This is a genomic window from Bradyrhizobium sp. WSM2254, assembly GCF_000472645.1.
In the GTDB taxonomy this organism is placed as follows: domain Bacteria; phylum Pseudomonadota; class Alphaproteobacteria; order Rhizobiales; family Xanthobacteraceae; genus Bradyrhizobium; species Bradyrhizobium niftali.
Map to the genome: position 1 here is coordinate 1 of NZ_AXAB01000021.1, position 57,671 is coordinate 57,671.

At 63.9% G+C, this 57,671-nt stretch carries 51 protein-coding genes and 2 pseudogenes (1 of these 53 running past the window's edge); 24 read left to right on the forward strand and 29 right to left on the reverse strand.

Going from position 1 to position 57,671, the window contains the following annotated elements; all coding sequences use genetic code 11:
- Both A3M7_RS0115590 and A3M7_RS44220 read right to left on the reverse strand, forming a co-directional pair.
- On the reverse strand, positions 1 to 2,454 hold a 2,454-nt coding region (locus tag A3M7_RS0115590; RefSeq protein WP_027544771.1), incomplete at its 3' end, for an S-layer family protein.
- Positions 2,455 to 3,704: 1,250 nt separating this feature from the next.
- Positions 3,705 to 4,688: pseudogene (locus A3M7_RS44220) on the reverse strand (MFS transporter); the annotation flags it as partial.
- Positions 4,689 to 4,708: 20 nt separating this feature from the next.
- Here A3M7_RS44220 and A3M7_RS50485 point away from each other — a divergent pair.
- The 12 genes and pseudogenes from A3M7_RS50485 to A3M7_RS0115650 form a co-directional block, all read left to right on the forward strand.
- Positions 4,709 to 4,807, forward strand: a pseudogene (locus tag A3M7_RS50485) (DUF1275 family protein); the annotation flags it as partial.
- A gap of 417 nt (positions 4,808 to 5,224) precedes the next feature.
- Positions 5,225 to 6,409 (forward strand): ABC transporter substrate-binding protein, encoded by a 1,185-nt coding sequence (locus A3M7_RS0115600; RefSeq protein WP_027544772.1) that lies wholly within the window; start codon positions 5,225 to 5,227, stop codon positions 6,407 to 6,409.
- Positions 6,410 to 6,421: 12 nt separating this feature from the next.
- Entirely contained in the window at positions 6,422 to 7,294 is an 873-nt protein-coding gene (locus tag A3M7_RS0115605; RefSeq protein WP_027544773.1) for a branched-chain amino acid ABC transporter permease, read from the forward strand.
- 43 nt (positions 7,295 to 7,337) lie between these two features.
- Positions 7,338 to 8,324 (forward strand): branched-chain amino acid ABC transporter permease, encoded by a 987-nt coding sequence (locus tag A3M7_RS0115610; RefSeq protein ID WP_027544774.1) that lies wholly within the window; start codon positions 7,338 to 7,340, stop codon positions 8,322 to 8,324.
- The gene (locus tag A3M7_RS0115615) at positions 8,321 to 9,091 is read left to right on the forward strand and encodes an ABC transporter ATP-binding protein (RefSeq protein WP_027544775.1); all 771 of its coding nucleotides are present in this window, start codon (positions 8,321 to 8,323) and stop codon (positions 9,089 to 9,091) included. Before A3M7_RS0115610 ends, A3M7_RS0115615 begins: the two co-directional genes overlap by 4 nt.
- A complete protein-coding gene (locus A3M7_RS0115620; RefSeq protein ID WP_027544776.1) occupies positions 9,084 to 9,824 on the forward strand; it encodes an ABC transporter ATP-binding protein in 741 nt (246 codons plus the stop codon). The genes A3M7_RS0115615 and A3M7_RS0115620 overlap by 8 nt, the downstream gene beginning before the upstream one ends.
- A gap of 54 nt (positions 9,825 to 9,878) precedes the next feature.
- Positions 9,879 to 11,087 (forward strand): aspartate transaminase, encoded by a 1,209-nt coding sequence (locus A3M7_RS0115625; RefSeq protein ID WP_027544777.1) that lies wholly within the window; start codon positions 9,879 to 9,881, stop codon positions 11,085 to 11,087.
- A gap of 121 nt (positions 11,088 to 11,208) precedes the next feature.
- The gene (nac, locus tag A3M7_RS0115630) at positions 11,209 to 12,147 is read left to right on the forward strand and encodes a nitrogen assimilation transcriptional regulator NAC (protein ID WP_027544778.1); all 939 of its coding nucleotides are present in this window, start codon (positions 11,209 to 11,211) and stop codon (positions 12,145 to 12,147) included.
- Positions 12,148 to 12,310: 163 nt separating this feature from the next.
- Positions 12,311 to 14,377: a hydantoinase/oxoprolinase family protein gene (locus A3M7_RS0115635; protein ID WP_027544779.1), complete on the forward strand. Its 2,067-nt coding sequence runs from the start codon at positions 12,311 to 12,313 to the stop codon at positions 14,375 to 14,377.
- A 13-nt stretch (positions 14,378 to 14,390) separates the two neighbouring features.
- Positions 14,391 to 16,073 carry a hydantoinase B/oxoprolinase family protein gene (locus A3M7_RS0115640; protein ID WP_027544780.1) on the forward strand — a complete coding sequence of 561 codons (1,683 nt, stop codon included), beginning with the start codon at positions 14,391 to 14,393 and terminating at the stop codon, positions 16,071 to 16,073.
- Between the two features lie 7 nt (positions 16,074 to 16,080).
- Complete coding sequence (locus A3M7_RS0115645; RefSeq protein ID WP_027544781.1) at positions 16,081 to 16,884, forward strand: SDR family NAD(P)-dependent oxidoreductase; 804 nt, start codon at positions 16,081 to 16,083, stop codon at positions 16,882 to 16,884.
- A gap of 16 nt (positions 16,885 to 16,900) precedes the next feature.
- A complete protein-coding gene (locus A3M7_RS0115650; RefSeq protein WP_027544782.1) occupies positions 16,901 to 17,602 on the forward strand; it encodes an HpcH/HpaI aldolase/citrate lyase family protein in 702 nt (233 codons plus the stop codon).
- A gap of 77 nt (positions 17,603 to 17,679) precedes the next feature.
- On the opposite strand, the gene A3M7_RS0115655 is transcribed toward A3M7_RS0115650, so the two are convergent.
- A complete protein-coding gene (locus tag A3M7_RS0115655) occupies positions 17,680 to 18,372 on the reverse strand; it encodes an SDR family NAD(P)-dependent oxidoreductase (protein WP_027544783.1) in 693 nt (230 codons plus the stop codon).
- A gap of 237 nt (positions 18,373 to 18,609) precedes the next feature.
- Here A3M7_RS0115655 and A3M7_RS0115660 point away from each other — a divergent pair, with 237 nt between their 5' ends.
- The 9 genes from A3M7_RS0115660 (at position 18,610) to A3M7_RS0115700 (ending at position 27,375) form a co-directional block, all read left to right on the forward strand.
- Positions 18,610 to 19,413, forward strand: a complete 804-nt coding sequence (locus tag A3M7_RS0115660; protein ID WP_027544784.1) for an SDR family oxidoreductase — start codon at positions 18,610 to 18,612, stop codon at positions 19,411 to 19,413.
- On the forward strand, positions 19,406 to 20,608 hold the full coding sequence (locus A3M7_RS0115665) for a pyridoxal phosphate-dependent aminotransferase (protein WP_027544785.1): 1,203 nt from the start codon (positions 19,406 to 19,408) through the stop codon (positions 20,606 to 20,608). The genes A3M7_RS0115660 and A3M7_RS0115665 overlap by 8 nt, the downstream gene beginning before the upstream one ends.
- Before the next feature lie 332 nt (positions 20,609 to 20,940).
- On the forward strand, positions 20,941 to 21,762 hold the full coding sequence (locus tag A3M7_RS0115670; protein WP_245284257.1) for an ABC transporter permease: 822 nt from the start codon (positions 20,941 to 20,943) through the stop codon (positions 21,760 to 21,762).
- Positions 21,762 to 22,565: an ABC transporter permease gene (locus A3M7_RS0115675; protein WP_027544787.1), complete on the forward strand. Its 804-nt coding sequence runs from the start codon at positions 21,762 to 21,764 to the stop codon at positions 22,563 to 22,565. Before A3M7_RS0115670 ends, A3M7_RS0115675 begins: the two co-directional genes overlap by 1 nt.
- 28 nt (positions 22,566 to 22,593) lie before the next feature.
- Positions 22,594 to 23,658: an extracellular solute-binding protein gene (locus A3M7_RS0115680; protein ID WP_245284258.1), complete on the forward strand. Its 1,065-nt coding sequence runs from the start codon at positions 22,594 to 22,596 to the stop codon at positions 23,656 to 23,658.
- An 11-nt stretch (positions 23,659 to 23,669) separates the two neighbouring features.
- The gene (locus A3M7_RS0115685; RefSeq protein ID WP_027544789.1) at positions 23,670 to 24,764 is read left to right on the forward strand and encodes an ABC transporter ATP-binding protein; all 1,095 of its coding nucleotides are present in this window, start codon (positions 23,670 to 23,672) and stop codon (positions 24,762 to 24,764) included.
- 138 nt (positions 24,765 to 24,902) lie between these two features.
- Complete coding sequence (pxpB, locus tag A3M7_RS0115690) at positions 24,903 to 25,598, forward strand: 5-oxoprolinase subunit PxpB (protein WP_027544790.1); 696 nt, start codon at positions 24,903 to 24,905, stop codon at positions 25,596 to 25,598.
- Positions 25,595 to 26,572 carry a biotin-dependent carboxyltransferase family protein gene (locus A3M7_RS0115695; RefSeq protein WP_027544791.1) on the forward strand — a complete coding sequence of 326 codons (978 nt, stop codon included), beginning with the start codon at positions 25,595 to 25,597 and terminating at the stop codon, positions 26,570 to 26,572. Before pxpB (A3M7_RS0115690) ends, A3M7_RS0115695 begins: the two co-directional genes overlap by 4 nt.
- A 35-nt stretch (positions 26,573 to 26,607) precedes the next feature.
- Positions 26,608 to 27,375 carry a LamB/YcsF family protein gene (locus tag A3M7_RS0115700; RefSeq protein WP_027544792.1) on the forward strand — a complete coding sequence of 256 codons (768 nt, stop codon included), beginning with the start codon at positions 26,608 to 26,610 and terminating at the stop codon, positions 27,373 to 27,375.
- On the opposite strand, the gene A3M7_RS44225 is transcribed toward A3M7_RS0115700, so the two are convergent.
- Genes A3M7_RS44225 through A3M7_RS0115730 form a run of 6 tightly spaced genes read right to left on the reverse strand, consistent with a single transcriptional unit; the run spans position 27,368 to position 32,036 of the window.
- On the reverse strand, positions 27,368 to 27,793 hold the full coding sequence (locus A3M7_RS44225; protein ID WP_049823433.1) for an acetyl-CoA carboxylase biotin carboxyl carrier protein subunit: 426 nt from the start codon (positions 27,791 to 27,793) through the stop codon (positions 27,368 to 27,370). The two genes, A3M7_RS0115700 and A3M7_RS44225, sit on opposite strands and share 8 nt — an antisense overlap.
- Positions 27,778 to 28,761, reverse strand: a complete 984-nt coding sequence (locus tag A3M7_RS0115710) for a biotin-dependent carboxyltransferase family protein (RefSeq protein ID WP_027544793.1) — start codon at positions 28,759 to 28,761, stop codon at positions 27,778 to 27,780. Before A3M7_RS0115710 ends, A3M7_RS44225 begins: the two co-directional genes overlap by 16 nt.
- Entirely contained in the window at positions 28,758 to 29,420 is a 663-nt protein-coding gene (gene pxpB, locus A3M7_RS0115715; protein ID WP_027544794.1) for a 5-oxoprolinase subunit PxpB, read from the reverse strand. Before pxpB (A3M7_RS0115715) ends, A3M7_RS0115710 begins: the two co-directional genes overlap by 4 nt.
- On the reverse strand, positions 29,417 to 30,772 hold the full coding sequence (gene accC, locus A3M7_RS0115720; protein ID WP_027544795.1) for an acetyl-CoA carboxylase biotin carboxylase subunit: 1,356 nt from the start codon (positions 30,770 to 30,772) through the stop codon (positions 29,417 to 29,419). The genes pxpB (A3M7_RS0115715) and accC overlap by 4 nt, the downstream gene beginning before the upstream one ends.
- The gene (locus tag A3M7_RS0115725; RefSeq protein WP_027544796.1) at positions 30,772 to 31,230 is read right to left on the reverse strand and encodes a biotin/lipoyl-containing protein; all 459 of its coding nucleotides are present in this window, start codon (positions 31,228 to 31,230) and stop codon (positions 30,772 to 30,774) included. Before A3M7_RS0115725 ends, accC begins: the two co-directional genes overlap by 1 nt.
- Before the next feature lie 47 nt (positions 31,231 to 31,277).
- Complete coding sequence (locus A3M7_RS0115730; RefSeq protein WP_027544797.1) at positions 31,278 to 32,036, reverse strand: SDR family oxidoreductase; 759 nt, start codon at positions 32,034 to 32,036, stop codon at positions 31,278 to 31,280.
- Positions 32,037 to 32,222: 186 nt separating this feature from the next.
- Here A3M7_RS0115730 and A3M7_RS44230 point away from each other — a divergent pair, with 186 nt between their 5' ends.
- The 3 genes from A3M7_RS44230 (at position 32,223) to A3M7_RS48550 (ending at position 35,003) form a co-directional block, all read left to right on the forward strand.
- Positions 32,223 to 33,209 carry a LysR substrate-binding domain-containing protein gene (locus A3M7_RS44230; protein ID WP_051000296.1) on the forward strand — a complete coding sequence of 329 codons (987 nt, stop codon included), beginning with the start codon at positions 32,223 to 32,225 and terminating at the stop codon, positions 33,207 to 33,209.
- A gap of 96 nt (positions 33,210 to 33,305) precedes the next feature.
- Positions 33,306 to 33,977: a 4-carboxy-4-hydroxy-2-oxoadipate aldolase/oxaloacetate decarboxylase gene (locus tag A3M7_RS0115740; RefSeq protein ID WP_027544798.1), complete on the forward strand. Its 672-nt coding sequence runs from the start codon at positions 33,306 to 33,308 to the stop codon at positions 33,975 to 33,977.
- A 39-nt stretch (positions 33,978 to 34,016) separates the two neighbouring features.
- Positions 34,017 to 35,003: a peptidyl-alpha-hydroxyglycine alpha-amidating lyase family protein gene (locus A3M7_RS48550; protein WP_027544799.1), complete on the forward strand. Its 987-nt coding sequence runs from the start codon at positions 34,017 to 34,019 to the stop codon at positions 35,001 to 35,003.
- 105 nt (positions 35,004 to 35,108) lie between these two features.
- On the opposite strand, the gene A3M7_RS0115750 is transcribed toward A3M7_RS48550, so the two are convergent.
- The 20 genes from A3M7_RS0115750 to A3M7_RS0115845 form a co-directional block, all read right to left on the reverse strand.
- Positions 35,109 to 37,469: a xanthine dehydrogenase family protein molybdopterin-binding subunit gene (locus tag A3M7_RS0115750; RefSeq protein WP_027544800.1), complete on the reverse strand. Its 2,361-nt coding sequence runs from the start codon at positions 37,467 to 37,469 to the stop codon at positions 35,109 to 35,111.
- A 9-nt stretch (positions 37,470 to 37,478) separates the two neighbouring features.
- Positions 37,479 to 37,937 (reverse strand): (2Fe-2S)-binding protein, encoded by a 459-nt coding sequence (locus A3M7_RS0115755; protein WP_027544801.1) that lies wholly within the window; start codon positions 37,935 to 37,937, stop codon positions 37,479 to 37,481.
- 21 nt (positions 37,938 to 37,958) lie between these two features.
- Complete coding sequence (locus A3M7_RS0115760) at positions 37,959 to 38,795, reverse strand: xanthine dehydrogenase family protein subunit M (protein WP_245284259.1); 837 nt, start codon at positions 38,793 to 38,795, stop codon at positions 37,959 to 37,961.
- A gap of 29 nt (positions 38,796 to 38,824) precedes the next feature.
- Positions 38,825 to 39,817, reverse strand: coding sequence for an ABC transporter permease (locus A3M7_RS0115765; RefSeq protein ID WP_063629437.1), 993 nt, complete (start codon positions 39,815 to 39,817; stop codon positions 38,825 to 38,827).
- Between the two features lie 13 nt (positions 39,818 to 39,830).
- On the reverse strand, positions 39,831 to 40,850 hold the full coding sequence (locus A3M7_RS0115770) for an ABC transporter permease (protein ID WP_027544804.1): 1,020 nt from the start codon (positions 40,848 to 40,850) through the stop codon (positions 39,831 to 39,833).
- The gene (locus tag A3M7_RS0115775; protein ID WP_049823435.1) at positions 40,847 to 42,385 is read right to left on the reverse strand and encodes a sugar ABC transporter ATP-binding protein; all 1,539 of its coding nucleotides are present in this window, start codon (positions 42,383 to 42,385) and stop codon (positions 40,847 to 40,849) included. The genes A3M7_RS0115770 and A3M7_RS0115775 overlap by 4 nt, the downstream gene beginning before the upstream one ends.
- A 66-nt stretch (positions 42,386 to 42,451) precedes the next feature.
- Entirely contained in the window at positions 42,452 to 43,552 is a 1,101-nt protein-coding gene (gene torT, locus A3M7_RS0115780) for a TMAO reductase system periplasmic protein TorT (RefSeq protein WP_027544806.1), read from the reverse strand.
- Between the two features lie 106 nt (positions 43,553 to 43,658).
- Entirely contained in the window at positions 43,659 to 45,620 is a 1,962-nt protein-coding gene (locus tag A3M7_RS0115785) for a hydantoinase B/oxoprolinase family protein (protein ID WP_027544807.1), read from the reverse strand.
- A gap of 3 nt (positions 45,621 to 45,623) precedes the next feature.
- Positions 45,624 to 47,648, reverse strand: a complete 2,025-nt coding sequence (locus A3M7_RS0115790) for a hydantoinase/oxoprolinase family protein (RefSeq protein ID WP_027544808.1) — start codon at positions 47,646 to 47,648, stop codon at positions 45,624 to 45,626.
- Positions 47,649 to 47,899: 251 nt separating this feature from the next.
- The gene (locus A3M7_RS0115795) at positions 47,900 to 48,859 is read right to left on the reverse strand and encodes a helix-turn-helix domain-containing protein (RefSeq protein ID WP_027544809.1); all 960 of its coding nucleotides are present in this window, start codon (positions 48,857 to 48,859) and stop codon (positions 47,900 to 47,902) included.
- A 326-nt stretch (positions 48,860 to 49,185) separates the two neighbouring features.
- Positions 49,186 to 50,163, reverse strand: coding sequence for a biotin-dependent carboxyltransferase family protein (locus tag A3M7_RS0115800; protein ID WP_027544810.1), 978 nt, complete (start codon positions 50,161 to 50,163; stop codon positions 49,186 to 49,188).
- Positions 50,153 to 51,028, reverse strand: a complete 876-nt coding sequence (locus tag A3M7_RS0115805; protein ID WP_027544811.1) for an allophanate hydrolase subunit 1 — start codon at positions 51,026 to 51,028, stop codon at positions 50,153 to 50,155. Before A3M7_RS0115805 ends, A3M7_RS0115800 begins: the two co-directional genes overlap by 11 nt.
- 36 nt (positions 51,029 to 51,064) lie before the next feature.
- Positions 51,065 to 52,435: an acetyl-CoA carboxylase biotin carboxylase subunit gene (locus tag A3M7_RS0115810; protein WP_027544812.1), complete on the reverse strand. Its 1,371-nt coding sequence runs from the start codon at positions 52,433 to 52,435 to the stop codon at positions 51,065 to 51,067.
- A 14-nt stretch (positions 52,436 to 52,449) separates the two neighbouring features.
- Positions 52,450 to 52,692 carry an acetyl-CoA carboxylase gene (locus tag A3M7_RS0115815; RefSeq protein WP_027544813.1) on the reverse strand — a complete coding sequence of 81 codons (243 nt, stop codon included), beginning with the start codon at positions 52,690 to 52,692 and terminating at the stop codon, positions 52,450 to 52,452.
- A gap of 41 nt (positions 52,693 to 52,733) precedes the next feature.
- Positions 52,734 to 53,462 carry a LamB/YcsF family protein gene (locus A3M7_RS0115820; protein ID WP_027544814.1) on the reverse strand — a complete coding sequence of 243 codons (729 nt, stop codon included), beginning with the start codon at positions 53,460 to 53,462 and terminating at the stop codon, positions 52,734 to 52,736.
- 105 nt (positions 53,463 to 53,567) lie between these two features.
- Positions 53,568 to 54,755, reverse strand: a complete 1,188-nt coding sequence (locus A3M7_RS0115825) for an ABC transporter substrate-binding protein (RefSeq protein WP_084302195.1) — start codon at positions 54,753 to 54,755, stop codon at positions 53,568 to 53,570.
- A gap of 29 nt (positions 54,756 to 54,784) precedes the next feature.
- Positions 54,785 to 55,858, reverse strand: a complete 1,074-nt coding sequence (locus A3M7_RS0115830) for a branched-chain amino acid ABC transporter permease (RefSeq protein ID WP_027544816.1) — start codon at positions 55,856 to 55,858, stop codon at positions 54,785 to 54,787.
- 3 nt (positions 55,859 to 55,861) lie between these two features.
- A complete protein-coding gene (locus A3M7_RS0115835; RefSeq protein WP_027544817.1) occupies positions 55,862 to 56,776 on the reverse strand; it encodes a branched-chain amino acid ABC transporter permease in 915 nt (304 codons plus the stop codon).
- Positions 56,777 to 56,779: 3 nt separating this feature from the next.
- Entirely contained in the window at positions 56,780 to 57,502 is a 723-nt protein-coding gene (locus A3M7_RS0115840) for an ABC transporter ATP-binding protein (RefSeq protein WP_027544818.1), read from the reverse strand.
- A protein-coding gene (locus A3M7_RS0115845) for an ABC transporter ATP-binding protein (protein ID WP_049823436.1) crosses the window boundary here: on the reverse strand, positions 57,499 to 57,671 show its final stretch. 595 nt of this gene lie beyond the right edge of the window; only the last 173 of its 768 coding nucleotides appear in the window; its start codon lies off the right edge, out of view; it ends in the stop codon at positions 57,499 to 57,501. Before A3M7_RS0115845 ends, A3M7_RS0115840 begins: the two co-directional genes overlap by 4 nt.

Sequence of the window (57,671 nt, forward strand, 5' to 3'; positions counted from 1 at the left end):
GTCGCTGGTGTCGACGTCGGAGAAGGTGACCTGGCCGGTGGCGGTCTGGGCTGCGGCGGGGAGGTCGTCGCCTTCCGACACGGTGCCGGACTGCGCGGCCGAGGTGATCACCGGCGCGTCGTTGGTGCCGACAATCGTCACTGTCACGGTCTGCACCGCGGTGCCGCCGTGACCGTCCGAGATCGTCACGTCGTACTTCTGGGTCAGCGTTTGGCCGGCCTGCAGATCATCGATGGCGCTGTCGGCGACCGAGAAGCTCCAGCCGATCGCGCCGCCATTGCCGGTATCGTGGTTGGTGGTATCGAGGGTAAATGTGCCGAGATAGCCGCCGCCCTGCGGCGCAAAGCTCGCGGTATGGCTGTCGAGCGTGTCGACGTCGGTGAAGGTCACCGCGCCGGAGGCGGAATGCGCGGTGTTGGCAACTTCCGCCGCCGACAGATCCGCCCACTCCGTCGCCAGGCCGCTCTGTGCCAATGAGGTGATCACCGGCGCATCGTTGGTGCCGACAATCGTCATGGTCACGGTCTGCATCGCGGTGCCGCCGTGACCATCCGAGATCGTCACATCGTACTTCTGGGTCAGGGTCTGGCCAGCCTGCAGATAATCGACGGAGCTGTCGGCAACCGAGAAGCTCCAGCCGATCGCGCCGCCATTGCCGGTATCATGGTTGGTGGTATCGAGGGTAAACGTGCCGAGGTAGCCGCCGCCCTGCGGCGCAAACGAGGCGGTGTGGCTGTCGAGCGTGTCGACCTCCGTGAACGCCACCGCGCCGGAGGCGGTGTGTGCGGTGTTGGCAACTTCCGCCGCCGACAGATCCGCCCACTCCGTCGCCAGGCCGCTCTGTGCCGCCGAGGTGATCACCGGCGCATCGTTGGTGCCGACAATCGTCACGGTCACGGTCTGCACCGCGGTACCGCCGTGACCATCCGAGATCGTGACGTCGTACTTCTGGGTCAGGGTCTGGCCAGCCTGCAGATAATCGATGGCGCCGTCGGCGACCGAGAAGCTCCAGCCCATCGAGCCGCCATTGCCGGTATCATGGTTGGTGGTATCGAGCGTGAAGCTACCGATATAGCCGCCGCCCTGGGGAGCGAAGCTCGCAGTATGGCTGTCGAGCGTGTCGACGTCGGTGAAGCTCACCGCACCGGAGGCGGTATGCGGGCTGTTGGCGACTTCCGCCGCCGACAGATCCGCCCACTCCGTCGCCAGGCCGCTCTGCGCCGACGAGGTGATCACCGGCGCATCGTTGGTGCCGACAATCGTCACCGTCACGGTCTGCACCGCGGTGCCGCCGTGACCGTCCGAGATCGTCACATCGTACTTCTGGGTCAAGGTCTGACCGGCCTGCAGAGAATCCAGCGCGCTGTCGGAGACCAAGAAGCTCCAGCCGATCGAGCCGCCATTGCCGGTATCGTGGTTGGTGGTGTTGAGCGTGAAGCTGCCGAGATAGCTGCCGCCCTGCGGCGCAAAGCTCGCAGTGTGGCTGTCGAGCGTGTCGACGTCCATGAACGCCACGGCGCCGGAGGCGGTATACGGAGAGTTGGCCGCCTCGGCCGCCGACAGATCCGCCCACTCCGTCGCCAGGCCGCTTTGCGCCGACGAGGTGATCACCGGCGCATCGTTTGTGCCGGTAACCGTGATAGTCAGGTTGGCAATGCTCGAGCCGCCATGATTGTCGGAATTGGTGTAGCTGAAAGTGTCGTAAACCAGCTGGCCTGCCGCTAACGCCTGCACATTGGCCTGGGCGTTGTTCAGCGTATAGGTGTACGTTCCATCGGAGTTGAGGTGCAGCGTGCCGTAGGTGCCGACCACATCAGCACCGACCTTGGTGGCAGAGCCGTTGACGGCCGTGACGCTATGACTGTCGTGCGTATCGGTGTCGGTATCGTTGGTGAGCACGTTGCCGCTGACTGAATTCGACGCGGTGTCTTCCTTCACCGCATTTGTGTCGGCCACGGCTACGGGGCCATCGTTGACCCCGGCAATTCTCACCGTAGCGGTAGCCCAGCTCAGCGTCCCATTGCCAAGCCGGATGGCGTAAATGAATGAATCTGTGAAAAAATCCCCTGCTGACAGGGCAGCGATTTGAGCGCTTAATGCTGACGCGTCATATCCGACTTTTCCATCCGCCGTGATCCAGATTTTGGCGCCATTCAAGCTTGTATCGCTGCTGGTGGCTTCGGCGCGCGCGGTGTCCTGGGTCAGCAAATCAGCCGCGCTATAGCCGCTCATGGCGCCGCTGTTATTGATGCCATTGTCGATGGAAAAGAGCGTCTTGGCATTGCCTCCAAGGTCATTTCCCATGACATCGAAAAAGACAGGCTGAAGGTTATCCTCCGTCAGCGAAATGGATACGCCGGCGGCGGTCAGGCCACTCGTAAAAATATCGTCCTTCGCCTGCGGTGTATTGGTGAACGAGGTGGTGCTGCCGCCGCCGGTTGTCTGAGTAGCCATGTCTTCGACCTCAAAACTCGTAGAAGATGAATGTTATTTGGGAGCAACCAGAACACGGGAGAGCAACGTGTCGGATACGGGCGACCTCGAAGCGGCCCAGAACTCTGCAGTCGTGTCTTGACGAGGAGATAGCGAAGGTGCGCCGTCGCTCGGCGAGGACTGCAGATCGGCTGAATCGATCACCGGAGCCGCCGTCACCCGGGAGGCAATCGCACCCGCCATAGACAGTTCGACCGAAAGATCCGATGGTCGAGATGAACTCGAATTGTCCTTGAGGCGAGAATTAGTTTCGGAACGGCTGGCGGCTGGTAAAGGCGTCGAGGTGAATAAAGCGCTGCTCACAACACACTCCACTCTGCTGACGCGGAGCAGGTGCAATTGCATTCGAAGAGCAACTCACAGGAGAGCGCCGGCAATGAGCGCCCGTTCAGCGCCTAGGCGCCGCCGCCAGAAGAAACTCTGGCCTGTTGTGAAAAGACTCCGACGCCCTTAACTCCTGCCCCGTTCATGCTCGGCCTCCTGACGACCGCGCACGGCTTATGATTTTCCAGTAACGTTTCTTGCTTTAGTAACGTCCCTCGAGAGATCGAACCCGACAGTCGCCCGCAGCACAGGGTCGTTCGCACGGATGGATCAGCGTAAGAATCCCAGCCCGGGCTGGAAAACGCTGTGCGCATCCCCGCCTCGGCGAGCCGCTTGAAATGTGAGACGAGCAATCGCGTAGCCCCTGCTTCTCGTAGAACGCAATGCTCGCTAGGAATCTGGGTCGGGGCAACGGCCCAAGAGGGGTACTCCGTCGGACCACGTAAGAATACGGTCGCGCATGCTGATCGACCGCACCTGCGGCACATTATCGATGAAATCGCAGATAGCTAATTGGCGCTTTTTTGCCGCCCGGGGTCAGCAAGACTAAGTGCCGGCTTCTTGGTCTTGCTCAGTCTAAGCACGGCATCTGGACCCAAGGCTTTCGCTTCCCGGTCAACGAGGAGCTGGCCGCGTGGCTGCGAAAGGGCGATGATTCAACTGGGGCAGCCTTGGAAGCCCTCTCGGTTCAATGAGGCGCTTCGGATGATGGGAGACGCGTGCTGACCGGCGGCCCACTGCCGGATCTTGATGAGCACCACGTTTTCCGCTCATCGGCGGAAACGCGGTCCTCAAAAAGTACTGATACATCGAGGCCGGTTTTGTCGTCTGTAGCTTTGCAGCCATCGTTTTCGACGATAGAGTCGCCTGCTTCTTGCTGGCGCGACTCAATCGGGCGCGAAGCGGGCCGCTATGAAGTGGGTCACCTTGGGCTCGCCCGCGGCGCCGAACTCGCGGATGGCATCCTGAACGACCTTGTCGGCGTTCGTCACACGCTGGTGCTGTCGGAGATGCTCAAGCCAAGACGCCACCATGAACGTTTCCAGGAAGCGTCCACTCTCCGCGGCATCCTCAAAGACGTCCCATGAAAAGGCGCCGTCCCGCTGGCGTTGCTGGCCCAGGTCTCGGATTGCGGCGAGGAAACCGTCACGCTTCTCCGGATTGATCTGATATTCGACCGTGATCAGTACCGGCCCGCGGTCGGCATCTGCGTCGATCGCCAGCACGGGGGCCGGCCAATGCATGGAGGGCGTGAGGTCCACGCCTTGGCCGCCCTGCAGCTTCCAGCGCCAGGTCAGCGCGATGCCGGCTACCGCTCCGGCGGCCGCGATGAAGTGCGCTGCGGGCAGGCCGAACGCCGAGGCAAGCTGCCCCCACAGCGCGCTGCCGGCGGTCATCGCGCCGAAGAACACGGTCACGAACATGGCCAGCCCGCGCCCGCGCACCCAATCGGGCAGGGACATCTGAACCGATACGTTCAGGCTCGCAAGAACGGCGATCCATGACATGCCTGCGAGGAGGCAGGCCGCGAAGCCGATCGCGGAATAACGTGCGACACCGAGCAGGACCAGGCAGGCCGCCGTGCCGAGCGTGCCGGCCGCGACGAGCCGGTCGGGTCCCAGAACTGCCTTCAGCCATGGCAGCGCAAATGCGCCGCCGACGGCACCGATGCCGATCGCGCCGAGCAGAATGCCGTAGAGTTCGGGACCGCCCGCGATCTGATTGCGCGCGACGAGCGGGAGCAGAGCCCAATATGCGCTGGCGAAGAAGAAGAACGCCACCGCTCGTATGAGAGTCGCGCGCAGATCGGGATTGTATCGTGCATGCCGAAAGCCGATCACGAGGGCTCCGGTCAGGCGTTCCGGCGGAAGTCTGCTTCCTTGCGAGGTCGGTGGGTTTGGTTGATACCGCTGGCTTTCTCGCGCTCCAAGGACTGTTCACTGCGCACGTCACGGGCAATTTCGTCACCTTTGGTGCAGCCATGGTGCTAACCTGATCAGGCCTTCCGATGTAGATGGCGTCGCGTCGGTGCGATCGACTGCTCGTCCGCCTGCACTTTCGACAGTTTCGGTCGAGGCGCGGGGTAGCAGATGCGGCGTCCGCGCCGGTCTGCACGGGGCCGCAAGAGGCCGTTTGGAACTGAGCGCACGGCGAACGCGATTCAAGCGGGGATTTGTTGGCAGCCGCTCTCGCGCGCGCAGCGCTAGCTGCATCGAGCGACAAATCGACAGAAGCGCAGGGGCGCCATAAGAATTCGCTATGGCGGCAGACCGCAGTCATGCTTCCCCTGTCATCGGACGTAAATCTATTTTTTACCGTCGGCCGCAGAAGAAAATTCCAAGAGCAAGACCACGGAAGTGGCGGAGATCGCGGGCGCATCATTTTGTAGCAGCAACGGAGCGGGCACATGACGATCGAATTGAGCCGACGCGGATTTTGCATGGGAACCGCACTGATCGGCCTTCAGGCCGTCTCCTCCAGTGCCTTCGCCCGAACCGAGGACGGCACCGTCAAGCTCGGCCTCGTCGCGCCGATGAGCGGGCCGAATGCCCGCTATGGTGCGTTCTCGCTGCGTGGCGCCCAGATGGCGGCCAAGGAGATCAACGGCGCCGGCGGCATCGGCGGGCGCAAGATCAACGTCCTGGCCGGTGACAGCCAGGGCACGCCGGTCGAGGGTGTCTCCGCAACCCGCCGCCTCATCGACCAGGACCAGGTCGATTTCATCATCGGCGACGTATCGAGCTCGGTGACGCTCGCGATGCAGCCGGTCGTGGAGGATGCCGGTGTGCTTCTCCTCAATGCCGCGTCGTCGAATCCGAAGATCACCTACAAGGCGGGCGTCGGCGGCTTCAAATGGACCTACCGCAACTATCCGACCGACGAAAACCGTGCCTTGATCGTGCTGCAATACGCCGCCGAGAAGAAGGGCTTTACCAAATACGCTGTGCTCTCGGTCGACAGCGATTATGGGCGCGCGGCCATTGAGTTCACCAAGAAGTACCTTCCTCGTTTCAAGAGCCAGATCCTGACGGAAGACTATTACAAGGAGGGCGAGGTGGATTTCCGCAGCGTGCTGTCCAAGATCCGCGATTCCGGCGCCCAGGCCATCATCATGTACGGCAACGCCGATTCCACGCCCATCGTCGGGCGTCAGATGATGGAAGTCGGGATCGCAGGGAAGATTCCGCTGATCGGCAATGCCGAGTTCAATACCGAGAAGACCATCAAGGCGGCGCCGAAGGCGCTCGAAGGTGCGATCGAGGCGGCGGCCTGGCTTCCCGCCTACGAGTCGGAGAAAAGCAAGGCGTTCGTCGACAAGTTCACCGCCGAGTTCCGTGAAGCCCCCAACAACCATGCCTATGTGCACTGGGAGACGACGCATCTTCTGGCCAAGGCGATCGAGCAGGCCCAGAGCATCGACCGCGAGAAGGTCCGCACCGCGCTGTCCAAGATCCATTATGCGAGCGCGGTCGGCGAGGTGACCTTCGACGATCACAATCAGGCGCGCCTGCCGATGATCCTGCTCGAGATCGAGAACGGCAAGCCGGCCATCAAGGGAGCCTATTCGGCCGAGATCGATTATCCCAAATAGGGCGCCACGCACATGTTCTACACGATCATGGAGCAGGTCGTTAACGGCATCGTATCAGGATCGGTCTATGCGATCGTTGCCGTCGGCATGACGATGATTTTTGGCGTGCTGCGCGCCATCAACTTCGCGCATGGCGAATACTATATGCTCGGCACCTTCGGGGCCTGGTTCGCCATCGAATATTTCGACCTGCCTTATCCGGTAGCAGTCGTGATCGGCGTGGTCGCCACCGCCGTCATCGCCGTCGTGGTCGGCAATTTCGTGATGCAGCGGATCGTCGGAGCGCCGGCCGAGGCCGGCGTGCTTGCGACCCTCGGCGTCGCGCTGATCCTGCAGAACACCGTCATCCTGGTGTTCGGCGGCAGCTACAAGTTCTTCTCCGGCGGCTATATCGAGCCGGTGACGCTGTTCGGCTTCACACTGGCCGAGCAGCGCATCCTGATCATCATCGTCAGCCTCATCGTGTTCGTCGGCCTCGAGCTGATGGTCACCTACAGCCGGATGGGCAAGGCGATGCGCGCGGTGTCGCAGAACATCGAGTGCTGCGCTGTGGTCGGTATCGACGTCCGTCACATCGCGCTCTGGACCTTCATCCTCGGGGCTGGGTTGGCGGCGCTCTCGGGCGTGTTGACTGCGCCCGTGAACGTCAGCGTCTACGGCGGCATGGGCGAGCTTATCACCTTCAAGACGCTGCCCATCATCATCATGGGCGGACTCGGCAACGTCCGCGGCACGTTCGTCGCGGCGATGATCCTCGGAATCGCGGAGAGCCTGGTTGCCACCTATGTCGGGCTGCAGTTCCGCGACACCGTGGGATTTGCGACCCTCATGCTGGTGCTGATGTGGCGTCCGCACGGGCTCTTCTCCGCGCAGGCCCGCTTCTGATTACCATGGATGTGACATGACTGAGATCGTCCGAGACCAGACCATGGCACCAGCCGAACTCCCAGTTGCTGCGACGGGACGGGACTTTCGCGTTCCGTTTGGCCTCGCGCTCGTCGCGCTGGCATGCGTCGCACCGCTATTCCTCGGCAATTACCCGCTGCACGCGATCATCATCGCGCTGATCTTCCTGCTGCCGGCCCATGGTCTCAACCTGCTGCTGGGATACACCGGGTTGCTGTCGCTGGCGCAGGCAGCGTTCTTCGGCATTGGGGCCTATACGTCGGCGCTGCTGGCAGTCCATTTCGGCACGCCGTTCTATCTGAATTTCCTCGCCGCCGGCCTCGTGACGGGCGCAATTGCGGCGCCGCTCGGAATTCCCGCTCTGAGGCTGCGTGCAACGTCGTTCGTGATGTGCACGCTCGGCTTCGTCATCATCGGCCAAGCCATCGCTAAGAACTGGATCAGCCTGACGCGCGGCGACATGGGGTTGGCGGGGATCCCAAAACCCTATTTCGCGCTGGGGCCCGCCTCGTTCACGGTCTCCGGAACCGTCGCCTTCTACTATTTGACGCTCGTCATCGCTGCGCTGGCAACGCTGGCCGTCTACCTGATCGTTCGGTCGCCGGCGGGCCGCAACATGATCGCCATTCGCGAGAACGAGACGCTTGCCGAATCCGTTGGCATTCCGACCTGGCACTACAAGCTCGTCGTCTTCATGATCAGCGCTGCCTTTGCGGGGCTCGGCGGCAGTCTCTATGCGCATTATCTGACCGTGGTCAGCCCGCTGACCTTCCAGATGTACTATTCGACGACGATGCTGATCATCGTGCTCGGCGGCGGGGCGGGGACCATCTCGGGCGTCATCTTCGGCAGCCTGCTGTTCGTCGGCCTCACCGAAGCGCTGCGCGTCGCCCCGGAGCTGCGCATGATCGCCTATGGCTTCTTCCTGCTCGGCCTGGTGTTCTGGTTCCCCAGCGGATTCGCGCCGCTGATCGGCCGCTTCTGGTCATTCCTGGAGAAGCGCAAATGAACGGGCTGCCGATCCTCGATATCTCCGGCCTCTGCAAGTCCTACGGCGCCGTGCGCGCCGTGGATGGGGTGGATCTGCATGTCGACCGCGGGGAGATCTGTGGCTTGATCGGCCCCAACGGCTCCGGAAAGTCCACCTTCTTCGATTGCGTGACCGGGCTCGCAAGACCGAGCGCGGGAGCTGTGAAGCTCGACGGTCAGGACATCACGGGCTGGTCGCTCAACGATATCGCCCGTGAAGGCCGCATGCTGCGCTCGTTCCAGAAGACCGTGGTTTTCTCCGCGCTGGACATCGAGGAAAACCTCGTGATCGCCGGCCAGATGTTCACCTTTCCCGGCATCTGGTCGACGTTCGGGATCGGCGCCGCCGCGCGCAATCGCGTCGCGGCGCTCAGGGAACGGGCACGCGAGCTGATCAGGATCGCCGGTCTCTGGGACGTGCGTTTCCAGCCGGCCGGCAAGCTCTCGGGCGGCCAGCAGAAGCTGATCCAGTTTGCCTCGATGCTGATGCCAGAGCCGAAGCTCATTCTGCTCGACGAGCCCATGGCCGGCATCAATCCCAAGCTGATCGAGCGTGTGGTCGAGAGCATCCGCCTCGCCAACACCTCCTTCGGCGTCAGCTTCCTCATCATCGAGCACAACATCGACGTCGTCACGAGCCTGTGCAAGCGCGTGGTCGTGCTCGACCAGGGCCGCAAGCTCGCGCAAGGAACGCCCGACGAAATCGTCCGGAACCAGGCGGTGCGGGAGGCCTATCTCGGTGGTTGAACCCTCTCTCTCGATCAAGGGGCTGCGCGCCGGCTACGGCTCGCTCGACATCCTCAACGGCGTCGATCTCGACGTGCCGCAGGGACAGTTCGTCGCGCTGATGGGGCCGAACGGGGCGGGCAAGTCGACGCTTCTGAAGACGCTCTATGGCATGACGACGGTCAAGGGCGGCAGCATCAACTGGCAGGGCAAGGACATCAGCTCACTCAAGTCGCGCGCGATCCTCGCCGAAGGGATCTCCTGGGTGCCACAGGGGCGCTGCAATTTCCCTGTCATGACGGTCGACGAGAACCTCCAGATGGCCGCCTATACGCTGCGCGACAGCAAGGTGAAAGCGGAGCGGGATTATGTCTACGACCTCTTCCCCATCCTGAAGACGCGCCGCAACACGCTGGCCGGTAACATGTCGGGCGGCGAACAGCAGCTGCTCGAAGTCGCGATGGCGGTGCTGCAGCGGCCAAAAATCCTGCTCGTCGACGAGCCCTCGGTCGGTTTGTCGCCGACCGCGATCGGCATCGTGTTCGATGAGCTGCTGCGCATCAACGCGGCCGGCCAGACCATTCTGCTGGTCGAGCAGAACACCAAGAAGGCCATGGCCGTGGCGCAGCGCGCCGTCATCCTGCGGCTCGGCAAGGTGATCTGGGACGGGCGTCCCGCCGACATCACCCATGACGAGCTGGGCGAGCTCTTCCTCACCGGCCGCATGCGCGGTGAGACCGACGTCGAACATTGATCTAGGCGTCCGCCCGGCAGGTGGACGGCATTCGCAACGCAAAGGACGACAACAGTGACGATCTTCGTGCCGGCCGCGCGCGTCTCGCGCATCAAGATATCTCCGACCACGGCGGCGTCCGCCCGCGTGCGCGAGCTGAAGGCCGCCGGCCGCGACATCGTCGACATGGCGATCGGCGAGCCTGATTTCGACACGCCGGATCACGTCAAGGCGGCCGCGCATGAGGCGATCGATCGCGGCGAGACCAAATATACCGCCGTCAACGGCACTGTCGCCCTGCGCAAGGCGATCATCGCCGACTACAAGCGCCGCCTTGGCCTCGACTATGCCGACAACGAGATCTGCGTTGGGGGCGGCGCCAAGCAGATCCTGTTCCTCGCGCTGATGGCGAGCGTGGAGGAGGGCGCCGAGGTCATCATCCCCGCGCCCTATTGGGTCTCCTATCCCGACATGGTGATCGCCAATGACGGCAGGCCCGTCATTGTCCGCTGCGCGGAGAACCAGGGGTTCAAGCTGACGGCGGAGGCGCTGGAAGCCGCGATCACGCCGAAGACGCGCTGGCTGATCCTGAATGCGCCCTCGAACCCGACCGGCGCGGCCTATTCCCGCGCAGACCTCAAGGCGATCGGCGACGTGCTGTTGCGTCATCCCGACGTCCTCGTGCTCTCGGACGACATCTATGACCAGATCTGGTACCGCGACGAGCCGGCGACGACGCTTGCCGCCGCGGTACCCGAGCTCAAGGACCGCGTCCTGCTTGCCAACGGGGTGTCGAAGACCTATGCGATGACCGGCTGGCGGATCGGCTATGCCGCCGGTCCCGCGCCGCTAGTCGCCGCTATCAACAAGCTGCAATCGCAGATGTCGTCGTGCCCATCGTCGATCAGCCAGGCCGCGGCCGCCCATGCGCTGACCAGCGACCAGTCGTTCGTTCGCGACAGCGTCAAGCTCTACAAGGAGCGCCGCGACTATGCCTGCGCACGGCTCAATGCGATCCCTGGCCTGTCCTGTCTGGTGCCTGATGGAGCCTTCTATCTCTATCCCGGCTGTGCCGGCGTGATCGGCAAGATCATGCCTGACGGCAAGGTCATCGAGAATGATCTCGATTTCGTGCTCTATCTGCTCGACGATGTCGGCGTAGCCGCCGTGCAGGGCGCGGCCTACGGGCTCTCGCCGTATTTCCGTCTGTCGATCGCGACCTCGATGGCCGCGATCAAGGACGCCTGCGACCGCATCGAAAAGGCCTGCACGGCGCTACGCTGACGCCGGTACGCCCGGACCGGGCCGAACGCGAGAGGCTGGCAAGAATATCATTGAAATCAACGGTCTAGATGGGAGATATTGGCGAACCAGCCCGCGTTTTCAGGACCAGCGTTCGACACAGATGAGCGTCGATTTCAGGAAGCTGAAGAGCTTCGTCAAGGTGGTCGATGCCGGCAGCGTATCGCGCGCCGCCGGCCTGTTGCGCACGGCGCAGCCGGCGCTGTCGCAGCAGATCGCGGCGCTCGAGAGTCATTTCAAGCACAAGCTCCTGCTGCGCAGCAATCACGGTATCGTCCCGACCGAGGCCGGCCTCATCCTTTACCGCCATGCGCAATTGCTGCTGAAGCAGATCGAGCAGGCGCAGATCGACATCGATCAGTCGACCAAGGCGCTGGCCGGGCGGGTGTCAATAGGCCTTGCGACCTATTCGGCGTCGAGCACGCTATCGCTGCCGATTCTGAAGGAAATGTCGACGCTGCATCCGAAGATCATCGTCCACATCAACGACAGTTTCGGCCATGTGCTGAGCGAGCTGATCATGACCGGTAGGATGGACATGGCCATGATCTACGGCTCCGGTCCGATCAAGGGCGTCAAGCTGCAACCGCTGTTCCGCGAGGAACTCTATCTGGTCTCGCGCGCCGGGGCGGCAGTGAAAAAGTCGACGGACGAACCGCTGCCGCTGTCGGCGTTGGCCGACGTCAAGCTGTTGCTGCCGAGCCAGGGACATTTCCTGCGGCGCCTGATCGATGAATCGCTGGCGCGAGCGCGGGTGACGCCGAATGTCGTCTCCGAGATCGAATCCGTCTCTGCGCTCGGCGCGGCCGTGACCGAGGGGCTCGGCTCGACCATCCTGCCGGCCTCGGTCGCAGCGACCGCGTCGAGCTTTGGTGGGGTCGAGGTGCGGCGGCTGGTGCGGCCCGCGATCGAGGCGACAGTCTCCCTGTGCATCTCCGATCATCTGCCGCTGTCGGAGCCCGCGCTTGCCACACGATCGGTACTCCTGACCGTGGTCGAGAAGCTGATGCGCGGCCATCCTCAGGGCATCAAGGCGGTCTAAGCAATACCGCTGGACGTCAAAGCCCGCGCACCGGCATGTGCGGCGGCTGTATCGCGCCGACTTCGTCAGGCCATAAACAAAACCTATGGCGGCAGACGGGAGTTGTGGTGGTGGGCTGTGGCCGCATTTCCTACGCTCGAAGACGATCGCTTCGAGGACAGAGATGGCCAAGCTCGCATTCGACACCGGTGGAACCTTTACCGATTTTGCGCTGCTCGACGACAAGGGCGAGCTGCATCTCCACAAGGTGCTGAGCACGCCGGCCAATCCGGCCGAGGCCGTGGTTCGCGGCGTGTCCGAGTTGCTCGCGCAATTCGGCGATGTCGTCGATCTCGAAGGACTTCAGGTGCTCGGTGCGACCACCGTCGTCACCAACGCGGTGCTGGAGCGCAAGGGCGTCAAGACCGGCTTCATCTCCACCGCCGGCTTCCAGGACATGCTGCGCATCCGCAACGAAGGACGTTATGACCTCTACGATCTGAACTTGAAGTATCCCGACCCGCTGGTGACGCGCGCCAACAGCTTTGGCGCCGTCGAACGCATCGCCGCCGACGGCGAGGTCATCACGGCGCTGGAGGAAGACACGGTTCGCGAGATCGCCGGCCGGTTGCGCGAGGAGGGCATCAAGTCCGTCGCGGTCTGTCTGCTGCATGCCTACAAATATCCCCATCATGAGCGGCGCATCGCGGCGCTGTTGTGCGAGGAGGATCCCGATATCTACGTGTCGCTGTCCTCCGAGGTCTGCCCCGAGGTGCGCGAGTTCGACCGCGCCTCGACCACTGTCGTCAACGCCTATACGCGACCGCAGATGTCGGGACACGTCGCCCATCTCGAACGGGAGTTTGCGGCCAGGGGTATCAATCGCCAGGTGCTCTGGATGACCTCGTCGGGCGGCCTCGTGCCGAGCAGCCGGGCTGCGGAGCTTCCGGTGCGCCTGATCGAATCCGGCCCCGCCGCAGGCGCGGTGGCAGCCGCCGAATTCGGCCGCATCGCCGGTGAGGGCAGTGTGCTGTCCTTCGACATGGGCGGCACTACTGCAAAGCTGTGCCTGATCCCGAACGGCGAGCCGACGGTCGGCACCGATCTCGAGGTCGCGCACTACCATCGCTTCCGCAAGGGCTCGGGCTTTCCGCTCAAGATCCAGTCGATCCGCATGATCGAGATCGGCGCGGGCGGCGGTTCGATCGCGGCGAGGAACCCGCTCGGCCTGCTCGACGTCGGGCCGCGGTCGGCAGGCGCGATGCCGGGCCCGGCCGCGTACCAGCGCGGCGGCACCGAGCCGACCGTCACCGACGCCGATATCTTGCTCGGCTACATGGGCACGGAGTCCTTCGTCGGCGGCTCGTTCAAGGTCTCGAAGGACGCCGCGCAAGCGGCGATGGCGAAGCTCGCAGCCGCGCTCGACGTCAGCGTGCCCCGCTGTGCCTGGGGCATCCACGATCTCGTCAATGAATCCATGAGCAAGGCGGCGGCGGTGCACGCGACCGACCTCGGCGTCGATCCGCGAAGCCTGCCGATGGTGGCCTTCGGCGGCGCGGGCCCCGTGCACGCCTATGGCATCGCCCGCAAGCTCGGCATCAAGCGCATCATCTGCCCGACGGGCGCCGGCGTCACCTCCGCTATCGGCCTCTTGATCGCACCGGTCGCGGTCGACCTCTCCACGAGCTTTCCGATGCAGGTCGACAATTGGGATTTTGTCGCGATGGACCGCCTGCTCGGCGATCTCGCGGCCCAGGGGGCCGAAGTCGTCCGCGCCGCCGGCGTCGCGCCGGAGACCATCACCAACACCTACACTGTCGACATGCGCCACGTCGGCCAGGGCCACGAAATCACGGTCGCGCTGCCGGATCGCGGCCTGGCGCCGAAGCAGTTCCACGAAGAGCTCCTCGCCAATTTCTACAAGCTCTACCGCGAGCTGTTCGGCCGCATCGTCGCGGGCTCGTCGGTCGAGGTGATCACCTGGCGTCTGCGCTCGAGCGGGCGGAAGGACCAGGTGACCCGGCCGCACGCACGGCATGCCGCCGAGGCCAGGAAAGGCACCCGCTCGGTCTATTTCAGCGAGCGCAATGGCTTCGTCGAGACGCCGGTCTACGATCACTACAAGCTGCCGGTCGGCGAGGAGATCAAGGGACCGGCCATTGTCGAGCAGCGCGAGTCGACGGCGGTGGTCGGGCCGAGCGGCACCGCTCACGTCGACATCAATGGCAATCTCGTGATCAACCTCGCCTGAGGAGGACGCATCCATGTCCGTGAACGCGGCCGATTTCAACGATCCCATCAATCTTCAGGTGATGTGGAATCGCCTGATCTTCATCGCCGACCAGGCCGACATCGTGCTCGGCCGCACCGCGTTTTCGCCGATCGTGCGCGAGAACCACGACTATGTGACCGTGCTGCTCGACAGCCGCGGCCGCGCGCTGGCGCAATGCACCTGGTCGATCCCGGTGTTCATCACCTCGCTTCCGGTCGCCGCGCAAAAATACTTCCTGCCGAAATTTCCGGCCGAGGCTCTGGCAGAAGGCGACGTGCTCGCCACCAACGATCCCGAGATCGGCACCGGGCATCTGCCCGACGTCACCATGATCACGCCGATCTTCAAGAAGGGCAAGGTCGTGGCCTATGCCGGCTCGATCGCGCATCTGCCCGACATCGGCGGCGCGCCCCTGCATTCCGAGGCCAGCGACATTTTCGAGGAGGGCATCCGCTTCCCGATCGTGAAGATGCACAAGGCCGGCGTCCCCAACCAGGATGTGCTCGACATCATCGCCGCCTCCGTTCGCCTTCCGACCGAAGTGATGGGCGATCTCGAATCCATGGTCGCGGCCAACAATGTGATGGGCCGCGAACTGGTGAAATTCCTCGACGAATACGACCTCGACAGCATCGACGAACTGGCCGACGCCATCCATACGCGATCGGAGGCGCAGACGCGGCGGGCGATCCGGCAATGGCCCAATGGGACCTATTCCGCCGAGGTGCTGCTCGACGGCTACGACACCGATGTGACCTTGAAGGCCTCCGTCATCGTCCGCGACGATTCCATCCACGTCGACTATGCCGGCACGTCAGACCAGGTGCTCCATTCCATCAACTGCCGGACCAATTACCGCTACGCTCATTCGGTCTACGCACTGAAATGCCTGCTCGACCCGGATACGCCGAACAACGAGGGCTGCATCACCCCGATCACCGACGAGGCGCCGCTTGGCTCGATCCTCAATCCGCAGCAATGGACGGCAGGCAATTCGCGCAATCTGATCGGCCACGTCATTCCCTCGCTGATCTTCAAGGCGCTGGAAGGCGTGGTGCCGGTCAAGGTGATGGGTGACAGCGGCGGCGCGCCGATCTGGGCCGCCAACTGCGTTGGCCGGCGCGACGACGGTTCGCAATACGGCTCGGTGCAGAATTTTCACGGCGGGCAGGGCGCCCGCGCCGAGTTCGACGGTCTGGACACGCTGAGCTTCCCGTCCAATTGCAGGGTCACCGCGATCGAGATGTTCGAGATCGCCGTCCCCGCGCTCACCGAGTGCAAGGAGCTGATTCCGGATTCCGGCGGCGCCGGCAAAAGCCGGGGCGGGCTTGGCCAGCGCGTCATCTTGCGCAATCTCGGGCGCAATCCGATGAACATCTATCTTGCCTCCGAGCGGGTGCGTCATCCCTGCTTCGGGGTCGTCGGAGGCCGGTCCGGCAGCGCCGGCAAGGTGCACAAGAACGGCGAGCCGCAATTTCCCAAGGGCAAGGTCGTCCTGAAGACGGGTGACCGCCTGGAGGTCGAGACGCCGGGAGGCGGCGGCTGGGGCAAGACGTCGGAGCGCTCCGCGGCCGCGATCGAGCTCGATCTCGCGGAAGGGTTGATCTCGCCGCAGGCCGCGAGGCAGATTTACGGCCATCAGCGCTCAAGTCTGGCGGCGACGGCCGCCGAATAGGAGAGTCATGAGTCTGCTCGACGGAAAGATCGCGCTCGTCACCGGCGCGGGAACGGGGATCGGACGCGAGACCGCGATCCTGCTCGCCCAGGAAGGTGCGAGGGTTATCCTGACAGGACGCCGGATCGGCCCGCTCGAGGAGGTCGTCACGGCGATCGAGAAGGCGGGCGGCAAGGCCATCGCCCGCGCGTTCGATGTCGGTTCCCGGGATGCGATCCTGGAGACGGTTGCCTGGGTGAAGAGCAATGTCGGACCGATCGACATTCTCGTCAACAATGCCGGCAGTGCCAGCAAGGTGCTGAACGCGCGCTTCATCAGCGAGGCCGAGTGGAACGCCACGGTGAACGTCAACCTCACCGCCGTGTTCAACCTCACCCAGGCCGTGCTGGAGGACATGATAGCGAGGAAGGAAGGCACGGTGATCACGGTGTCGTCGCTCGCGGTCGTCAATCCGAACCTGCTCGGCGGCGCGGCCTATGGCGCGGCCAAGGCCGGCGTGAAGAATTTCATGAGCTTCCTGCACAACACCTATCGCAACCAGGGCATTCGCGCGACGACGATCCTGCCCGGCGAGACCGATACCCCGATCATGGACAATCGCGCGCGGCCGCCGCTCGAAGGCGAGCGGGCCGTGATGCTTCACCCGCACGACGTTGCGCGTGCCGTGCTGCTCTGCGCCAGCCTGCAGAAGGGCGCCGTGATCCCCGAGTTGCATATCTGCCCAACCTTCATGCGCGACACCTCGGCCGATATCGAGATGGCCCGGTGGGTCGGTGCGCCAGAAGGGCTGAGCGACAAGCCAAAGACCTGACAGAGAAGGATCTCCCATGAATGGAGCCAAACTGCGCGAGCGCCTTGCCAAGGGCGAGGCGGTCACGATGCTTACACCGCATCACGCTTCGTCGGGCCTGGCCGTCCGTCTGGTCGAACTCGGTGCGGATGCAATCTTCGTCGACTGCGAGCACGGGACCTGGAGCTTTGAGGACGTGCGTGTGACGGCCCAGGCCATTCGCGGCGCGGGCGGCGCCGCCATCGTCCGTCCGCACTCGCATGAACGGCCGGTTCTGATCCGTTATCTCAATGCCGGCGCCGACGGCCTGATGGTGCCAATGGTCGATACTGCCGACCAGGCGCGCGCGATCGTCGACGCCGTGCGCTACGCGTGCCCTGCCGACCACGAAAAGCGGCTGATCATTGCAATGATCGAAACGCCGAGGGCGATTGACGACATCGATTCCTTGCTCGCGGTGGAAGGCATTGATGTTCTCTTCATCGGGCCTGGCGACCTGTCCCAGAACATGGGTTATCCGCCGGCTCCGCCCTTCGGAGAGCCTAGACCCCAAGCCGTCGTCGAGCGGGTCGATCTTGCGGTCAGGAAGATCCGCGCCGCCGGGAAGATCGCCGGGACACTTGTGACGTCTGACGAACTACCGTTCTGGCGCGACCGGGGCGTCAAATATTTCTACATCCATTCAGACCCCTTCCTGCGGATCGGCTTGGCCGGCATCAAGACATTGCTTGGGCGGTGATAGGGCCCAGGGCCGGACTTGTTCGGGTTGCGGGCGATTTGCTCACCCGCTGCGAATGTCATCGTCGCGCCCGGATTTTAAAGCATCGGTTCGAACTGGCAGTGCACGAGCATCTCGGAGACCGACGCGTTGTTCGGCAGCATGAGTGCGGTTTCCACCAGGCGGGCGATGTCGCCCGGCTGGCTCATCTCGTGGCGGGGAATCTCGTCGTCGTTCAGCGTCATGTCGGTGGCAACATAGCCCGGGCAGATCACCGTCGCCCGGATGCCGGCCGCACGTCCCTCCCGGCGAATGCCGTGGGTGAGCGCAACGACAGCGAACTTGGTCATGGCATAGCCGACATTGCTTCCCACGCGCTTGCCGGCGAGGGACCCCAGATTGATGACCCGGCCATGTCCGCACACGGCCAGATGGGGCAGGGTGGCCCTGACGAGGCGCAGGGGCCCCTTGACGTTCACGCGCCACATTTCATCGAGCTCGTTCTCACCCTCGTCGGAGACCCGGACCTTCGGATTGATGCCGGCCGTGTTGACGATGGCGTCGATCCCGCCCCACCGTGCGACCGTCGCGTTGACCCAGGAGATCGGGCTCCTGGCGTCTTCGGCATCATAGCGGTACGTCATGAGTCTCTCGCTCTCGGCGAGGCGGCTCGGATCGCGAAGCCCCGCCGATACGCGGAAGCCCGACGCCAGTAGCCGGTCGACGACCGCACGCCCAATGCCGCGCGAAGCTCCGGAGACCATGACGATCCGATTGCCGACTTCCAACATTCTGGTCCGTTTCCCGTGGATGAGAAGAGCGTTGCAAAATGTAGGGCGATACGCGCGAGGACGAGTAAGAGAAATTCACTCTGCCTGCATCGGGTGGGCTTATGGCTCGTGCACCCGACGAGTTAAGGCCGGGATATTGGATGTCCTTATGAGGGCAGAACAAATCCGCTGTATGCCTGCGCCGATCTCCGCACGTAACTTTCCGCCGCTCGGCCTGACTGCAAGAGAGCCCTGCGGATGGGATTTTCGGACTACCGAACGGCGTTGGTGACGGGCGCGTCCTCGGGAATCGGGGCTGCGACGGTTCGTCGCCTCCGTGCCGAGGGGCTCGAGGTCCATGCGCTGGCGCGGGATGTTCGCCGGCTAGCCAGCCTGTCGGCCGAGACCGGATGCCGCACCTGTGCAGTCGACGTGAACGACCACGACGCCTTGATGTGCCTTGCCGGTTCGGCCGAATTCGATGTTCTCGTCAACAATGCCGGCCAGTCGCGGCGCGGCAATATCCTGGAGATGGCATCGGATGATGTCGACACGCTGGTCGACGTCAATCTGCGCGCGGTCCTGCACCTGACGCGATTGATCGCACCTGGCATGGCGAGGCGCAACCGTGGCCACGTGGTCAACGTCTCCTCGATCGCGGGCCATTACGCCTTCGGCGAAAACGCCACGACCTTCAACTCATCCGTGGCCTATCACGCGACGAAGGCGGGCATTCATTCGCTCTCGCAGCAATTGCGCGTCGACCTCTACGGCACCCGCGTTCGCGTCACCGAGGTCTCGCCCGGGCGTGTGGCGACGAGCATCTTCCAGAACCAGAACGCCGCCGACAATCCGGATGCCCGGTTCGTCGGCGGCTTCGAGACGCTCCAGTCCGAAGACATCGCCGATGCCATTGCGTTCGCGGTGGGATCGCCGGCGCGGATGAACGTCGCGATGATCGAGGTCGTACCCACGTTCCAGGTCGTTGGCGAATTGCGATTTGCGAGCCGATCCGAGGCCGCGCGTTTGAAAGAAATGAGAAGTGGAGCTGACAATGCCTGAACTCGCAAACCGCCTCAAGACTGTGAAGGTGTCGGCCTCGGCGGCGATGACGGACAAGGCGCGCGAGCTCCGCGACGCAGGCGTCAAGATCGTCGGCCTGTCGTCCGGCGAGCCCGATTTTCCGACGCCGCCGCATGCGATCGAGGCCGCACATCGGGCCGCCCTGGCCGGCGATACCAAGTACCCGGCGCAGCCGGGGACTGTCGCGTTGCGGACCGCGGTCCAGCGCAAGTTCAAGCGCGAGAACAATCTCGACTACGCCCTCGACGAGATACTGATCGCCAACGGCGGCAAGCAGATCATTTTCAACGCGCTGTTTGCGACCTGCAATCCCGGCGACGAGGTCGTCATTCCCGCGCCGGGCTGGATCACCTATGCGGACATCGTTCTCCTTGCAGAGGCGACGCCCGTCGCCGTGCCGTGCCCGGAGAACAACCAGTTCAAGCTCCGCCCGGCGGACCTGGATGCGGCGATCACGCCGCGGACGAAGTGGCTGATCCTGAACTTTCCCAACAATCCGACCGGCGCGGCGTGCACGCGCGAGGAGATGCGCGCGATCGCCGACGTCATGCTGAAGTATCCCGACGTCTGGATTCTCACCGACGATATCTACGAGCACCTCACTTATGATGGTTTCGAATTCTGCACCATCGCGGAGGTTGAACCGAGACTGAAGAACCGTGTCGTGACCGTGAACGGCGCGTCAAAGGCCTACGCCATGACTGGCTGGCGGGTCGGCTATTGCGGGGGCCCCAAGGACCTGATCGCTGCGATGAACAATGTCCACGGTCAGGCGACCGGTGGAATCTGCACCCTGAGCCAGGCGGCGGCGGTTGCGGTCCTGGATGGGCCGCAGGAGTTCCTGAAGGAGCGCGCGGACATCTATCGCGACCGGCGCGATCTGGTGGTCAAGCTGCTCAATCAGATTCGGGGCATCACCTGCCACAAGCCGCAAGGGGCCTTCTATGTGTTCCCGAATATCGCCGGTTGCATCGGCAAGACCACAAAGGGCGGGCGCCGGCTGGACACCGATGCCGACTTCATTTCGGCTCTGCTGGAAGAGCAACATGTCGCGGCCGTACCGGGCGGCGCCTATGGCATGAGCCCGTACTTCCGGATCTCCTACGCGACCGATACCGAAGCGCTGAAGGAAGGCTGCCGGCGTATCGCGAGCTTCTGCGAAAGCTTGCGCTGACCGGCCGTCGGTATGTCAGGGGGCTTGGCCCTCGCCGGAGAACGAAAGATGCAGCCAGCGGCATTCATCGGTCAAGATCGGAGCAGTATGCCGCACCAATTGTCATAATCCTTCCTGATGCCCCTAAACGAAGATGTTCTTGGTCCTGTAGGATGCCGACGCATAAGCTTTGTGCAAAGAGGGGTATTGCCTTGGTATCGCGCAGTCGAGGACGGCCAGCGATGACCACCAGCGACGATGCGGTGGCAGTCTTAGGTGTTCAAGCTCCACCGGCAATCCGGCGGGCATCGCGGTGGCGCCTGGCTTTGCCTGTCGGGCTCCTGGCCATACCGATGCTGGCGTTCCTGACGTATTTCTTCTTCTATCCGGCGCTGGGGCTGCTGCTCTCGAGCATCCAGACCCAGGACAGCCGCGGCATCATCGGCCGTCCATTCACGCTTGCGCACTACGCCCGTCTGGTCAACGTCGAGCTCTACGCACGCGTGCTCTGGACGACGCTGCGGATCAGCATCATCACCTCGCTGCTTGCGACAGTGCTCGCCTATCCCGTCGCCCTGGTGATGGTCAAGAGCCGTCCGATGGTCACGCGCATCATTACCCTGATCGTCATCGCTCCCCTGATCGTCAGCGTCGTCGTTCGCGGCTACGGGTGGCAATTGGTGCTTCAGAATGGTCCGAAGGGCATGTTGAACTGGATCCTGATGACGCTGCACATCGTCGACGCACCGATATCGGTTCTCTACACCGAAGTGGCCGTCGTCATCGGATCGCTGCACGTGTTCTTCCCGATGATGGTGCTGCCATTGGCGTCGGCGCTCGGCAAGATCGATCCCAATCTCGAAGATGCCGCCCGCATGCTTGGCGCTCCGTGGTGGAGGGTGTTCCTCCGGGTGACGCTGCCGCTGAGCATGCCCGGCTTCGTGGCGGGCTTTACCCTCGTATTCTCGCTCACGGCCGGCTCCTTCGTCATCCCCGCGATCCTGGGCGGCGCCTCGGCGGTGATGCTCGGCAATCTGATCGAGCAGCAGATCTTCGTCGTCTACGACTGGCCGTTCGGCGCCGCGATCGCCGTCGTTCTCGTCGGCCTCGTCCTCGCGGTGAATGGCGTCTCGATGTGGCTTCTGGAAGGCCGGCGTCTCAGGAGGCCCGACTGATGGACGAGCGGTTTTCAGGCTTCGGCGCCTTCATCCTCTACACCATCACCGCCGGCATGATGCTGTTCATCCTGGCGCCGCTGCTGCTCGTCATGGCGGTGTCGGTCTCCGATTCCTATTTCGTGACCTTCCCCCCGCAGGGCTTCACGCTGAAATGGTACGCCAAGGTTCTCCAGGACCGCGACTTCCTCGAGGCGATGAGGCTGAGCATTCTGCTCGCCCTCGGCACGACGGCGGGCTCGCTCCTGCTCGGCGTGCCCGCGGCCTTTGCGCTGGTGCGGGGCAGGTTCTTCGGCCTGGCGGCGATCAAGGGGTTCTTGCTGTCGCCGCTGATTTTCCCGGCGCTGGTCACGGGCCTGGCGCTGCTTCAGGTCCTGACCAAGCTTGGCTCGCAGGATGCGCGGCTCAACCTCCTGATCGGGCACGTGGTCGTGACGTCGCCCTATGTCATCCGCACCGTCGTCACCAGCCTTCAGCTGGTGGATGAGAACCTGGAGGATGCCGCGCGCACCCTCGGCGCGAACCGGCTGACGACCTTCTGGCGCGTGACGTTGCCGCAGATCGCCTCCGGCGTCGCCGCCGGCGGGCTGTTCGCCTTCATGGTGTCCTTCGACAATTACCCGGTCACGATGTGGCTGGCGAACTCGGAATACTCGCCCGTGCCGCTTGTCCTGATGCGGCAACTGGTCAACGTCTTTGACCCTTCCGTGCCGGCGATGTCGACGATCATCATCCTGATGGCGATGGTCGGCGTGCTGCTGCTGGAGAAACTGGTCGGCCTTCGCCGCGCGCTGGCTGCCTGATGTGCATTGGTAGATGGAGATTGGACCCATGAAGCTGACACGTAGGACTCTCATTAAGGCCGGTGCATCTGCGGTTGCTTTCCCGACGATCATCAGCCGGTCGTGGGCGCAGGACGCCAAGCAACTGCATGTCGGCGTCTACAATTCCGCGCTGGGCAAGCTGATCCAGAAGGAAGTCATTCCGAAATTCGAGGCCGAATTCAAGTGTCGCGTCTTCACGATCGAAGGCGCGACGCTCTCCAACATCGCCGCCCTCCGCGCCACGCGTGATACGCCGCGCTTCAGCATGATGATGATGGACGATGTCGGCATCCCCCAGGCCAAGCAAGAAGGACTGATCGAGAAGCTCGATGCCGCCAAGATTCCGAATCTTGCCAAGGTCTACCCGCGCTATCTCTTCGAAGAGGATTATGGCGTCGGCTTCTCGATTTCGAGCGCGGCCATGTTCATCAATCCGCAGGTGACGAAGCCGCTCGAGAGCTATGAGCAGATATTCGGTGCGAAGTATCGCAAGCAGATCCTGCTGAATACGCCCAAGAACACCCAGAGCGTGCTGATGCTCATCGTGGCGACGGCGCTCACGACAGGCAAGCCGCTGAAGGAGGCGCAATACCTGGTCGATAGCGGCTGGGACAAGCTTGCTGCTCTCAAGCCCAACGTCCTGACGATCTACGACAGCGAGGCGCAGGTGCTCCAGGTGGCCCAGGGCCAGGCGACCATCGGCGGCATCGAGTATTCGAAGGCGATCTATCCGCACACGGCGAAGGGCATGCCGATCGACATGACGTTCCCCAAGGAAGGCGCGTTCACCGGCATCAACAGCATGACGCTGGTCAAGAATGCGCCTGAGCCGGAGCTCGCGTGTGCCCTGATCAACCGTATTCTGGAGCCCTCGGTCGCCAAAATGCTGTCCGAGCAGACGCTCAGCGCGCCTTCGGTGGGCGGCATCGACTTCAAGCCTGAGACGGCCAAGTTCCTTGCCTATCCCGACACCAAGGCAACCGATCTCGGGTTGTTCACGCCGGACTGGAAGTTCATCGTTCCGCGCCGCGGTCCGTGGCTGGAACGCTACAATCAGGTGTTCACGAGCTAAGGCAGGGTGCCATGAGGTCTTCCGAAGTCAGGCTTGACCGCCTCAGCAAGGAATACAACCGCACCGTCGCGGTGGACGACGTCTCGCTCACGATCGAGCCGGGCCACATGGTTGCGCTGCTCGGTCCGAGCGGATGCGGCAAGACGACTTGCCTGCGCATGATCGCGGGGCTGATCCGCCCGACATCCGGCGACGTCTTCGTGAACGACAAGAAGATGACGGACGTTCCGGTGCATCGCCGCAACGTCGGGATGTTGTTCCAGAACTACGCGCTGTTTCCTCATCTGACAGTCGAGGAGAACATCGCCTTCGGCCTCGAGATGCGCGGGATATCCAAGGCCGATGCCGCAAGGAAGGTGGGCGAAGCCCTCAATCTGGTCCAGCTGGCGAGTTTCGGGAAACGCTATCCGGCGCAGCTCTCCGGTGGTCAGCAGCAGCGCGTCGCATTGGGTCGCGCCCTGGTGATCGAGCCCGCTATGCTGCTGCTGGACGAGCCGCTCGGGGCGCTCGACAAGGGACTTCGCGAGAGCATGCAGGTCGAGCTGCGTGCCCTTCAGCGCAGGCTCGGGTTGACCACCATCATGGTGACCCACGACCAGGACGAAGCCCTGACGATGGCCGACAAGATCGTGGTGATGCGCGACGGCAAGCTCGAGCAGGTCGGCTCGGCGACCGAAATCTACCAGCGTCCGGCCTCGAAATTCGTCGCGCAGTTCATCGGCGCGTCAAATCTGTTTGAGGGCCCCATCGAGCAGCGAAACGGAAGCGGAGCGGTCATTCGTGTATCGCCCGAATTGAGCCTTCAGGTCGATCAGATACCGCCATCGGCGAGCGACGTGATGGTCTCGATCAGGCCCGAAGCGATCCTCGTCGAGCGCGCTGGCCAGAGTCCGACGGCGCAACGTGCCAACAGCGTGACGGCGCGTGTCGACCAGGCCATTTATCGCGGATTCGTCAGTCACTACTACCTCAAGACGCCGAGCGGCGGGCAGATCATCGTGTTCGAGCAGAACCAGTCGCAGCAGGCCGGACTTCGATACGCGGTGGGCGAGGAGGTCGTGGCGCGGTGGGAGTCGCCCAGCAATCACGTCATCGCGCGTCACTGAAATCGGGGGCGAGCGCGACGTCCTGCCGGCAATCGACATCCCTTATGCCCGCAGACGAACATCGTCTTGGATCGGCTTGCGCCGCTTGGCTAGATCTAGGGGTGGCAGCGCCACGGGCGTTCGACCAGCGAGGCCCTTTTGTCGATTAATCAGCGCAACGCTCCTTTTGTCGGCACGATCGAGAAAAGCCCGAAGATCAGCCTGATCGGCACGCTTGCAATGCTGGTCGAGGCACCGGGTGACTTCGATCTGGTCCAGCAGGGCCGCATCTGGGCCCTTGCGGATGCGGTTTCTACCTGGCCCAACGTCCAGGAGGCCGTCATTGGCGTCACCAATGTGATGCTCGTATTCGAGCAGCCGCCAGCGGATATCGGCATGCTTGGCGCCTCGATCGTCGAACTGTGGCATCGCGTGCCGAGCCGAAAGGCCGACGGCAAGCTCATCGAAATTCCCGTGATCTACGGCGGGGAGCTCGGCTTCGACCTGCCGGCGGTTGCGAGCCGCGCCGGATTGTCCGAGCGTGATGTCATCAGGATTCACAGCGAAGGCGAATACACCGTGTGCGCCGTCGCGAGCTCGCCGGGTTTCGGATATCTCCACGGCCTCGATCCGCGCATTCACATGCCGCGCAAATCCGTGCCGTCGCTCAACATGCGCGCGGGATCGGTGACGATCGGCGGGATGCAGACGGGCGTCGCGGTGCTGACAAGTCCGAATGGATGGAACGCGATCGGATGGGCATCGGTCACCATGTTCGATCCACAGAGTGAGCAACCGTCCCTGATGCTTCCGGGCGATCGCGTCAGATTCAGAATCGATCGGGTCGAGCTGTGATCGAGATATTGACCAGCCCCGCCTTTAACACCATCCAGGATATTGGCCGCCACGGCGCGCGTCGTTTCGGCGTGAGCACGTCCGGCGCCATGGATCCCGTCGCGCTCGCCGCCGGCAATGCGCTGCTCGGCAATGAAGATGGTGCGGCCGGCATCGAGATTCAGACCTTTCCGTTCCGCCTGCGTTTCCAGACAGATGCTGCGTTTGCGCTCACTGGCGCCGATCACGACTCGACGCTGGCGGGATCAATCGTCCGGCCGTGGTGGTGCACGCAGGCAAGGGCGGGCGACGTTCTCGCGATCACCGCGCCGCGACGTGGCGCGCGGGTCTACACGACGTTCGGCGGCGGCATCGATGTTCCGCGCGTGCTGGGCTCGTGCAGCACTCATCTGCGCGGCGGCTTCGGCGGGCTCGAGGGCCGTACCTTGCAGGCGGGCGACGTCGTGCCGATCGGGAGTTCGTCTCGCTGCAGCGTGGGCCGCTTTGACTTCGGTGTGGCGCCGCCGGATGTCGCGATTCCTGGCGCCGCTCCGGCGGATGACCGTGGGCTGCGGTTACGCGTCATGCGGGCCGGCGAGTTCGACCTGTTCTCGGAGGCGATGCAGGCGACGTTCTGGTCGACGCGATGGAAGATCAGCGGCCAGAGCGACCGGGGCGGCTACCGTCTCACAGGCGGCAAGCTGACGTTGGATGCGCCGGTCGAGATGCGCTCGCACGGCGTGGTGGCTGGCGTCGTGCAGGTGCCGCCGGCCGGCGAGCCGATCATCCAGATGAGCGACGCCAATACGGCCGGTGGCTATCCGAAGATGGCGGCCGTGATCCAGGCCGATCTCTGGCGCCTCGGCCAGGCGGCGCCGGGATCGTTCATTGCCTTCAGCGAGGTGAGCTACCAGGACGCGGTCGCGGCCATGGCTCCGGTCAACGACTACCTCGCGAAGTTGCGTGCGACCGCGGATCTCTATCGAGCGCTTTGAGTGGACGTCAACAATAACAAGAGCAGGGTACGAACATGAAAATCGGCATCAATTCGGACATGGGTGAAGGATTCGGCAATTATCACATCTGCGACGACGAGGCGCTGATGAGCATCATCTCATCGGCCAACGTGGCGTGCGGTTTCCACGCCGGCGATCCCATCATCATGGATCGCATGGTTCGCCTGGCGAAGCAGAAGGGGGTCGAGGTCGGAGCCCATCCGGGCCTGCCTGACCTTCTCGGATTTGGCCGCCGCGTGATTCAGATGGACGCCGCCGAGCTCGAGAAGCACATGGTCTATCAGATCGGCGCCCTGCAGGCGATCGCGGCCAATGCGGGTCACCGCGTGACCCATGTCAGCTTCCACGCCGCGATGGGCAACATGGTCAATGCCGACCCCGACATGGCCGATGTTGTGGCGCGTGCGATTGCGATCATCAATCGCGATTTCATCGTGTTCTCGCAGCCGGACGCCGAGATCGTGCGCGCCGCGCGCAAGGTGGGCCTGCGCATCCTCACTCTGTTCCTGGCTGACCGCGCGTATGACGAGAACGGCCATCTGGTGTCCCGCAAGCTTCCCAACTCGGTCATCACCTCGACTGAGGCCGTGGCCGAACGGGTCAAGCGCTTCCTCGACAGCGGCACTGTGCAGACGATCGAGGGCAAGTCGATCAAGGTCGAGGCGCGCTCGATCCTGATCCACGGCGACACGCCCGGATCGGTCAACCTCGCCGGCACGGTGCGCCGTGTGATCGAGCAGGGCGGCGGCGAAGTCACGCCCGCAACCGTCCTGCTCAATTGATAGGGCTGCTCCCGGCGAGCGGGCGGATGCGCACAATCGGCGTGCCGTAGCCGACCGTTGCGCCAGGCTCCGCGATCACGGCATCGACGGTGCCGGCGGCCGGTGCCACGATGGGCGCATACAAGAGCCCGATCTTGACGAGGCCGACGACCGCGCCGGCCTCGATGCGCTGACCCTGTGTGACGAACGGCTTGTCCCGCCAGGGATGAGCCGGAAGGAAATGCCCTGCGACGTCGGCTTTGGCGATGACGGAATGGTCTGCAGCCGGGGCAGCAAGCGTCGGTGACGCGGCCATCCGCGGACCCGTGTCGACGACGAGCTTCAGGGACTGGCCGGGCTCCTCGATTTCGATGGTGTCGACGCCGGATTTTTCGAGGATTTGCGCCAGACGCGCGATGTCAGTCAGCTCGATCGGCATGTTCTGGTCTCCTCGACAAGGCGAACATTGGTCCTGAGCCGATCGAGATAGGCTGACATCTCGGCCTCGGCTGCCAGCGCATCAGCGTAAGCCGTTTGTTCGAACCGCAGCTTGCCGCCGAGCCGCGCCTGCCCGACACGCCACAAGTCGGCCCGGATCACGGTTGCGATCTTCGGGTAGCCGCCGGACGTCTGCGCGTCGCGCATCTGGATGATCGGCTGTCCGTTCGGTGGAATCTGGATGACGCCAGGGACGATGCCGTGCGAGCGCTTCTCGATCGGCACCTCCGGCTTCACGGCGGGGCCTTGCAGGCGGTAGCCGTAACGGTTGCTCTGCGGCGTGATCTTCCAGCTGCTGGACCAGAACAGCGCCTGCGTGGTGGCGTCGAATCCGTCATATTCGCCGGCAATCACGACCCTGACGACGGTCTCGTCCGGCGTAGCGTTCGGCCGCACCAGCGTGATCTCGGCGGGCTCGACCCCGAGCTCGCCGATTGTAGCGGTGGATGCCGTAGAGGGCAGGATGTCGCCGGCCTGGAGCGGCCGTCCGTGCCAGCCGCCGAACTCGCTGCGAAACTGCGTGCTGCGTGAGCCCAGCACCATGGGCACGTCGATGCCGCCGCCGAATGTCAGATAGCTTCGTGCGCCGCGGGGCATTGCCTTGACGGTCAGGATATCGCCAGTACGGGCGTGCGACCGCCACCACGGGGGGATCACGCGTCCGGCGATCTCCGCCTCGACATCGGCGCCCGTGAGTGCAAAGGCCATGTCCCGGCCGAAACGAAGCTTGAACGGCAGCATCGGGATTTCGATGCCGGCGGAGTTCTCATCGTTGCCGAGAAGGATGTTGCCAGCCCGCAGGGCGACATCGTCCATCGCACCCGACGTGCCGACCCCAAAGCGATACTGGTCGAAGCGGCCGAGATCCTGGACGCTGGCGGGCCCCGTGACTGACAGGATCTCGATCACCGGATCACCCGTTCGATCTCGAAGCGGATCGTATCGCCCGGCGCGAGTGCGGCTGGCGTCGGCCAGGACGGATCGAAGAAGGTCCAGCTCGTATGCCCGATGGCGTGCCAGCCGCTCGGCCCGGGGGAGGCGGAGACACCGGTCTGCGATCCGCCGATCGAGACCGAGCCGCCCGCGGAGCGTTGCAGCGGCGTCTGACGGCGCGGCATGGTGATGCGTGGATCCATGCCGCCCAGATAGCAATAGCCGGGATGGCTGCCGAGCGCGAACACCGTGTAGAGCGGGGCGGCGTGGATCGAGACCACGTCGTCGACAGACAGGCCGCAATGATCGGCGACGGACTGAAGAGACGATCCGATCTCGCCGCCATAGGTGACCGGCAACCTGATCTCGCGCCCGCCGATCGTGAGGCCTTCCGCCGCGTCCCAACCGTCGTTGAGAGCGGCGATCAAGGCGTCCAGCTCGCGTGGAGGGGTTGCGAAGGTCAGCATCAAATTGGTGATGCCGGGAATGGCCTCGCGGATCCCTGGCCATTTCGATGCAGTGGCCGCCAGCGACCAGATGCGCCGCTGGTGCGGCAGGTCGAATGCGCCGGGTGCCTCGAACAGGAGGGCCGATGTCCCGAGCAGGCTGATCCGCGGTCGGTCCGGGGCCGTCATGGCGCGGCCACCCGCGCATTCATCCAGTGCTCGAGATGGTGGATGTCGTAGCCGCCAAGGCAAAACGCGGGATCGGCGAGGATCGCCTGATGCAACGGCACATTGGTTCGGATGCCTTCGGCGCGTAGCTCGGACAAGGCGACGCGCGCACGCGCCATAGCTTCCTCGCGGCTGCCACCATGAGCGATGAGCTTGCCGATCAGCGAGTCATAGTGCCGGGGAACGGTGGCGCCGGCGGTGATATGCGAATCGACGCGGATGCCGATGCCGCCGGGAACGTCCCAGCGCGTCACCATGCCGGGCGAGGGAGCGAAGGTGGTGGGGTCTTCGGCATTGATGCGGAATTCAATGGCATGGCCTACACGTGCGATGTCGCCTTGCGCGATGCCCAACGGCTCGCCTCGCGCGATGCGGATCTGCGCCTTGACGATATCGATCCCCGTCGTGGCCTCGGTGACGGGATGCTCCACCTGGACGCGCGTGTTCATTTCGATGAAGAAGAATTGGCCGTTCTCGTAGAGGAATTCGAATGTGCCGGCGCCGCGATAGCCGATCCGCCGGCAGGCTTCGACGCAGCTTGCGCCCACCCGTTCGATCAGAGCGCGATCGATGCCGGGCGCGGGGGCTTCCTCGACCACCTTCTGGTTCCTGCGCTGAAGCGAGCAGTCGCGGTCGCCGAGCCAGAGATGATTGTCATGCTGATCGCACAACACTTGAATCTCGATATGGCGGGGCTTTTCGAGGAATTTCTCGATGTAGACCGCAGCGTTCTTGAAGGCCTTGCTGGCTTCCGCGCGGGTCAGCGCCAGCGCGTCATCCAGCGCGCCTTCGCTGCGCACGATCCGCATACCGCGTCCGCCGCCGCCACCGGCGGCCTTGATGATGACGGGGTATCCGATGTCCCGCGCGATCGCGCGCACCTCGGACGGATCCTCCGGCAGGGCGCTGTCCGGCCCGGGCACGCAAGGCACGCCCGCCAGCCGCATCGCGCGCTTGGCCGCAACCTTGTCGCCCATGGTCCGAATACAATCCGCCGGCGGGCCGATGAAGGCGAGGCCGGCGCGCGCGACCCGATCGGCGAACTCCGCACTCTCCGAGAGGAATCCGTAACCCGGGTGGATCGCCTGGGCACCGCTGACCTCGGCTGCGAGCAGGATCGCCGCAACGTTGAGATAGGTGCTGCTTGCCGGCGCCGGCCCGATGCAGAGTGCCTCATCGGCGAGTGCGACATAGCGTGCGTCGCGATCCGCCTCCGAGTGAATGACGACCGTCTTGAGACCCATCGCCCGACAGGCGCGCTGGATGCGAAGCGCGATCTCGCCCCGGTTGGCGATCAGGACCTTGTCGAACATCACGATGAACCCGCCGGCCCAATCCGGAACAGAGCCCGCCCGGCCTCGATCTCCTGACCATCCTCTGCGAGGATCGCAAGCACGACGCCGGGCGCCTCGGCGGCGATGTCGATGAAGGTCTTCATCGCTTCGATGATGCAGATCTTCTGCCCGGCCTCGATCCGCGTGCCGACCTCGACCAGCGGCGGCTCGTCCGGCGCCGCAGCCCGGTAGAAGATGCCATGCATCGGCGCCGGCACGACAATGTCGGCGGCAGCCTCGGGAGCAGAACTTTCCTCGTGATCGAGAGTGGGGGCCTCAACCTTGAGCCCGTTTGCAGGCTGTGCCGGGATCGCAGGCGCTCCTGCAGATGCGCGCTTGAGGATGCGGATGCGGGTGCCGTCCTGCGTGAGGTCCAGCTCCGCGATGGAGGAGCGCGAAACGAGATCGACGAGTTGTTCTATTTTGGCGAGGTCCACAGTCACGTTCCGCGTTGACGGCCTGTCGAGTTCGGGGCGTTCATGCGTCACTCGGCCGGCGGCCAGCTCTTCTGTGCAAAATTAAGGCCGCCGACGACCTGCTGGGTCGGCAGGACTTCCATGAAGGCAACATTCATGCGTGCCGGGGACCCAACCGCGAACGCGATCGAATTGGCGATGTCCTCGGGCTGAAGCGAATCATAATCGTCGAAGAAGCGGCGCTTGGCTTCGGCCAGATCACCCAGCAGCCGTCCGAACACTTCCGTCTCGACCCGGGCCGGCGATATCTCGGTGACGCGAACCCTGGTCCCGTAGAGGTCGACGCGCAGTTGCTGCGACAGCGAGTGAATGCCAGCCTTCGTGGCGTGATACACGGTGTTTCCGCCACCGAACGCGTAGTGACCTGCGATCGAGGAGATGTTGACGACATGGCCGCGGTCGCGGCGCGCCATGCCCGGCACGATCAGCCGTGTCAGATGCAGGACCGCGCGCAAATTGACGTCGATGAGGGCGTCGACATCCTCTGCCGTCGTGTCCAGAATATTGCCGCGGCGAGACTGGCCGGCGTTGTTGACCAGGACGTCGAACTCGGCCGACTTCGCCAATGCCGCAAGCGCATCGAGGTCGCTGATGTCCACGGCGCAGGGGCGGCAACCGGTCTCCGCAGATAAGGCGCTGAGGCGAGCGGCGTCGCGGGCCACGGCGTAGACCTCGAGCCCTTCTGCACTCAGGCGGCGAACCGTCGCAGCCCCTATTCCGGAGGATGCGCCCGTCACCAGGGCCGTCCGATAGTCCGAAAATCCCATCCGCGAGGGCTCCTCTGCTACCGTCCAACCCGCTGGTGGCCTCGGCTGCAACGCGAGCGGCGGACGAGTTCAGCACTAGCTATAGGCCCCTCAGGTTCCCAGTGGTAAGAACAATTCCTTCTGATCCCATAGCTTCAGCCTATTGCTGCTGCATTGCTCCCAGCCTGGATATCCGGAGAGGCCGTATTGGATACGAAACGTTTGGAGGCCTTTATCAAGGTCGTGGATCTCGGCAGCATGACGAGCGCGGCGAAGGTGCTGAATGTTGCGCAGCCGGCACTGAGTCAGCACATTGCGAGCCTGGAGGCGGATTTCAAGTGCAAGCTGCTCGACCGCAGCGCCCGCGGGGTCAAGCCCACCGAGGCCGGACGAATCCTCTACCGCTATTCCAAGTCGATCCAGCGGCAGATTGAAGAAGCCAGGCGCACCATTCTGGACAACAAGCCGGAGCTGACCGGCAACGTCACGATCGGTCTGGCCCCGCTCAGTTCGGCGGCGTTGCTGGCGACCCCATTGCTCACGCAGATCCGCGAACGCTATCCCGGCATCGTGCCGCACATTTATGACAGCTCCGGGGTCATGCTCAGCGAGATGATGCTGAAGGGGAGCATGGACATGGCAGTCCTTTACGGCGAGCGCCCGGTGACCGGCCTCGATTACAAGCCGCTGATGCGCGAATACTTTTATCTTGTCGCGCCCCGTGGCATGTATCCGGAGCAGATGCCGCCGGAGGAGGTCTCGGCGGCGGAGGTCGCACAATTCGACCTGCTTCTGCCATATCGGGAATCCTTCCTGCGACAGACCGTGGAGCGGGTCTGCGCCGAGGTGGGCCTCCGCCCGCGCATCGTCGCCGAGATCCACTCCCAGTCGACCCTGTCTTCGGCGATTGCAGCCGGAGTGGGGGCGGCTGTGCTGCCCATGTCGATCGCAAAGGAGTTGCCGAACCTCGACGAACTCTGCATTCGGCGGATCAACGCGCCGTCGGCCTCGCAACAGATGTCGCTATGCATTTCCGACAATGCCGCGTTGTCCGACGCCGCATTCGCCGTCTACAAGATCCTGCTCGAGATCATCGTCAAGACCTGGGGTCCGTTCGAGGCCCAGCTCGGCTCGGTTGCCATCGCCTCGGGTGGCCCGGCATCGCCTCCGGATGAGCCGAAGGACGAGCCATAACGAAACACGATGCGGCAATCCTAAAATCTGAATTTGCCGCCCTAAGGCGGTTGGTTATGGAGGTGTAACGGAGATCGCGACCGCAAGGAGGTTACCATGGTGCATGTAATCAGGACATTCGATCGGCCCGCCGCCGAGCTTGTCGAGCGCATCAAGAAGTTTCCTCCGTCCACCCTTCACGAAGCGCAGGGACGATCGGGTGCGCTGACCTTCCGCATCAAGCCGATCTATTCCGGGATGCGCGCTTGCGGACCGGCGCTGACGGTGAGCTGCCATCCCGGCGACAACATGATGTTGATCACGGCGATTTCGCTGGCAAAGCCGGGCGACGTGCTCGTGGTGAGCGCGGGCGATCATCCCGAGCAGGGCGGCTTCGGCGAGGTGCTGGCGACGGCCTGCGTCGCCAAGGGCATCGTCGGCCTGGTCACGGATGCCGGCGTTCGCGATGGCCTTGCCGTGCGCGACACCGGCTTCAACGTCTTCTCCTACGGCCTGTGCATGAAGGGCACCGTCAAGGAGACCCTCGGCACTATCAATCAGCCGATCGTCATCGGCGGGATCGCCGTCCGCCCCGGCGACATCGTGAGCGCCGATGACGATGGCGTCGTCATTGTGCCGAAGGAGAACATCGCCGACGTCTGCGTCAAGTCGGCGGCGCGCGAGGACAAGGAAGCCGGCGTGATGAAAGCGCTCAAGGCCGGCGGGAACATCCTCGAGCTGTCCGGCATCGGCAAGGTGCTGGAATCCAAGGGCTGCACCTTCGCCTGAGCGATCAGGCGATGCAGGCGCGCAACAACAGGAAAACGAGTGTCAGCCATTCTCGGCTCGGGCGAGCACCGCTACCGCGTCGTCGACAATTGGGCGAAACTGCCGGATGGCTGGCAGCTCACCGACGTCGCTTCCGTCGCGGTCGACAGCCGCGACCGCATCTACGTCTTCAACCGCGGCGCCCATCCGATGGTGGTGCTCGACCGCGACGGCAATTTCCTGCGCAGCTGGGGCGAGGGGCTGTTCTCCCGCGCGCACGGCCTGCACATCGACGCCGACGACAACCTCTATTGCACCGATGACGGCGACCACACCGTGCGAAAGTGCACCACTGACGGCAAGGTGCTACTGACGATCGGTGTTCCCGAAAAGCCCGCGCCGTTCATGAGCGGCGATCCCTTCCATCGCTGCACCCACACCGCGCTGTCCCCTAAGGGAGAGATCTACGTCTCCGACGGCTACGGCAATGCCCGCATCCACAAATTCACGCCGGACGGCAGACTGATCAATAGCTGGGGCGCGCCTGGCACCGACCCCGGCCAGTTCAACATCGTGCATAATATCGTCACCGACGCCGATGGTTGGGTCTATGTCGCCGACCGCGAGAACCATCGTGTGCAGGTGTTCGACGGCAACGGCAAATACGAGGCGCAGTGGAACAATCTGCACCGGCCGTGCGCGCTGTGCTGCTGCGGTGGCGGCAAGAGCCCGACCTTCGTGATCGGCGAGCTCGGCCCTGCCATGCCGGTCAACCTCAAGGTGCCCAATCTCGGCCCGCGGTTGTCGATCGTGGACGCCAAGGGCAAGCGTATCGCGCGTCTCGGCGGCGAGGATGGCCCCGGTCTTGTGAGCGGCAAATTCCTCGCGCCGCATGGCATTGCGCTGGATTCCAAAGGCGACATGTATGTCGGCGAGGTCGGCGTGACCGACTGGAAGACGAATTTTCCTGACGAGGACATGCCGACCGTGGTTCGCACCACGCGCTGCTTGCAGAAGCTGCAGCGCGTGGCGGAGGTGCCTCGCTAGAGGGCTATCTTGGGCTAGCGACGGTTGGCAGGACGCGGCAGGCATGCGGGAAGGAGTTCACGAGGGATTCGAGCCGTTCACGGCGGCCGGTGCCTATGTTTTTCGCTAGGGTGCCTCGTGAGGCTGAACCAGATTGTCCGTCCACGCCTCGCCGATGTGGGGTAGGGTTAGCTCCTGTTCTCGATCGAGCAGAAGTTCAAGAACGCGCGGCGGTGTCAAAGGCAATTCTTGGACGCGCTTTCCGGTCGCGTTTGCTACAGCGCATGCGATGACTGCGCCTACATTCAGAATTGGTACCTCACCGGCACCCTTTGTGCCGAGCGGTCCCCTTGAGGGCGCACCCTCATAAAGGTTGATCTCGACCGGCACGACGTCGAGGGCGATTGGCACGCGATAGGTCTCGAATCCGGTCTGGCAGACGCGGCCGTTTGCGCCGATCGTCACCTCCTCATGCAAGGCATAACCGAGTCCCTGGACGACACCGCCTTGAATCTGGCCGTGGATCGCGCGCGGATTGAGCGCGCGCCCGACGTCTTGGACGACGCGATAGGCCAGCACCTCAACTTGCCCCGTCTCCGGATCGACCGCGATGTCGCAGTCGTGGACAGCGAAGACTGGGATGTCGATCGCGTCGATGAAGTGGCCGGCCGTGCAGCCGGGCATTGCCGGCACGCCGGCGCCGGTGAACGCACCGGTGCCGGAGATCGGGCCGATCTGGGCCTGGGCGCGGGTTGCGACCTCGGCGACCGTGCGACCCGAACCGGGCGCGCCGGCGATTTCGATGCGTCCCTGGTGCATCACGAGATCTTCCGGTGCTGCCTCGATCATGTCCGAAGCGACCTTGAGCAGCTTGGTCCGTATCTCCTGTGCAGCTGACAGGCTCGCCGCACCGAGCGACACCGTAGTGCGGCCACCACCGACGCCGACATCGTAGCCGGCTGCGTCGGTGTCGGCCGCACGCACGATGACGTCGTCGGGCTTGAGGCCGAGCGTGCTCGCAACAATCTGGGGAAGACTTTGCATCATCGAGCCGGAGCCTATTTCGACGCCCGAAGTCACCAGCGTAGCCGTGCCGTCGGCGTTCATGTTGACGGTCGCGGCCGAGGGACCGACGAACACGAACCAGGTGCCGACCGTGGTGGCGCGGCCAAACAACCGGCCGTCGGCCAGCTTGGGGGGCGGGGCGGCTGCATCGCGCAGCGTGTCCATCCGATCGAGCATCGGACCGAGCACATTGCCTTCAAACACCTGGCCGGTGGCACCAAGATCGCCGTCGCCGAGCACGTTGCAGCGGCGGAAGACGACAGGGTCCATGCCGAGTCGGTCGGCGATCTCGTCGGTGTGCCGCTCCAGCGCGAAGGTGCAGTAGACACCATTGCAGCAGCGGAACGCGCCGTTTGGTGCGGTGTTGGTGTAGATTGCACGCGAGACCAGCCGCACGGCGCCGAGACGGTAGTTTCCTCCGAGCGTATGCGCGGTCATGGTGGTCAGGAAGATCTGCTCACCGCCATAGGCGCCGCAATCCATCAGGACGACTGCCTCGCGTCCGGCGATTTCTCCGTCGCGCGTCACCGCCGAACGGATGCGGATCTCGGCGTTCTCACGGAACAGACAGGTCAGCATCTCCTCTTCGCGCGAATTGACCAGCCGCACCGGCTGTGCGCTGGCGCGGGCGAGCAGGGCGGCGAACGGCTCGATCGCGAGATCGAATTTGAGACCGAAAGCACCGCCGACCGGCGGCACCGTGACCCGCACCTGCGATGGAGCAACGCCGAGAATGCGCGCGGTCGCATTGCGGATGGTCCAGGGGACCTGGGTCGAGGTTTCGATGTGAAATCGGCCGTCCTCATAGCTCGCTACCACCGCACGTGGCTCGAAAGCGACATGGTTCTGGCGGCCGACGCGAAAACTGCTCTCGACGATCTCGACATCAGGCCTTGCGAAGGCGGCATCGACATCGCCACGAACCACCGTTGCCTCCCAGGCCACGTTGCCTTCGCGTGCGCCGCCTTCGAACAGCACCTCGTAATCGCGCCAGTCGGGATGAACGAGCGGCGCGGCGGGCGCTAGGGACTCAGCCATGGTGAGCACGGCCGGCAGCGGCGCAATCTCGACATCGATCGCCCTAAGCGCGGCTTGCGCCTGGGCGAGCGTGTCGGCAGCGACGGCCGCCAGCGGCTCGCCGTCGTAGCGAATCTCGTCGCGGGCAAACAGCGGGTGGTCGGCGATGCCGATCCCGATCTTGCCGGGAGCATCCGCCGCGGTGATGATGGCGCGCACGCCGGGCATGCCTGCGGCGCGTGCGGTATCGAGGCGGACGATGCGGCCTGAGGCCACGCTGGCGCGCAGCACCGCCGCGTGCAGCATACCGGGCAGGAAACGGTCCATGGTGTAGCGCGTGCGGCCGCGCAGCTTGTCGCGGGCATCGCGGCGGCGGAAATCCATGGTGGCTGAGACGTCTGACATGGCAGGCCTCTATTCCTTCGCCAACGCGGTCAGCGCGGCGTCGACGATGCGTTCATATCCGGTGCAACGGCAGATGTTCCCAGTCAGCGCTGCACGAATGTCGTCACGTGTTGCGCGGGGTGAAGTTGTCAGGAAATGTGTCAGGGTCACGACCATGCCCGGGAAGCACATGCCGCACTGGACTGCGTCACAGGCTTCGAGTGCCTGCTGGATCGTGTTCAGCGTGTCGCCGGCGCCGAGGCCTTCGACCGTTCGGATCTCGCAACCTTGCGCGAGCGCTGCCGGCATCAGGCAGGATGGTGTCGGCCTGTCGTCGAGCAGCACCATGCAGGCGCCGCAAAAGCCTTCGCGACATACCGGTTTGGCGCCTGTGAGATGAAACTCTTCCCGCAGGACGTCAACGAGTGGCGTCACAGGATCGGCGGCGGACGCGCGGCGCTTGCCGTTGACGGTCAGGCTCAGGGACATTTTCACCTCCAGCAATCTCATTCAGACGCCAAGAGCGGCGGCAGTCGCGCGCCTGACAAGACCGGGCAACACCCTGACGCGATACCAGGCGGGTACCTCGACGCCTTCGCGGCCGGTGAATTCGTCGGCAAGATCAGCGGCGATATCCGCAGCCAGTGCGGGATCCAAGACGCGGCCAACCAGAGCCGTTTCGAGCCGTTCCCAGCGGCGTGCGACCATCTCGACCGAACCGATAGCGATCCGTGCCTTTCGGACTTGGTTGGTCGGATCGACATCCACCGAAAGGCTGACGATGGCGACCGGATAGTCTCCCGCCTTGCGCAGTGGCAGGCGCGAATGAGCAGTCTTGTGCCCGGATCGAGGCACGACGATCTTGGTGAGCAACTGGCCGGGTGCGAACGTGGATCGCCGCTTCAAGAACGCGTCGAGACTAATGCGTTCGTGGCCGTCTCGGCTTGAGACCTCGACTTGGGTATCGAGACAGAGCAGGGCCGGCACGCAGTCGGCCGCGGAAAAATCCGACGCCGAGAGATTGCCGCCAATCGTTGCCATCGCGCGGATCGCAGGGTTGGCGGAGCGGCCTGCGGCTGCCGCGAGGACTGCGAACTCGGGCAGATCAGTCAACGCCGCAGTCAGCGCGGCGTGTGTCACCGCCGCGCCGATCTCGATCGCATCCGTGCCGATCCGAATAACGGTCAGTTCGGGGATTTTCCCGATAGCGACATAGTGCGTTTTGAGCGGCTGATGCCGGATCGGTGCGCGCATGATCCATGTGCCGCCGGCGAAGGCCGCACCGTCCGGACCATAATCGTTCAGCGTGTCGAGGGCGGCGGCGAGCGACGGCGCGACGTAGAACATTCCGGTCGCCTCGCCTTGAGAACTTGCCGTCATTGGCGTCGCTCCAGTCGCAGGCGATCGAGCAGCACACCGATGATGACGATGGCGCCGAGCACGACCATCTGGATGTAGCCGTCGATGCGGGTGAGATTCATGCCGTTGGACAGGATGGTGACGAACAGGGCGCCGAGCACGGCGGTGCCCACCCCGCCGCGGCCGCCTGCCAGGCTCGTTCCGCCGACCACGGCGCCGGCGATGGCCTGCAATGACAATGAGCCGCCGAGATTTGGTTCGCCCGAGCCGGTGCGCGCGGTCATCATGATCGCGCCGAGCGCGGCGAGTGTCGAGCACAGCACATAGGTCGCGATCAGGATCCGCTTGACCGGCAGGCCTGCGACCGCCGCGGCGCGCGGGTTGGTCCCGATGATGTAGAGCGAGCGGCCGAACACCGTGCGGCCCAGCGTCAGATGCAGCACGATGCCTATGGCGAGCGTGATGGAGATCGTGGCCGGGAAGCCGAAGATACTGCCGCCGTAGAAGAGCTGGGAGAACAGTGTTGGCACCCCCTGGACCGGACGACCGGCAGAGAGCGTGGTCGCGACGCCGATGGCGATGTTGTAACTGCCGAGCGTTGCAACGAAGGGATTGACGCCGAGCAGCGCGATGACCATGCCGTTGAACAGGCCACAGGCGATGCCGAGGCCGAAGCCGGCGCCGAGCCCGGCGAGCAGAACGGTGGTCTGATCATGGCCAGCGGCCGTGGCGCCGGCCATCGCCAGCGCGGTGCCGACGCTGACCATCGAGACGGCCGGGCCCAGCGCGAGGTCGAAGCCACGAGTCAGAATCACCACGCTTTGCGCCATCGCAAACAGTGCGAGATAGCTGGTCTGCTGCGCGATGTTGAGGAGATTGGCCGGCGAGAGCACACTGCGATCGACGGCAGCAAAGCCCAGCAGCAGGGCGACCAACGCGATCGGCAGCACTGCGCGCCAGAGCCAATCGGTCGGAAACGACTTTTCGCGGTTTGTCGGCTCGGTTGTCATGGACAATTCCAGGTCAGACACGGGCCTTGCTCTGTCGGCTCAATTCATCAAGCGCCACGGCTGCGACCATGATGATGCCGAGAAAGACCGGCTGCAGGCGGGAGTCGACATGCAGCAGGTTGAGCGCGTTGCCGAGGATGGTCAAGAACAGCGCGCTCACGGCCACGATCTCGACGCGGCCGACACCGCCGCGCAACGAGACCCCGCCGATCACGGCGGCCGCGATCGACTGCAGCATCATGCGATCGCCGCCAAAGCTTGCCTGGCCGGAGCCGACCTGCGCGGTGAGCAGGATGCCGGTGAGGGCCGCAAGCACGCTCGACACGACGTAGGTGCCGACGACGTGACGCTGGATCGAGACGCCGGAGACGACGGCGGCTTCGACATTACCGCCGATCGCATAGACATAGCGACCGAACAGCGTGCGACGTTGCACGAACATCATTACGCCAATGACGGCAAGCGCGGCATAAATGGCGGTCGGCAGGCCGAGCAGCTGCGCGCGCCCAAAACCCTTCACGAAGGCATCTGGCATGCCGTAGACAGGGATGCCGCTTGTGATCATCAAGCCGGCGCCTGCTGTTGCCGACATCGTGCCGAGCGTCACCACGAAGCCGGAGACCTTCAGCTTCGCGACGCAGAAGCCGTTGATCAGCCCGACCACGAGCCCACAGCCGAGCCCCGCGGTCACCCCACTTGCGACAATCAGCGCGGTGTTGCCGGGGAAAGCGGCAGCGGTGGCCGCCATAGTCTTGGCGGTCACCACGCTTGCCAGTGCGACGACCGCGCCGACCGAAAGGTCAAAGCCGCCGGCGACGATCACCAGCGCCTGGCCACAGGCAACGATGGCCAGCAGTGAGGCGTTGCGCAAGATGTTGAGGATGTTGATGAGGCCGTAGAACTGGGGATCGACGGCCGACATGCCAACGACGAGGGCGACCAGCAGGGCCGGAAGGAATCCGATTCGGCCAACGATCGATCGGCCGAGACCTATCGGTCGTCGAGGCATCCCGGCGGCCGCAACCGTGCTCATGCGACCTCCGCGACAAGATGCGATTTAAAGAAGCTCGCGAGCACGTTCTGTTCGGTCTTGTCGGCACCCGTCTGCTCTGCGGCGATGTGGCCGTGGTGCATGACGTAAAGCCGGTTCGACAGCGCCAGTACCTCCGGCAGTTCCGACGACACCACGATCACGGCGGCGCCTGCCTCGACCAGGCGTTTCATGAACTCGTAGACCTCGAGCTTGGCGCCGACGTCGATGCCGACGCTCGGCTCGTCGAACAGGAACACGGACAAGTCGCGCGTCAACGCGCGACCGAGCATCACTTTCTGACGGTTGCCACCGGACAGCGCGCCGGCGGTCCGCTCAATATTGGGCGGCCTGAGCTGCAGCTGCTCCATGATGCCCTGGATCGAGATGCGCTCTGCGGCCTGCCGCAGCACGCCGAAGCGGGCGAAGGCGGGCAGATCGAGCACGGTCATCGATGCGTTCTCGCGGATCGGACGCGACAGCGCGAGCCCTTCGGCGATCCGGTTGGCCGGGAAGTAGGCGATGCCATGCTTCAGGCTGCGCCGCGGCACGGGGAATTCGTACGGCAAGCCGTCGATCCGGACCGTGCCAGAGGCGATCGGCTCGATCCCGTAGATTGCGCGGATCAACTCCGACTTCCCGCAGCCGACGAGGCCGGCGATGCCGGTGATCTCACCGGCGCGGGCATGAAAGTTCACATCGCGCACGCTGCCGTCGGCCAGTGTCAGGTTTTCCACGTCGACCATGACCTTGCCCGGCTTGTGCGCGATGATCGGAAACAGCAGATCGATCTTGCGGCCGGTCATCAGCTCGACCAGCTCGCCGTCGTTCGAGGTTGCAGCATCGAGCGTGCGGATGTGGCGGCCGTCGCGCAACACGGTGACGCGGTCGGCGAGTGCGCGGATTTCGCGCATGCGGTGCGAGACGTAGATCATCCCGACATTCTGACTCTTCAGCCGGGCGATCAGCTCGAACAGCCGGCCGGTCTCGCGCTCGGTCAGCGACGCCGTCGGCTCGTCGAGGATCAGGAGGCGCACGCGGCCAAGCAACGCCTTGGCGATCTCGGCCATCTGCTGATGCGCACGCGAGAGGTCGTCGACCCGATCCGATGGATGGAGATCGAAGCCGAGCTCGTCGATCAGCGCGGTTGCACGCTTGCGCATCTCGCGCGCATGCATAACACCACCGCGGGTAACCTCGCGACCGAGAAACAGGTTCTCTTCCACCGTGAGGCTCGGAACCAGAGAGAATTCCTGGAACACCGGACTAATGCCGATTGCGCGTGCCCGCTGCGGCGTCAGTTGGTGGATCTCCTCGCCACCGAAATGGAATGTGCCTTCGTCGGGCGGAAACGTTCCGGACACCACGTTGATCAGGGTCGACTTGCCAGCGCCGTTTTCCCCGAACAGCACGTGCAGCTCGCCGGCATGGACATCGAGATCGACCCGGTCGAGCGCACGGACACCGGTGAATCGCTTCGAGATGCCGCGCAAGGCGAGCAAGGGTTCAGCCGGCTTCGGGGCGGTGTCGACGTCCATTTGGTTTCCGCAGGCGTTGGATAAGAAGGCGGGAGCGCAGGTCTCCCGCCTCGCATGCTCGGCCAGTTACTTGGCCTTGACCGAATAGACCGGCTTCCAGCTTCCTGGCGCCAGCACGAGGTCCATCTGTAGTTTCGGCACAGTGGTCTTGTCGACCGCCGAAGCAAGCGGTTGGGCGAGACTCATCACCGGCTTCTTCTCGATCAGGCGCACGGCCTGGTCGACGGAGACGGCGCCTTCGCCGACGGGATACTGGGTGGCGAAGGCCAGAATGTCGCCGCGGTTCAGTGCGTCGAGCATGGCCTGGTTCTCATAGGACGACATGATCTTCATGTCGCTGCGGCCGGCTTCGGCAACTGCGCCGACGGCGGCCTCCGCGGTCGGGGCGGTGCCCCAGATCACGTTCATGCCGGGATAGGCCTGCAGCGCGTCCTGGATCAGCTGCAATTGCACGGCGACCCCGGAGTCACCGAACTTTTCGGCCAGCACCTTGGCATTCGGATTCTTCGCCACCGCCTTCTTGAAGCCCTCGTTGAAGGATTCCGCCCAGCCCGAGCCGGCCGGACCGGGAAAGGTCACGATGTTGAGCTTGTCGCCGGGCTTGGCCTGCGCGAGCAGACCATCGCCGGTGACTTCGCCCATCGCGACGAAGTCGACATAGATGGCGGCGGGCAGCGCATTCGGCGGTAGTGGGTTGGCGACGCCGACCACCGGAACACCCTTGGCCTTAGCCTCCTCGAACTTCTTGCTGAGGCCTGCGCCCGAGATGGCGCCGACGATGATCGCATCGGGGCTGCTCGCCATGCAGTCGTCGAACTGCGAGAGCTGTTTGGGCAGGTTCTCATAGCCGCCAGCTTCGTAGAGCGTCATGTTGACGTTCATCGCCTCGGCCTGCTTGACGATGCCATAGGCAACCGCGACCCAGAAACTGTCCTTCATGTGCGGAAACAGCACGCACAGCTTGTACGGCTTCTCGGCCTTCGGCAATGCCGTGTACTCCGCCGGCTTCGGCGTGCCCGATGACGCGTCGTAGACCTTCATGGGAAACCATGGCGTCTCGGCCGCTGCCGGCGTGATCGCGGCGGCAAGTGCAAGGCTGGCGGCGATGCCGAGCGTGTAGCGGATCGGCCGAAGTCGGCTGGTGGAAAGGCACGTCGTACGGGTCATGGCTCAATCCTCATGGTTCGAATGAAAGGGCGAGGGCCGACGGATTCGGATCCTCTTTCTGCATGCGCACGCCGCGCCCCCAGGGCGACGCGGCTGCCGATGGGAATCAGCCCGTGGCCCACTTTGCGACCGAGCGCCGCTCGAAGGTTTCGCGGAACTGACGCGTGGACTCGGGGAGGAGAGTGCCGTTACCCCAGTCTAGGATCACGGCATGCTGACGGATGACGTCGAGTACATCGATCGCGCCGCTGCGATAGCGCTGGGCCACGATCTCCGGATCGAGCCGGACGTTGGCGACCCGCTCGGCCCTGATCCTGGCGCGGAGCACGTCGGTCGCGGCCCTGTCCACCTCGTACTCGCAGAGCTCGGCGTCGATGATGTGCACGACCACGCCATAATCCCTGGCGGCGCGTTCGACCGAGACGTAGTCGTCCTTGATGTCCTCGATCACGAGACGCGGGTCGCGCTCGAGCGGATCGCCGAACCCGCCACCGCCAGCCGTCGGCCGGGAAAACACGTCGCCTTCGCCGATCGGCACGTCGGAGAAGATCGAGCCGAGCCGCTCCTCGCCTTGGCTGCCGTTTCGCTTCAGCGTCAGCCCGTGCGGCATGGAAGGCAGGCCGCCTTCGATGCCCCACACCACCGCGCGCTCGCGGTCGCAGATGTAGGAGATCACGGTCTTCTCGGCCTGCAGCATGCGGGAGGTCTTCATCACGCCGGCGCCGCCGCGCCATTTGCCGGGGCCGGGCGAGTCCTTGAGGATCTCGCACTTGGTCGTCAGGATCGGATTGGCGCGCTCCTGGCCCTCGACCGGCTGCGACATCAATCCGGTGCCGAAGCAGGCGGTGGTGACGTTGCTGCCGTCCTTGCCGTTGCGGCCGCCCCAGCCACCGGGCAGCCAGTCATAGAACATGAAGATCGGCTTGTCGGCGCTGCGGCCATCGAAGCCGCCGGTGAGCAGATATTCGAGATTGAAGGCGCAGGCGAGCGCGCGCTCGGGCATCAGCTTCGACCAGATCTCGTAGATCGAATTCATGATCTTCTCGAACGGCATCAGGAAGCCGGTGACTGCGATCGGCCATTTCGCATCGACGATCGAGCCTTCGGGTGCGATGATCTCGAAACAGCGGTAGAAGCCGGAATTGAGCGGCAGGTCGGGGAAGAAGGTTTTCATGCCGGCGGCAACCGCCGAGAAGGTCGCGCCGAAAGCGGAGTTGTAGATCGAGCCGATGGTCGGGTGGCTGCCGGTGAAGTCGTAGATGGCCTTGTCGCCCTTGATGGTCATCTTGATACGGATCGGGATCATGCCTTCGCCGCCGGCCGGATCGCGATCGATGAAGTCGACCGTCTCCCATTCGCCGTCGGGCAGCGCGGCAATGCGTTGGCGCGCCGACCGCTCGACATAGTCCTGCACCGCGGCAAGACCGGTCTCGACCGTCTCGCGGCCATACTTGTTGACGAGACGCAGGATCTCGCGCCCGCAGACGGCGGTGGCCTCGGCCTGCGCCTGGATGTCACCGATGATGGAGGCGGGATCGCGGGTGTTTGACGCGATCAAATGCGCGACGTCGTTGCAGAATCGCCCCTTGTCGAACAGCCGGATCGGGGTGATGCGCAGGCCTTCGCGGAACATGTCGCGCGCCGCGACGTCGAACGAGCCGGGGACGCTGCCGCCCATGTCCGACCAATGACCGTTGGACTGGCTGAATGCGATGATCTTGCCGTCGGCGAAGATCGGCCGGATTAGCCGCACGTCGGAGAAGTGGGTGCCGCCAGCATAGGGATCGTTGATCGCAAACACATCGCCTTCATGCATGTCGCCCTCGAAGTAGCGCATGACGTCCTGGCAAGTGAAATGCAGCGTTCCGACATGGACGGCGATGTCCTGATTGCCCTGGGCCGCACATTCACCTTTGGCGTCATGCAGGGCGCTGGAGAAGTCGCGGTTGTAGATCACGAAGGAGTAGCAGGTTCGCAGCACCTGTTCGCCCATCTGGTCGACGCTGCTGATGAAAGAGTTTTTCAGAACCTCGAAGGTCACGGGGTCGAGCGGGAGATCTCCGGCCATGATTCAGTCCTTCGCGCGGATGATGATGTTGAGATATTTGTCGACCTCGGCGCTGGCGCCGGGCGGCACAACGGTGGTTGCGTCGACCTGTTCGACGATCGCAGGGCCATGGAAGGAGAAGCCGCAGGGCAGGTCGTCGCGGGCATAGACGGGCGTATCGAGCCCGTTGCCTTCGAACCACACCCTGCGGCGGCTGACCGGCTCAGGGATCATACCGGTCGGCTTGTGGACGGCGAACTCGGCCTTGGGCACGACGCCGATGGCTTTCAGGTTCAGCCGGAAGAAGCTCACGGGCGAGTCGTCGCGGCGGAAATTGTATTCGCGCTTGTGCTCGGCATGGAAACTATGCACCAGATCGGCGATCGCCCCGATAGGGCGCGGCGCCTGCACCGCGAGCGACCGCCATTGGCCGCGATACATCATGTCGATCGAACGCTGCAGCACGATGTCGCGTTCGGCGACGCCCTCATGGGTGAGACGGGCGAGCGCTTCCTTCTCCAATTCGGCGAACTGAGCTTCGATATCAGCGGAGTCGGCCTCGTCGGCGCCGACCATGCAGCTCTGCGAGAAGTCGTGCTGCATATCGACGAGCAGGCAGCCGAGCGCCGAGGTCACGCCGGGATTGGGTGGCACGATTACGACGGGGATCGCGAGCTCGCGCGCCACGTCGACGCCATGCAGGGCGCCGGCACCGCCGAACGCGACTAGCGCGAAATCGCGCGGATCGTAGCCGCGACTGATCGAGATCAACCGTACCGCGTCCGACATGTTAGCGTTGGCAACCTTGACGATCGCATCCGCCGCCTCGTGCAGGCCGAGGCCGAATGGTTTGGCGACGCCATCTTCGACCGCCTGCCGGGCAAGGGCAGGATCGAGCTTGACCTTGCCGCCGGCCAGATCGTTGCCGAGCCGGCCCAGCGTGACGTTGGCATCCGTGTTGGTCGGCTGCGTATTGCCGTTGCCGTAACAGGCCGGGCCCGGATAGGCGCCGGCCGATTGCGGACCGTTGCGCAGCGAGCCCGCCGGATCGGTCCAGGCCAGCGATCCGCCGCCGGCGCCGATGGTGAGCACTTCGATCGACGCGAAGCGGATCGGGTAGCCAAACTCAATGTACCAGTCCTTGGTGATGCGCGAGTGACCGTCATAGGCCAGCGACACGTCCGTCGAGGTGCCGCCCATGTCGAGACCGATCGAATTGGGATAGCCGCAGAGGCCGGCGATGTAGCGGCTGGCGATCGCCCCCGCGGCGATCCCCGAGCCGGCGAGGCGCGCGGCAAAATCCTTGACGCTCGCCGGCGTCATGACGCCGCCGCCGGTGTGCAGCAGCAGGAGATCGCGGGTGTAGCCTTCATCCGCGAGGCGGTCGCCGAGGCGGCTGGTGTAGCTGACGACGACCGGACTAACAACAGCGTTGGCGACCGTGGTCGAGAATCGTTCATGCTCGAAGATTTCGGGAAGCACCTGGGAAGAGATCGAGACCGGAATCTCGGGCATCTCCTGCAGCAGGATTTCACGCATCGCGCGCTCGTTTTCGCCGTTCAGATAGGCGTTCATGAAGCACACCGCGATTGCAGCGACGCCACGGCGTTTGAGGATGCGCGCAACGTTCCGCGCGGCGTCGAGATCGAGCGGCTGGACCACCTTGCCGGCAGCATCGATGCGCTCGGGAACGGTCAACCGGTCACGCCGCGGCACGTAGGGTTTGACGACGTCCTTGTAGGTGTCCCAGAGATCTTCCTTGTTGGCGCGCCGGATCTCGATGACGTCGCGAAAACCTTCGGTGCTGACGACGGCGGTGCGGGGCAGGCGGCGGGTGATCAGTGCGTTGGTCGCGACCGTTGTGCCATGCGAGAATAGCGCCACCTTGGACAGGTCGATCCCGGCCTTGGACACGCCGCCCATGATCCCCTCGATGGGATCGCGGGTTGACGAGGTCTTCTCGATGCGGATGAGGCCGGTGGCCTCATCCATGATGCAGATGTCGGTGAAGGTGCCACCGACATCGACGGCCACGCGAAGGTTCTGCACGATGGGTCCTCCTTTCCAGCATACGCTTGCTGGTCGTGGTCAGGCAGGCGCGCGGGAGCACCCGGACCTTTGGCCCGGAGCCGCTAACCGCCCGTTCGACCGGCGGATTTCGAAGATGTCGGAAGAATGATAGGCACATCGTCAGCGGACCGCTTGTCGCTGAGCGCAGGACAATTTGTGTCAGAGAGCACGAGGGCTCAAACGCACCGGCTCAATCGGGGGCTAGCGCGTGGACGCCAGGCGAAGGACGGTCACGAATTGGGTGCACGCGATGTTGCACGAGCCTCGCTCGGCGAACAGCCGAAGCGGCCGCGATAGTTCCGGCTGAACTGCGCCTGATCGCCGAAGCCGCATTGATAGGCGATTTCCGCGATGCTCTTCCGGCAATTCGGATCGCGCAGCATGGCGTCGCACATCAGGAGGCGCTGATTGCGGATATGCGCACTCACGGTGACGCCTTCACGTTCGAAGATCTGGTGCAGATAGCGCAGCGAGATGCCGCAGCCGTCGGCCACCATTTGCGGCGTTAGACGCATGTTGTCGATGCGCGAACGGATGAATTGCTCGCAGCGGTGAAGATGCGCATTGCGAACCGTGGAGGAGTGGCCCGCCAGCACGCGTTCGTCCGACTCGACTGCCATCGCCAGCAGGTCGATCAGATGCTTGCCCATCATGGTGCGGGCCGTCTCGTCCATTTCCCCGATCCGCTCGCCAGCGAGGCGCAGCGTCTCGACGAACAGCGCACCGACGCTGCGGCTGGCATCGAACTGCAATGTGGCCAGTCGTTCAGGCCGGGAGATTCGCCCGCGCAGCACCGCGCTCGGAATCTTCAGCACCCACAGCGCGGCCGGATCGCGATGACTGAACTCATAGGGCAGATGGCTGCGCTCGATCAGGAAGGCGCCGGGCTTGCAGCGGATGTCCTTGCCGTCCTGCTCGAAGCGGATTTCCGCGAGCTCGGGCACCGTGATCAGGAAGCTCTCTTCGCGCTCGTTGAGGAGGTGATGTTCATGCCGCTTGTAGAGCAGACCGTCCGAGACGTTGCGTGAGATCGAAACCGGCCCAAGCGACCAGGCGCCGAGATTGCCGCGGAAGTCGTGACCGCCGAGGAAACGCAAGTCCAGAGAATAGTAGATGTCGGAGACGACCTGCTGCCAGAACTGGCGGCGTTGGTGGGTGGGAATATCGTTGGTCGCGAAAGTGGTCTGCATCTTGCGCTCCGTCACTGCCGTCGACTGCTGGATCCCTATAGTCTCTCCTGGCGTAGACTATCCGCTGCACTCACGCAGTGACGGGCGCGAAAGCATCGTCACCACGATCGTCGATGGCCGCACGCATACTGTAGTCCCGTTGCCGCCATCGACCCTAGCTTGGCGAAGACAGAAGGATGACGTCAAGTCCAACCGAAGGGAAAGCCGATATTTTAGGCCGCCTTTGCCCAATTTCGATCGGGGCAATGAAAGATGGAAGCCGTTATCGAGGACAACCTCCCGGAGGGAGTCAGGGAGGTTCTCGGTGAACAAGGCGGCGCAGACGATTAGGCGAGGGAACTGCGGAGCTTGGCCAACAGCCCGGCCCGATCGTGACGCGCCGCAAGCGCTTCATTCATCCCGACCTTGATGAACCTGACGGGTGTGTTCGGTTGCAGCTGGCCAATCAGGTCCATGTCGGCGGCGATCACGGTGCCGACCATGAAATAGCCGCCGCCCGAAACCGCGTCACGGTGCAACACGATCGGTTCGGTGCCGCCAGGTACCTGGATCGAGCCATAGGGGTAGCAGGCATCGGTGATGTTGGAAGGGTCGGAGCCCGCGCCAAACGGTGGCTCGCGCGGCACGAACTCCAGAGGCTTGGCGCCCTTGAAGCGATAGCCGATCCGGTCGGCTTCGGGGGCGACCTTCCAGGTGTCGGAGAAGAAGCCGTTGCCGGCCTGCTCGGTGATACGGTGCCAATAAAGGCCCGGCATCGCGCGCAATTCGGTGGGCATTCCGGCCGGCAGGCCGCGCAAATCTATGGCGATCGTGCGGCCTTCTTTGACAGACGCAGAACTCGCGCCCACTGGCAACTCATCACCAGCTTCGAGCTTGCGGCCCTTGAAGCCACCAAGCGCGCCCAGCGCATAGGTCGAGCGCGAGCCAAGCACGACCGGAACGTCGATGCCACCGGAGACCGCAATATATGCGCGCGCGCCTTGCTTGAGGAAATCGAAGGAGAGCTTTTGGCCGCGCTTTACTTTGAAGCTGCTCCAGGTCTCGCGTGGCGCACCGTCAAGCTTCGGCGGCAGTTCGGCGCCCGTGACCGCGACCAAGGCATCGTCGGTGAATTCGAGCTCGGGTCCCATAAACACGGCCTCGAGGACAGCTGCGCCTTCCTCGTTGCCGACAAGAAGATTGGCCGCTGCAAGCGCATGCCGGTCCATGCCGCCGGAGAGCGGGATGCCGATGTGATAATAGCCGGGACGCCCGAGGTCTTGCACGGTCGTCGCAAGACCCGGCTTGAGAACCTTAATGGCCATGGAGAACCCCCTCGAGCTTGCGATTATAGGCGTCGATGTCGCGATTGAATTCGGTCAGCGAGAACGAGACGTTGCGGATGACAGGCGCAAAGCGGCCAGCATCGACATCGGCCACTGCCGCGTCATAGGCGGCGCGGTCGATCGGCTTCCACTTGACGATGTCGCCTGGCCTGAACAGGCACATGAAGTCCCGGAGGTAGCTGATCTTCTGGCTCGGATCGTAGATCGGCATCGGCGTGATGCCGAACATCTGGTAGCCGCCGGCGCCGCGCACCGAATAGATGCAGCCGAAGCAGCCGCCATGCCCGACAGTGAGTTTCGGCGTGTCCGTGCGAGGACGCAGGTATTTGGGCGCCTGAATCTGCCGCTGGCGCTCGACCATCTGATAGAGAAAGGGCAGGCCGGCGACGAAGCCAACCATCGAGACGAACCAGGGCGCGCTTGAATGCGCCTTGATGAAGCCGTCAATGCCGTCGAGATTGTTGATGCGTGCTGCGTATTCGATATCCGTACAGTTGGGGTCTTGATGACGCTCGCGGAAGCGCATCAGCGTCTCGTGCGTCCAGGGATCGTTGTAGAGCACCGGGATTTCGATGATCCGCGTCTTGATGACCGGCTCGGACTTCTCGGCCGCCCTGTCCAGTCGCTTCAGTTCGGTGAGCAAATCGTCAGGCTTGATCTGATCGGGATCGAACTTCACCTGATAGGACGCGTTGGCCGGGCAAATCTCGGTCACGCCCTTGATCTTCGCATCGCGCACCGCATTGGTAATAAACAGGCTCTTGAAGAAGGCCTCGAGCGACATGGATTCATCGACTTCGGCGAAGATGTGCTCGTCGCCGCCGAAGGAAAATCGGGTTTGCATGGGACTACGGCCTCCTGTTGCTGACCGGGCGGGTGATCATGTGGATGGGGTAGCTTTGGTGTGCGAAGCCAGCCAGGGCTCGAGCCAGGCGGTGTGAAAATGTCCGGCCTGCACGTCGGGATCGCGGGCAAGCGCTTGATGCAGGGGCTTTGTCGTAGCCAAACCCTCGATAGTGAGTTCGGCGAGCGCGCCTTCAAGCCGGCGGATTGCGCTCGCGCGGTCTTCGGCATGGACGATCAGCTTGCCGAGCAGGCTGTCGTAGAATGGCGGCACGGTGTAGCCGGCATAGAGCATGCTGTCGAAGCGCACACCCTCGCCATCGGGCACGGCGAGCGCGCTGATCGTGCCGGGGCTGGGCATGAAGTTCTTCGCGGGATCTTCCGCATTGATCCGCACTTCAATCGAATGACCGCTGACCCGGACCTCGTCCTGACGGATACGTAACGGCTCGCCGCCTGCGATCCGGATCATCTCGCGCACCAGATCGATGCCGGTCACCATCTCGGTGACGGGATGCTCGACCTGGATACGGGTGTTCATCTCCAGGAAGTAGAATTCGCCGGTTCTGTCGTCATAGAGATATTCGAGCGTTCCGGCGCCGCGGTAGTTCACCGCCTTGGCGAGGGCGACCGCCGATGCGCAGAGCTGTTCACGAACGGCCGGTGTCAGCGAGGGCGAGGGGGCTTCCTCCCACACCTTCTGACGGCGACGCTGCAGCGAGCATTCGCGCTCGAAGCAGTGGATGACGTCCTTGCCGTCGCCGAGCACCTGGACCTCGATATGCCGCGCGCCTTCGACGAGCTTCTCGACATAGAGGCCGCCGTCGCCGAACGCCGCCAGCGCCTCGGCCTGTGCCTGCGGCATCAAATGATGGAACTCCTCGGCTGTACGCGCGATGCGGATGCCGCGGCCACCACCGCCAGCGGCTGCCTTGATCATGACGGGAAAGCCGGTTTTTTCGACCAAAGCAAAGGCCGCTCCCGGAGATTCCAGGCGCCCCTCGCTGCCCGGGACGGTCGGGACACCTGCCGATGCGGCGGCCTCGCGCGCTGCGACCTTGTCGCCCATCAAGCGGATCGACTGCGCCGTGGGGCCGACGAAGATCAACCCCGCGGCTTCGACCGCGGCGGCGAATTCCGCGTTCTCTGCAAGGAAGCCGTATCCTGGATGGATGGCATCGGCGCCGGTGCTCTCGGCTGCCGCCAGGATCTTCGTCTGATCGAGATAGGATTTGGAAGCCTGCGGCGGGCCGATCTCGACGGACTCATCGGCGAGCTTCACCGCAAGCGAGTCCTTGTCGGCCTTGCTGTAGACCTGCACCGTCGCAATCCCGAGCTCACGCGCCGCGCGGTTAATGCGCACTGCGATCTCGCCGCGATTGGCAATGATGAGCTTCTTGATCGCCATGGAACCGGGGGCGCTCAAACGTCGATCTCGGCGATGGGCTGGCCGGCCATCACGGCTTCCTCATTCTCGGCAAGGAAACGCAGGATCTTGCCGGCCGCGCCCGCCTTGACTTCGTTGAAGGACTTCATCACCTCGATCAAGCCGATCGTGTCGTCTTCAGTGATGACGTCACCGTCGGACTTGTATTCCGGTTTGTCGGGGGCCGGCTTGCGGTAGAAAATGCCCGGTAGCGGCGAGAATATCTGCTGGGTGGTCATGAATTGCTCCTCGTGGGTTCGTGTCGACCTTGGCCGATGGCTCAGGGCGCGGTCAAATAAGGACGAACAGCCTCGCGAACGGCTTCCGCGATCGCGACGGCGTTGGGTGTGTCGGAATGGATGCAGATCGAATCGGCACCAACGACGATGTCGTTGCCTGCGACCGATCGGGTCTTGCCTTCATTCACGGCGCGGGTGCAGCGCGAGGCGGCATCGACCGGGTCCTTGGCGTCATGTTCGCGTGTGATGATGAGGCTGCCGTCGGCGTTGTAGTCGAGATCGGCGTAGTATTCGGCGACGAAAGTGTGGCCGCGGCGTTCATAGACCTTCTGATGCAGCGTGCCCTTCATGCCGAGCAGCGGCACCTTGTAGACGTCGGCGGCGTCGGCCACTGCTTCCGCGAACTCTTCGTTGCGTGTCGCCATGCCGTACAGCGCGCCGTGCGGCTTGATATGATTGAGCGGCATGCCTTCGGCGTCCAGGAACGCCTTGAGCGCACCGATTTGATAGAGCAGGCAGTTCGCCAGTTCATCGCGGTCGATCTTCATCTCGCGACGGCCAAAGCCCTGCAGATCGGGCAGCGAGGGATGTGCGCCGACCTTGACGCCGTGTTGCCTGGCCAACTGGACGGTCTTGCGCATGTGATTGAAATCCGAAGCATGAAAGCCGCAAGCGACGTTGGCGACGTCGATATAGGGCATTAACGCCTTATCATCGCCCATCTTGTAGAGGCCGTAAGCCTCGCCCATGTCGCAGTTAATGACGACCATGTCTCATTGTCCTCCCGTTGTCCTTCTTGCGGTCTCTTGCATGCGTTTGGAGGGCAGGGCCGTGCGCAGGGGCAACAAGGCACTCGCGCACGGCATGCCGCCTGCTTATTTGGATACGAGGTAGTCGACCGGGATCTTCTCCGAGATGGTCCACTGATCAATCACCTTCGGCTTGCCGGCCTCGGTGTCGACGATCAGGTAGCGGCCCTGGTTCTGGTGGTGGATGTCCTTGGTGAAGGTCCGCGGCCCGAACAGCGTGGCTTCGTTGTTCATCTTCTCGAGCTCGGCGACGACGCCGGCGGCTTCCGTCGTCTTTGAGCGCTCGACCGCTTTGGCCCAGACGTCGATCAGGACGTAGCCGGGATAGACGTACTGGCTGGACGGATCGCCGCCGGTCACGTCCTTGTACTTCTTGTTGAACTCGTTGACCTTCGCGTTTGGATCGTCGCCGTAGACCGAGCCTTGCACCGGGACATAGAAGTTCGAGAGATCAGGCACAGCGTTCAGCCAGTAGCTGCCATCGACGCCGGAGCCGTTGAGGATCATCGACTTGATCCCCGCAGCGCGGATCTGCTTGATGGCCGACACGGCGCCCGGCATCATCGTGCAGAGCATGATGGCGTCTGGCTCCTTCGGCAGGCTCTTGATGCGCGTGATCTGGGACGCGATCGAGGCGTCGTCGTTCTTGAAGGTATCGCTGCCGGCGAGCTTGGCGTCCTTCAGGCGCGGCAGCATCCAGTCAAAACCGTCGCAGATGCCCTTGTTGTAGACGGTCCAGCTATCGAGCAGGCGATAGAAGTTTCGGGCGTCCTTCTTGTTGTAGGCCCACTCCGCCATCGTTGCGCCCTGCACGGCGGCTAACACCGAGGCGGAGAACGAGAACGGACCGACGCCGGGAATCCCTGCCTTGATCGACTCCGCGCACAGGAAGAAGGACACCTTGCCGGCCGCCTGAGCCTGCAGGGCCGCCGGAGCACCGAAATCATAGTCGCAGGAGACGATGACGAGGTCGGCGCCCTGGTCGAGCACGGCAAGGCCCGCCTTGGCGCCTTCGGCCTGATCGGTCTTGGTGTCGGCAAACACGGCCTTGATCTTCTTGCCGAGCAGGCCGCCCGCCTTGTTGATCTCATCGATGCGGATCAACGCGGCGTCCTGGGCCGGCTTGTCATAGGCCTGCATGAAGCCGGATGCCGCGGTGGCAAATCCGACGACGATCTCGTTCGCGGCGCGGGCCGGCGTCAACAGCAGCGCAGTCGCCCCGGCCAGGATGCCAAGTAGTTTCAAGATCCGCATTGTCCACTCCTCCAATGTTCCATCGAGCTTCAGTTCATTTCCTTCAGCGCAGTCTGCACCGGCGATGCGAGCCGTCGCTGAAGCGGCCATCCGCGCCAGGAGAATTCCCGGTTACGGGTGAGGCCGGTCGGCAGGTAGATCAGAATGATGATGGTGATGATGCCGATCGCGATCTCCTGGACGCCGTTCGGCAGGCCGATCGTCAAGCCGCCGACGCTGACGCCCTTTTCCAGATTGCGGAACAACTCGATCAGCACAGACATTGCGACGACGCCGGACACCGCGCCGCTGAGGCTGTACATGCCGCCGACCACCAGCATCGACAGCGAGACGAAGGTCGTGCGCAGGTAAAACGAGCCGGGATTGACGATGCTGAGGAAGTGCGCATAGAGCGCGCCGGCGAGGCCGATGATGAAGGCGCTGACGACGAAGGCGATCAGCCGTTCGCGCACGATGTTGACGCCGGAGGCGCTCGCCGCGATCGCTTCGTCGCGTGTGGCGCGCAGCGCAAGCCCGGAACGGGAGATCGAATAGAGATAGGCGATCACGATCGCGACCGCGGCCCCCAGCCATCCGATCCAGACATTCATCGTGGGCGGGATGCCGACGATCGAACCCTGGCCCCCGGTGACGGAGTCCCAGTTCGAATAGACGTTGTTGACGACGCCGAGCAGGCCGAAGGTCGCGATCGAGGCGGCAATCCCCGACAGGCGCATGATGATGCGGCCGACGAACAGCGCAAACAGCGCGGCGAACACGCCGGAGATCGGGGTGGCGACCCACATCGGCAATTGCGTGTGCAATAGCCATGCCGGCAGGCCCTTGAGCGTGATCGACTTCATGACAGGCGGAATGGCGAGCCACGCCGTCATGTAGGCGCCGAGGCACATGAAGCTGATATGGCCGAACGACAGCAGGCCGGAATTGCCGACGAAGGCGTAGAGCCCGACCACCACCATGATGTTGATGAACATCTCGATCGCGGTGCGGTTGAAGGCCCGGCTGCCGAACGCATAGGTCAATGCGGCCATCGCCAGCAGCACCACGATCAGCACGATCGGCGTCACGACCGTTTGCCTGATGACGGAGGGCGGCTTCGACATCGATCAGACTCGCTGCTTGGCGGATTTGGGCGCGAACAGGCCCTGCGGACGCGCCAGCAGGACCACGATGACGGCGCCATAGACGAAGGCGTCACGGAACACGCGGGCGTCATGCGGCAGCGTGGCCTGAAACACGACGCTGGCGGCACCGATCAGGAAGCCGGCGGCGACCGCACCGGGGACGCTGCCGAGGCCCCCGATCACGGTGGCGATGAAGGCGATCAGCATGACATTGGCGCCCATGCCAATATCGGCGGTGCCGGAATTGGTAGCGAGGATCAGGCCGATCGCGGCGGCCAGCATGCCGCTGATGGCGAAGGCGAGCAGGATGACGCCGTTGGCGCGCACGCCGAGCATGCGGGCCATGGTGAAGTTGTCGGCAGCTGCACGCATCTCCAGGCCATAGCGGGTGTGCTTGAGGAACAGCACGAGCACCGCCAGCACCGCGAGCGTGATGATGATCGTGACCACCTGAAGCATTGGGATGTGGGCGCCGAAAAATTCCACCGGCAGGCCGAGATTGGGCCAGAGCGTGATCGACTTCGGGCGGCTCGAATAGAGCATCAGCAGCAGATGGCGGATCACGAAACCGAGCGCGAAGGATGCGATCATCATCGTCGCCGGATTGGCGTTGCGGAAGCGGCGGAAGACGATCACCTCCGACGACATCGACAGCGCGGCGCCGACGAACAGCAAGAGCGGGATCAAGAGATAGAAGGGCAGGCGGCCGGCGAACACGATCGCAGCGGCATCGATCGACGGCCACAGCATCGCGAATACGCAAAAGGCGATGAAGTCGCCATGGGCGAAGTTCACCAGCCGCATGACGCCGAAAATCGCGGCGATGCCGAGCGCACCCAGAGCATAGATGCTGCCGAGGCTCAGCGCGTCGAACAGGATTTGCAGGACGGCGGTCATGGCCTAGTGATCCCCGAAGCCGAAATAGGCCTGTTTCAGCCGTGCGTCCTTGACCATGTCGGCGGCTTCGCCCTCCAGCACGATGCGTCCGCCGCGGATCAGCACCATCCGCCCGCCCGTCATCTTTGCACGGGTCGAGCTCTGCTCGACGATCAGGAGCGTCAGCTTGCGCTGCGCACGCAACCGCATCAGGATTTCGTAGACCTGGTCGATGATTTTCGGTGCGAGCCCGAGCGAGGGCTCGTCGATCGCCATGATGCGCGGCGCGGCCATCAGCGCACGACCGATCACCAGCATCTGCTGCTGGCCGCCGGACAGCATGCCGGCCGCGGTGTGGCGGCGCTCGGCCAGCATCGGAAACTCCGCATAGACGGCGTCGAGATCGTCGCCGATCTTCTTGCGGTCGGTGCGCATGCCGGTGCCGACCTTCAGGTTTTCCTCGACGGTCAGGCCGCCAAAGACATTGCGTCCCTCAGGCACCAGCGAGAAACCGCGCCGGGCGATCTCCTCGGGAGCCGCACCCGTGATCATGCCGCCGGCGAGTGTGATGGTGCCCGATCCGGAAGGGACAACGCCGGCGATGGCGTTGAGCAGGGTCGACTTGCCGGCGCCATTGGGGCCGGTCACGAACAGGATTTCGCCTTCGGCAATTTTCAGAGTGACGCCGCGTAGCGCCGTGAGGCGCCCATAGCTGACGGTGATGTCGTCGACGGCCAGCAAGCTCATGACGCGACCGCCTCTTCGACCGGAAGCAACTCCTCCTGCTGCGTGCCCATATAGGCGTGCCGCACAGCATCGCTGTTGCGGATCTGGGCGGGCAAACCGACCTCGATGATCTCGCCGGAGTCGAGCACGAAAATGCGTTCGCAGAGTTCGAGAACCAGACCGATGTTGT

Coding starts and splice junctions, on each gene's coding strand:
- A3M7_RS0115840 (WP_027544818.1), bottom strand. CDS start 57,502: ATGAGCTTGCTGGCCGTCGACGACATCACCGTCAGCTATGGGCGCCTC.
- A3M7_RS0115700 (WP_027544792.1), top strand. CDS start 26,608: ATGAAAATCGGCATCAATTCGGACATGGGTGAAGGATTCGGCAATTAT.
- A3M7_RS0115820 (WP_027544814.1), bottom strand. CDS start 53,462: ATGGTCGTCATTAACTGCGACATGGGCGAGGCTTACGGCCTCTACAAG.
- A3M7_RS0115670 (WP_245284257.1), top strand. CDS start 20,941: ATGCTGGCGTTCCTGACGTATTTCTTCTTCTATCCGGCGCTGGGGCTG.
- A3M7_RS0115830 (WP_027544816.1), bottom strand. CDS start 55,858: ATGTCGAAGCCGCCCTCCGTCATCAGGCAAACGGTCGTGACGCCGATC.
- A3M7_RS0115660 (WP_027544784.1), top strand. CDS start 18,610: ATGGGATTTTCGGACTACCGAACGGCGTTGGTGACGGGCGCGTCCTCG.
- A3M7_RS44225 (WP_049823433.1), bottom strand. CDS start 27,793: ATGCCGATCGAGCTGACTGACATCGCGCGTCTGGCGCAAATCCTCGAA.
- accC (WP_027544795.1), bottom strand. CDS start 30,772: ATGTTCGACAAGGTCCTGATCGCCAACCGGGGCGAGATCGCGCTTCGC.
- A3M7_RS0115640 (WP_027544780.1), top strand. CDS start 14,391: ATGTCCGTGAACGCGGCCGATTTCAACGATCCCATCAATCTTCAGGTG.
- A3M7_RS0115835 (WP_027544817.1), bottom strand. CDS start 56,776: ATGACCGCCGTCCTGCAAATCCTGTTCGACGCGCTGAGCCTCGGCAGC.
- torT (WP_027544806.1), bottom strand. CDS start 43,552: ATGACCCGTACGACGTGCCTTTCCACCAGCCGACTTCGGCCGATCCGC.
- A3M7_RS0115795 (WP_027544809.1), bottom strand. CDS start 48,859: ATGCAGACCACTTTCGCGACCAACGATATTCCCACCCACCAACGCCGC.
- A3M7_RS0115750 (WP_027544800.1), bottom strand. CDS start 37,469: ATGTCAGACGTCTCAGCCACCATGGATTTCCGCCGCCGCGATGCCCGC.
- A3M7_RS0115800 (WP_027544810.1), bottom strand. CDS start 50,163: ATGGCCATTAAGGTTCTCAAGCCGGGTCTTGCGACGACCGTGCAAGAC.
- A3M7_RS0115615 (WP_027544775.1), top strand. CDS start 8,321: ATGAACGGGCTGCCGATCCTCGATATCTCCGGCCTCTGCAAGTCCTAC.
- A3M7_RS0115760 (WP_245284259.1), bottom strand. CDS start 38,795: ATGTTCTACGTCGCGCCGTCGCTCGCCGCCGCCCTCGACACGCTGAAC.
- A3M7_RS0115680 (WP_245284258.1), top strand. CDS start 22,594: ATGAAGCTGACACGTAGGACTCTCATTAAGGCCGGTGCATCTGCGGTT.
- A3M7_RS0115825 (WP_084302195.1), bottom strand. CDS start 54,755: ATGCGGATCTTGAAACTACTTGGCATCCTGGCCGGGGCGACTGCGCTG.
- A3M7_RS0115810 (WP_027544812.1), bottom strand. CDS start 52,435: ATGGCGATCAAGAAGCTCATCATTGCCAATCGCGGCGAGATCGCAGTG.
- nac (WP_027544778.1), top strand. CDS start 11,209: ATGAGCGTCGATTTCAGGAAGCTGAAGAGCTTCGTCAAGGTGGTCGAT.
- A3M7_RS0115805 (WP_027544811.1), bottom strand. CDS start 51,028: ATGCAAACCCGATTTTCCTTCGGCGGCGACGAGCACATCTTCGCCGAA.
- A3M7_RS0115655 (WP_027544783.1), bottom strand. CDS start 18,372: ATGTTGGAAGTCGGCAATCGGATCGTCATGGTCTCCGGAGCTTCGCGC.
- A3M7_RS0115770 (WP_027544804.1), bottom strand. CDS start 40,850: ATGAGCACGGTTGCGGCCGCCGGGATGCCTCGACGACCGATAGGTCTC.
- A3M7_RS0115645 (WP_027544781.1), top strand. CDS start 16,081: ATGAGTCTGCTCGACGGAAAGATCGCGCTCGTCACCGGCGCGGGAACG.
- A3M7_RS0115610 (WP_027544774.1), top strand. CDS start 7,338: ATGGCACCAGCCGAACTCCCAGTTGCTGCGACGGGACGGGACTTTCGC.
- A3M7_RS0115600 (WP_027544772.1), top strand. CDS start 5,225: ATGACGATCGAATTGAGCCGACGCGGATTTTGCATGGGAACCGCACTG.
- A3M7_RS0115815 (WP_027544813.1), bottom strand. CDS start 52,692: ATGACCACCCAGCAGATATTCTCGCCGCTACCGGGCATTTTCTACCGC.
- A3M7_RS0115685 (WP_027544789.1), top strand. CDS start 23,670: ATGAGGTCTTCCGAAGTCAGGCTTGACCGCCTCAGCAAGGAATACAAC.
- pxpB (WP_027544794.1), bottom strand. CDS start 29,420: ATGACGGCCCCGGACCGACCGCGGATCAGCCTGCTCGGGACATCGGCC.
- A3M7_RS0115775 (WP_049823435.1), bottom strand. CDS start 42,385: ATGGACGTCGACACCGCCCCGAAGCCGGCTGAACCCTTGCTCGCCTTG.
- A3M7_RS0115740 (WP_027544798.1), top strand. CDS start 33,306: ATGGTGCATGTAATCAGGACATTCGATCGGCCCGCCGCCGAGCTTGTC.
- A3M7_RS0115665 (WP_027544785.1), top strand. CDS start 19,406: ATGCCTGAACTCGCAAACCGCCTCAAGACTGTGAAGGTGTCGGCCTCG.
- A3M7_RS0115605 (WP_027544773.1), top strand. CDS start 6,422: ATGTTCTACACGATCATGGAGCAGGTCGTTAACGGCATCGTATCAGGA.
- A3M7_RS0115785 (WP_027544807.1), bottom strand. CDS start 45,620: ATGGCCGGAGATCTCCCGCTCGACCCCGTGACCTTCGAGGTTCTGAAA.
- A3M7_RS0115635 (WP_027544779.1), top strand. CDS start 12,311: ATGGCCAAGCTCGCATTCGACACCGGTGGAACCTTTACCGATTTTGCG.
- A3M7_RS0115675 (WP_027544787.1), top strand. CDS start 21,762: ATGGACGAGCGGTTTTCAGGCTTCGGCGCCTTCATCCTCTACACCATC.
- A3M7_RS0115755 (WP_027544801.1), bottom strand. CDS start 37,937: ATGTCCCTGAGCCTGACCGTCAACGGCAAGCGCCGCGCGTCCGCCGCC.
- A3M7_RS0115650 (WP_027544782.1), top strand. CDS start 16,901: ATGAATGGAGCCAAACTGCGCGAGCGCCTTGCCAAGGGCGAGGCGGTC.
- A3M7_RS0115765 (WP_063629437.1), bottom strand. CDS start 39,817: ATGACAACCGAGCCGACAAACCGCGAAAAGTCGTTTCCGACCGATTGG.
- A3M7_RS0115730 (WP_027544797.1), bottom strand. CDS start 32,036: ATGGGATTTTCGGACTATCGGACGGCCCTGGTGACGGGCGCATCCTCC.